At 51.3% G+C, this 57,671-nt stretch carries 45 protein-coding genes and 2 tRNA genes (1 of these 47 running past the window's edge); 32 read left to right on the top strand and 15 right to left on the bottom strand.

Annotated elements, in window-relative coordinates:
* The 11 genes from AB4Z33_RS06725 to AB4Z33_RS06675 form a co-directional block, all read left to right on the top strand.
* Positions 1–481, top strand: the 3' portion of a protein-coding gene (locus tag AB4Z33_RS06725; protein WP_442049187.1) for an ABC transporter substrate-binding protein. 917 nt of this gene lie to the left of the window's left edge; only the last 481 of its 1,398 coding nucleotides appear in the window; its start codon lies beyond the left edge, outside the window; it ends in the stop codon at positions 479–481.
* Between the two features lie 107 nt (positions 482–588).
* Complete coding sequence (locus tag AB4Z33_RS06720; RefSeq protein ID WP_442049186.1) at positions 589–3,483, top strand: extracellular solute-binding protein; 2,895 nt, start codon at positions 589–591, stop codon at positions 3,481–3,483.
* 62 nt (positions 3,484–3,545) lie between these two features.
* A complete protein-coding gene (locus AB4Z33_RS06715; protein ID WP_442049240.1) occupies positions 3,546–4,451 on the top strand; it encodes a carbohydrate ABC transporter permease in 906 nt (301 codons plus the stop codon).
* A 4-nt stretch (positions 4,452–4,455) separates the two neighbouring features.
* Complete coding sequence (locus AB4Z33_RS06710) at positions 4,456–5,325, top strand: carbohydrate ABC transporter permease (RefSeq protein WP_442049185.1); 870 nt, start codon at positions 4,456–4,458, stop codon at positions 5,323–5,325.
* A gap of 21 nt (positions 5,326–5,346) precedes the next feature.
* Positions 5,347–7,410, top strand: a complete 2,064-nt coding sequence (locus AB4Z33_RS06705; RefSeq protein ID WP_442049184.1) for a YIP1 family protein — start codon at positions 5,347–5,349, stop codon at positions 7,408–7,410.
* Between the two features lie 4 nt (positions 7,411–7,414).
* The gene (locus tag AB4Z33_RS06700; RefSeq protein WP_442049183.1) at positions 7,415–9,994 is read left to right on the top strand and encodes a DUF5696 domain-containing protein; all 2,580 of its coding nucleotides are present in this window, start codon (positions 7,415–7,417) and stop codon (positions 9,992–9,994) included.
* Complete coding sequence (locus AB4Z33_RS06695; RefSeq protein WP_442049182.1) at positions 9,987–10,889, top strand: carbohydrate ABC transporter permease; 903 nt, start codon at positions 9,987–9,989, stop codon at positions 10,887–10,889. The genes AB4Z33_RS06700 and AB4Z33_RS06695 overlap by 8 nt, the downstream gene beginning before the upstream one ends.
* A gap of 15 nt (positions 10,890–10,904) precedes the next feature.
* On the top strand, positions 10,905–11,906 hold the full coding sequence (locus AB4Z33_RS06690) for a carbohydrate ABC transporter permease (protein ID WP_442049181.1): 1,002 nt from the start codon (positions 10,905–10,907) through the stop codon (positions 11,904–11,906).
* A gap of 40 nt (positions 11,907–11,946) precedes the next feature.
* On the top strand, positions 11,947–12,903 hold the full coding sequence (locus AB4Z33_RS06685; protein WP_442049180.1) for an ROK family protein: 957 nt from the start codon (positions 11,947–11,949) through the stop codon (positions 12,901–12,903).
* Positions 12,858–13,619 carry an N-acetylmannosamine-6-phosphate 2-epimerase gene (locus AB4Z33_RS06680; RefSeq protein ID WP_442049179.1) on the top strand — a complete coding sequence of 254 codons (762 nt, stop codon included), beginning with the start codon at positions 12,858–12,860 and terminating at the stop codon, positions 13,617–13,619. The genes AB4Z33_RS06685 and AB4Z33_RS06680 overlap by 46 nt, the downstream gene beginning before the upstream one ends.
* A 21-nt stretch (positions 13,620–13,640) precedes the next feature.
* On the top strand, positions 13,641–14,705 hold the full coding sequence (locus AB4Z33_RS06675; protein ID WP_442049178.1) for a Gfo/Idh/MocA family protein: 1,065 nt from the start codon (positions 13,641–13,643) through the stop codon (positions 14,703–14,705).
* Positions 14,706–14,954: 249 nt separating this feature from the next.
* Here AB4Z33_RS06675 and AB4Z33_RS06670 read toward each other — a convergent pair whose 3' ends face one another.
* A complete protein-coding gene (locus AB4Z33_RS06670; protein ID WP_442049177.1) occupies positions 14,955–16,493 on the bottom strand; it encodes a DUF4127 family protein in 1,539 nt (512 codons plus the stop codon).
* A 163-nt stretch (positions 16,494–16,656) separates the two neighbouring features.
* Between AB4Z33_RS06670 and AB4Z33_RS06665 the strand changes: the two genes are divergently transcribed.
* From AB4Z33_RS06665 to AB4Z33_RS06645, 5 genes are read left to right on the top strand one after another with little or no spacing between them, the layout of a single operon-like run.
* Positions 16,657–18,030 (top strand): N-acyl-D-glucosamine 2-epimerase, encoded by a 1,374-nt coding sequence (locus tag AB4Z33_RS06665; protein ID WP_442049176.1) that lies wholly within the window; start codon positions 16,657–16,659, stop codon positions 18,028–18,030.
* A gap of 34 nt (positions 18,031–18,064) precedes the next feature.
* The gene (locus tag AB4Z33_RS06660; RefSeq protein WP_442049175.1) at positions 18,065–19,039 is read left to right on the top strand and encodes a Gfo/Idh/MocA family protein; all 975 of its coding nucleotides are present in this window, start codon (positions 18,065–18,067) and stop codon (positions 19,037–19,039) included.
* Positions 19,040–19,062: 23 nt separating this feature from the next.
* Positions 19,063–19,887, top strand: coding sequence for a sugar phosphate isomerase/epimerase family protein (locus AB4Z33_RS06655; protein ID WP_442049174.1), 825 nt, complete (start codon positions 19,063–19,065; stop codon positions 19,885–19,887).
* A gap of 22 nt (positions 19,888–19,909) precedes the next feature.
* Positions 19,910–20,722 (top strand): MBL fold metallo-hydrolase, encoded by an 813-nt coding sequence (locus AB4Z33_RS06650; protein ID WP_442049173.1) that lies wholly within the window; start codon positions 19,910–19,912, stop codon positions 20,720–20,722.
* A 44-nt stretch (positions 20,723–20,766) separates the two neighbouring features.
* Positions 20,767–22,161 (top strand): ADP-ribosylglycohydrolase family protein, encoded by a 1,395-nt coding sequence (locus AB4Z33_RS06645; protein WP_442049239.1) that lies wholly within the window; start codon positions 20,767–20,769, stop codon positions 22,159–22,161.
* 47 nt (positions 22,162–22,208) lie between these two features.
* On the opposite strand, the gene AB4Z33_RS06640 is transcribed toward AB4Z33_RS06645, so the two are convergent.
* Positions 22,209–22,295 (bottom strand) — tRNA-Leu (locus AB4Z33_RS06640).
* Positions 22,296–22,390: 95 nt separating this feature from the next.
* On the opposite strand from AB4Z33_RS06640, the gene AB4Z33_RS06635 reads away from it, so the two are divergent.
* Together AB4Z33_RS06635 and AB4Z33_RS06630 are read left to right on the top strand one after the other, a co-directional pair.
* The gene (locus AB4Z33_RS06635) at positions 22,391–22,966 is read left to right on the top strand and encodes a xanthine phosphoribosyltransferase (protein WP_442049172.1); all 576 of its coding nucleotides are present in this window, start codon (positions 22,391–22,393) and stop codon (positions 22,964–22,966) included.
* A gap of 59 nt (positions 22,967–23,025) precedes the next feature.
* Positions 23,026–23,457, top strand: a complete 432-nt coding sequence (locus tag AB4Z33_RS06630) for an Rrf2 family transcriptional regulator (protein ID WP_442049171.1) — start codon at positions 23,026–23,028, stop codon at positions 23,455–23,457.
* 62 nt (positions 23,458–23,519) lie between these two features.
* On the opposite strand, the gene AB4Z33_RS06625 is transcribed toward AB4Z33_RS06630, so the two are convergent.
* From AB4Z33_RS06625 to AB4Z33_RS06615, 3 genes are all read right to left on the bottom strand, one after another.
* Positions 23,520–24,353 (bottom strand): sugar ABC transporter permease, encoded by an 834-nt coding sequence (locus tag AB4Z33_RS06625; RefSeq protein WP_442049170.1) that lies wholly within the window; start codon positions 24,351–24,353, stop codon positions 23,520–23,522.
* On the bottom strand, positions 24,350–25,657 hold the full coding sequence (locus tag AB4Z33_RS06620) for a carbohydrate ABC transporter permease (RefSeq protein WP_442049169.1): 1,308 nt from the start codon (positions 25,655–25,657) through the stop codon (positions 24,350–24,352). Before AB4Z33_RS06620 ends, AB4Z33_RS06625 begins: the two co-directional genes overlap by 4 nt.
* 88 nt (positions 25,658–25,745) lie before the next feature.
* A complete protein-coding gene (locus tag AB4Z33_RS06615) occupies positions 25,746–27,050 on the bottom strand; it encodes a sugar ABC transporter substrate-binding protein (RefSeq protein WP_442049168.1) in 1,305 nt (434 codons plus the stop codon).
* 557 nt (positions 27,051–27,607) lie between these two features.
* Between AB4Z33_RS06615 and AB4Z33_RS06610 the strand changes: the two genes are divergently transcribed.
* Positions 27,608–29,698 (top strand): catalase, encoded by a 2,091-nt coding sequence (locus tag AB4Z33_RS06610; protein WP_442049167.1) that lies wholly within the window; start codon positions 27,608–27,610, stop codon positions 29,696–29,698.
* Between the two features lie 137 nt (positions 29,699–29,835).
* On the opposite strand, the gene AB4Z33_RS06605 is transcribed toward AB4Z33_RS06610, so the two are convergent.
* Positions 29,836–29,922: transfer RNA gene (locus AB4Z33_RS06605), tRNA-Leu, on the bottom strand.
* 237 nt (positions 29,923–30,159) lie between these two features.
* On the opposite strand from AB4Z33_RS06605, the gene AB4Z33_RS06600 reads away from it, so the two are divergent.
* A complete protein-coding gene (locus AB4Z33_RS06600) occupies positions 30,160–30,891 on the top strand; it encodes a divergent polysaccharide deacetylase family protein (RefSeq protein ID WP_442049166.1) in 732 nt (243 codons plus the stop codon).
* On the opposite strand, the gene AB4Z33_RS06595 is transcribed toward AB4Z33_RS06600, so the two are convergent.
* Positions 30,856–31,563 (bottom strand): N-acetylmuramoyl-L-alanine amidase family protein, encoded by a 708-nt coding sequence (locus AB4Z33_RS06595; protein ID WP_442049165.1) that lies wholly within the window; start codon positions 31,561–31,563, stop codon positions 30,856–30,858. The genes AB4Z33_RS06600 and AB4Z33_RS06595 overlap by 36 nt on opposite strands.
* Positions 31,564–31,812: 249 nt before the next feature.
* Here AB4Z33_RS06595 and AB4Z33_RS06590 point away from each other — a divergent pair, with 249 nt between their 5' ends.
* The gene (locus tag AB4Z33_RS06590) at positions 31,813–32,052 is read left to right on the top strand and encodes a YqzE family protein (RefSeq protein WP_442049164.1); all 240 of its coding nucleotides are present in this window, start codon (positions 31,813–31,815) and stop codon (positions 32,050–32,052) included.
* Here AB4Z33_RS06590 and AB4Z33_RS06585 read toward each other — a convergent pair.
* From AB4Z33_RS06585 to AB4Z33_RS06575, 3 genes are all read right to left on the bottom strand, one after another.
* Positions 32,014–32,958: a hypothetical protein gene (locus AB4Z33_RS06585; protein ID WP_442049163.1), complete on the bottom strand. Its 945-nt coding sequence runs from the start codon at positions 32,956–32,958 to the stop codon at positions 32,014–32,016. The genes AB4Z33_RS06590 and AB4Z33_RS06585 overlap by 39 nt on opposite strands.
* Before the next feature lie 162 nt (positions 32,959–33,120).
* Positions 33,121–34,062 (bottom strand): YqhG family protein, encoded by a 942-nt coding sequence (locus tag AB4Z33_RS06580; RefSeq protein WP_442049162.1) that lies wholly within the window; start codon positions 34,060–34,062, stop codon positions 33,121–33,123.
* The gene (locus tag AB4Z33_RS06575) at positions 34,059–35,915 is read right to left on the bottom strand and encodes a DEAD/DEAH box helicase (protein ID WP_442049161.1); all 1,857 of its coding nucleotides are present in this window, start codon (positions 35,913–35,915) and stop codon (positions 34,059–34,061) included. The genes AB4Z33_RS06580 and AB4Z33_RS06575 overlap by 4 nt, the downstream gene beginning before the upstream one ends.
* A gap of 282 nt (positions 35,916–36,197) precedes the next feature.
* On the opposite strand from AB4Z33_RS06575, the gene AB4Z33_RS06570 reads away from it, so the two are divergent.
* Complete coding sequence (locus AB4Z33_RS06570) at positions 36,198–38,732, top strand: adenosylcobalamin-dependent ribonucleoside-diphosphate reductase (RefSeq protein ID WP_442049160.1); 2,535 nt, start codon at positions 36,198–36,200, stop codon at positions 38,730–38,732.
* A gap of 137 nt (positions 38,733–38,869) precedes the next feature.
* Here AB4Z33_RS06570 and AB4Z33_RS06565 read toward each other — a convergent pair whose 3' ends face one another.
* The 3 genes from AB4Z33_RS06565 to AB4Z33_RS06555 form a co-directional block, all read right to left on the bottom strand.
* Positions 38,870–39,556, bottom strand: a complete 687-nt coding sequence (locus AB4Z33_RS06565) for a diphthine--ammonia ligase (RefSeq protein WP_442049159.1) — start codon at positions 39,554–39,556, stop codon at positions 38,870–38,872.
* A gap of 33 nt (positions 39,557–39,589) precedes the next feature.
* A complete protein-coding gene (locus tag AB4Z33_RS06560; protein ID WP_442049158.1) occupies positions 39,590–40,306 on the bottom strand; it encodes a pirin family protein in 717 nt (238 codons plus the stop codon).
* Positions 40,307–40,497: 191 nt separating this feature from the next.
* On the bottom strand, positions 40,498–41,901 hold the full coding sequence (locus AB4Z33_RS06555; RefSeq protein WP_442049157.1) for an MFS transporter: 1,404 nt from the start codon (positions 41,899–41,901) through the stop codon (positions 40,498–40,500).
* Positions 41,902–42,095: 194 nt separating this feature from the next.
* On the opposite strand from AB4Z33_RS06555, the gene AB4Z33_RS06550 reads away from it, so the two are divergent.
* Positions 42,096–43,064, top strand: coding sequence for an AraC family transcriptional regulator N-terminal domain-containing protein (locus AB4Z33_RS06550; RefSeq protein ID WP_442049156.1), 969 nt, complete (start codon positions 42,096–42,098; stop codon positions 43,062–43,064).
* Between the two features lie 103 nt (positions 43,065–43,167).
* On the opposite strand, the gene AB4Z33_RS06545 is transcribed toward AB4Z33_RS06550, so the two are convergent.
* Positions 43,168–43,923 carry an SDR family oxidoreductase gene (locus AB4Z33_RS06545; protein WP_442049155.1) on the bottom strand — a complete coding sequence of 252 codons (756 nt, stop codon included), beginning with the start codon at positions 43,921–43,923 and terminating at the stop codon, positions 43,168–43,170.
* Between the two features lie 168 nt (positions 43,924–44,091).
* Between AB4Z33_RS06545 and sigJ the strand changes: the two genes are divergently transcribed.
* The 4 genes from sigJ (at position 44,092) to AB4Z33_RS06525 (ending at position 48,938) form a co-directional block, all read left to right on the top strand.
* On the top strand, positions 44,092–44,979 hold the full coding sequence (gene sigJ, locus AB4Z33_RS06540) for an RNA polymerase sigma factor SigJ (protein ID WP_442049154.1): 888 nt from the start codon (positions 44,092–44,094) through the stop codon (positions 44,977–44,979).
* Between the two features lie 220 nt (positions 44,980–45,199).
* Positions 45,200–46,711 (top strand): spore germination protein, encoded by a 1,512-nt coding sequence (locus AB4Z33_RS06535; RefSeq protein ID WP_442049153.1) that lies wholly within the window; start codon positions 45,200–45,202, stop codon positions 46,709–46,711.
* On the top strand, positions 46,708–47,808 hold the full coding sequence (locus AB4Z33_RS06530; RefSeq protein WP_442049152.1) for a GerAB/ArcD/ProY family transporter: 1,101 nt from the start codon (positions 46,708–46,710) through the stop codon (positions 47,806–47,808). Before AB4Z33_RS06535 ends, AB4Z33_RS06530 begins: the two co-directional genes overlap by 4 nt.
* On the top strand, positions 47,805–48,938 hold the full coding sequence (locus AB4Z33_RS06525) for a Ger(x)C family spore germination protein (protein ID WP_442049151.1): 1,134 nt from the start codon (positions 47,805–47,807) through the stop codon (positions 48,936–48,938). Before AB4Z33_RS06530 ends, AB4Z33_RS06525 begins: the two co-directional genes overlap by 4 nt.
* 33 nt (positions 48,939–48,971) lie before the next feature.
* On the opposite strand, the gene AB4Z33_RS06520 is transcribed toward AB4Z33_RS06525, so the two are convergent.
* Positions 48,972–49,766, bottom strand: a complete 795-nt coding sequence (locus AB4Z33_RS06520) for a helix-turn-helix domain-containing protein (protein ID WP_442049150.1) — start codon at positions 49,764–49,766, stop codon at positions 48,972–48,974.
* A 145-nt stretch (positions 49,767–49,911) separates the two neighbouring features.
* Here AB4Z33_RS06520 and AB4Z33_RS06515 point away from each other — a divergent pair, with 145 nt between their 5' ends.
* The 5 genes from AB4Z33_RS06515 (at position 49,912) to AB4Z33_RS06495 (ending at position 57,627) form a co-directional block, all read left to right on the top strand.
* Positions 49,912–50,844 (top strand): glycoside hydrolase family 43 protein, encoded by a 933-nt coding sequence (locus AB4Z33_RS06515; protein WP_442049149.1) that lies wholly within the window; start codon positions 49,912–49,914, stop codon positions 50,842–50,844.
* A 4-nt stretch (positions 50,845–50,848) separates the two neighbouring features.
* Positions 50,849–51,754, top strand: a complete 906-nt coding sequence (locus tag AB4Z33_RS06510; RefSeq protein ID WP_442049148.1) for a family 43 glycosylhydrolase — start codon at positions 50,849–50,851, stop codon at positions 51,752–51,754.
* Entirely contained in the window at positions 51,751–54,141 is a 2,391-nt protein-coding gene (locus tag AB4Z33_RS06505; protein ID WP_442049147.1) for an alpha-L-arabinofuranosidase C-terminal domain-containing protein, read from the top strand. The genes AB4Z33_RS06510 and AB4Z33_RS06505 overlap by 4 nt, the downstream gene beginning before the upstream one ends.
* A 178-nt stretch (positions 54,142–54,319) precedes the next feature.
* Entirely contained in the window at positions 54,320–55,870 is a 1,551-nt protein-coding gene (locus AB4Z33_RS06500) for a response regulator transcription factor (RefSeq protein ID WP_442049146.1), read from the top strand.
* Between the two features lie 11 nt (positions 55,871–55,881).
* Positions 55,882–57,627: a sensor histidine kinase gene (locus tag AB4Z33_RS06495; RefSeq protein WP_442049145.1), complete on the top strand. Its 1,746-nt coding sequence runs from the start codon at positions 55,882–55,884 to the stop codon at positions 57,625–57,627.
* The last annotated feature ends 44 nt before the right edge of the window (positions 57,628–57,671 follow it).

The following is a 57,671-nucleotide window of genomic DNA, read 5'->3' as shown; positions in this document are numbered from 1 at the left end:
GTTGTTCAACTCGGGCAAAGCCGCGATGGTTACCGGCGAGCTGTGGGAAGGTGCGACCCGTACGACGATGACCGACGAACAAGGCTTTGTGTTCTTCCCTAAAGGACCAAAAGCGACGAAATGGCAAGGAAGCATCGAAAACTACGTGCAATTCTATATCCCTGCCAACGTCAAGCGGGCCAAAGAAAAAGCGTATATCTGGGAGCAAATTCAAATGTGGGACCGCGTTGAGCCGAACAACCGCGAGGAATCGGAGAAGCAGCTGCTCGCGGACGAACAGGATATCGAAGTGATGCTGGAGGCCATGAAATACGCGGAGCCTATCTTCCTGCCGCTCGGCGGAGCGCTCGGCGATATATCCTACGCGATCGCCAATCGCGGCGAATCGCCGGAAACGGCGCTGGAAAGAACGAAGCAAGTCGCGCAGGATGCGATTGACGCGGATCTGAATAACCCGGCTGCCGCTGCCGCGACGCAATAGCCGATCGGGGCAGAACAGCTTAATTAGGACATGAGRGGAATCCCTTTGGGGWTTCCCTGCTTTCCACATCATCWCATCAACATCGTAAACAGGAATGAGGGGTTCGCATGCTGAAGGCAACCAGGAGAACCAAGAGATCGGCTTATGTCCTGCTGGCCCTAATCATCGTTCTGATACTCGTCTTCATCGTTCCCGCGAACCGGTCGTCAGGAAGCGAATACGTGCTTGCGCCAATTACGGAGATGACGGAGCTGATCGGCGAACCGATCAAAGGCCAAATCTTAGCGGGTAACCGATATGAAGCGTATCTATCCGAACATGCGGATGCGGCTAAGCCGGCCGTAGAACAGACTATCGAAGGCGAATCTTATGCGGCTGTCGACGGCATGGATGCCATTACGATTGAAAGTTATGAAGAAGCTGCTACGCCTGTCGTCTCTACGAAAGAATCGGGCGCTATTCATTGGGATATCGATGTGCCTGAGGACGGCCTGTATCATTTGGGTTTGCGTTATTTTCCGATAGAGGGCAACACCTCGCCGATTGAAAGAGAGCTGCTAATAGACGGAAGCGCGCCTTTCGAGGAGGCATCCAGACTCGTATTCTCGCGGGTATGGCGCAATGAAACGTCCGGATTTACGCAGGACGCGAGGGGCAATGATTTGAGACCGAGACAGGTAGAAAGCCCGCAGTGGCAGGAAAGCGTCTTAAGAGATGCGGAAGGCTATTATCGGGATCCGTTCTCGTTTTATTTGACCAAAGGCCAACATCGACTGACACTCGTTTCTCTAAGAGAACCGATGATCATAGACTATTTGAAGCTTTATCAGCAACAAGAGATTCCATCCTACGAACAGGTAGCGACTGACTATAAGAACCGCGGTTATGAACCGACCAGCGGCTTGTTTATTAAGTTTCAAGGCGAGAGTGCCGCATTCAAATCCAATCCGTCCCTTTACCCGCTGAACGATCGGTCGAGCCCGGGGACGGAGCCGTACCATGTGTCCAAAATCAGAATGAATACGATCGGCGGCGTCAATTGGAAAATACCCGGTCAATGGATTTCCTGGGATGTGGATATTCCGGAGGACGGACTTTATGAATTCGGTCTTCGCTATAAGCAAAATACGGTCAGAGGCGTCAATGTCGTCAGAGAGCTAACGATTGACGGGGTTATTCCCTTCAAGGAGTCGGAGGCAATCCCTTTCCCTTATGACGGCGCTTGGCAGATGGGCTCGCCCGGGGAAGACGGCGTTCCTTATCTTTACCATCTCACGAAAGGCAAACATCAGATCAAGCTGGAGCTGACGATGGGCGAACTGGCGGAAATTATCCGCATGGTGCGCACAAGCATTCAGCAGCTTAACGCCTTGTATCTCAAGATCATTATGATCACTTCGGCTGCGCCTGACCCGCTAAGGGATTACGAGCTTGAGAAAAAAATTCCCGAGCTGCAGGCCGTCTTCGAGGAGCAGAGCAAGCTGCTGGAAAATGCTGCCGACCGCATGGACGAAATGGTTGGAGGAACGAGCGCGAGCACGACGATCCTGCGGACGACGTCTTATCAGCTGGGCGATTTGGGCAGCCGGACGGAGACGCTGACCTCGCGGCTTAAGAGCTTTAAGGATAATGTGACGGCGCTGGGCACTTGGCTGCTAACCGTGAACGAGCAGCCGCTCGAAATCGACTATTTGTATTTCAAATCGCCTGACATGTCCTCCCCTAAGGTTAGCAAGGGAATAGTCGGCAAATCGGTGCATGAAGTAATGTCCTTCGCAAGATCGTTCTCGGAGGATTACAGCCATATTAGCAACGGGGAACAGGATGGAAAGAGCATTAATGTCTGGATTGCCGCAGGCAGGGATCAGGCGCAGCTGCTTCGCTCTATGATCGATAACTCGTTCACGCCGCAGACCGGGATCGAGGTGAACTTGCAGCTTGTCAGTCCGGCGGTCGTCCTGCCGGCGACGCTTGCGGGCAAAGGCCCGGATATCGCGCTCACGCAAGGCGATGTCATCAACTTTGCGCTGCGCGGCGCGCTGCAGGATTTRACGGTGTTCCCCGACTTCGAGGCGGTGCAAAGCCGCTTCAAGGACAGTGCCTTTGCCGGCTTCAAATATCGGAACGGCGTATATGCGGTGCCGGAGACGCAATCCTTCCCGATGCTTTTTTATCGGAAGGACATTTTGGAAGAGCTGAAGCTGGGCGTTCCGAAGACATGGGAAGATATGTACCGAATCATTCCGGAGCTRCAGAAGCACAACATGGATCTTGCGCTGCCGCAAAATATCGTGTTCGAGTCGATGCTCTACCAGAACGGCGGCCAGTATTATCAGGAGGACGGCATCGCAACGGATTTGGATTCGGAGATCGGAATCGAAACGTTCCGTAAGTGGACGGAGCTGTATACGAACTACAAGCTTCCGATCGAATTCGATTTCATAAATCGTTTCCGGACAGGGGAGATGCCGATAGGCATCGCCGACTACACGACTTACAATTTCTTGACCATATTCGCGCCCGAAATTAGAGGACAGTGGAGTTTTGTTGCGGTTCCTGGAACGATATCGGAGGACGGAACGGTCCGTCACGATACGATGAGCTCGGCAACGGGCACGGTCATGTTCGACAACGCCAAAAACAAGGAAGCGGGCTGGGCGTTCATGAAATGGTGGACCGATACGGAAGCGCAGGTGACGTTCGGACGCGAGATGGAAGCCATTCTTGGCGAATCGGCACGTTATGCCGCCGCCAATCTGGAGGCGCTTGCGCGGCTGCCTTGGTCGGCCAAGGAAATGAAGCAGCTGACGGATGAGCTCGAATGGGTTGTCGGACGGCCTGCCGTTCCCGGCGGCTACTCGCTGGACCGCCACCTGTACAATGCGTTCTACGAGGTGTACACCGAAGGAAGCGAGCCGCGCGAGACGCTGGAAAACTATGTGCGGACGATCAATCAAGAGATTACGATCAAGCGTCAGGAGTTCGACTTGCCGACGAGATAGAAGGGAGAGTCCGCATGAACCAGCTTGTCAAGAAAGCCAAACTTTCGTTAGGAAACAAGCAGATGCGCATTCGGGCCCATCAAATGTGGAAGGAAGTCAGGCGCAACAAAATGATTTATGCGATGCTGGCGCCTTTCTTCCTTATTTTCTTCACGTTTACCGTCCTTCCCGTCTGCTTGTCGCTGCTTGTCAGCTTCACGAACTTCAATATGCTTGAATTTCCGCAATGGGTCGGCTGGAGAAATTACGCTCAGTTGTTCGTTAGGGACGACGTTTTCCTGATCGCGCTTAAGAACACGCTCATATTCGCCGCGATTACCGGCCCGGTCAGCTATATCGCCTGCTTCGTGCTCGCTTGGATCATCAATGAATTTCCGCCTAAGCTTAGAGCTTTCGCGACGCTCGTATTCTACGCGCCGGCATTGTCCGGCAGCGCGTTTATCGTATGGACACTGCTGTTCAGCAGCGATTCCTACGGCTATATTAATGCCTTCCTGCTCAAATGGCATCTGATCCTGGAGCCGATTTTATGGTTGAAGACGCCTAAATACATTTTGGCGATCATCATTATCGTCCAGCTTTGGCTTAGTCTCGGTACGAGCTTTCTGGCGTTTATCGCCGGTCTGCAAAGTTTGGACAAAAATTTATTCGAGGCCGGAGCGATCGATGGCATCCGCAACCGCTGGCAGGAGCTATGGTTCATCACCCTTCCTTCGATGAGACCGATGCTCATGTTCGGCGCGGTCATTCAAATAACGGCTTCGTTCGGCGTTGCCGAGGTGGCGACGGCGCTCGCCGGATTCCCCAGCGTCAAATACGCCGGCCATACGATCGTTACGCATCTGATGGATTACGGCTCGATCCGTTTCGAGATGGGCTACGCATCGGCCATTGCAACCGTCTTATTCGCTATGATGCTAGGCTCCAACCTGATCGTACGAAGGCTGCTTGCGAAGGTAGGTGAGTGAGGCGATGCTGGCTATTTTAAGAAGAAAGAGAGTAAACCGGTCGTGGGCGGGCGACATTTTCCTGTTCCTCATTTTGGCGGCGGTCGGTTATTTCATGGCGATGCCGCTTGTGTTCGTTATTAGCAACGCCTTTAAGCCGATTAACGAAATACTGAAGTTTCCGCCCGATTTTTTCGTTCATCAGCCTACGCTAACGAACTTCACGGATCTCTATCATTTGCTGTCCGGCTCTTGGGTCCCTTTCACTAGATATATTTTCAATACCTTTTTTATCGCTATTGCAGGCACGGTAGGGCATGTTATTATCGCTTCGCTCGCGGCGTACCCGTTGGCCAAACGTAAATTTCCGGGCAGAGGGGCGCTGTTCGGAATCGTCGTTCTATCGCTGATGTTCTCCGCCACGGTCACGCAAATTACGAACTATATGACGATGTCGTGGCTAGGCTTTCTCGATACGCACTGGGCGGTCATCGTGCCGGCGATCGGCTCCTCGCTCGGGCTCTATTTAATGAAGCAATTCATGGAGCAGATTCCCGATTCGCTGCTCGAAGCGGCGCAAATCGACGGCTGCAGCGAGCTTCGTATTTTCTGGAACGTCGTTATGCCGGTCGTCAAGCCGGCTTGGCTTACGCTTATCATCTTCTCGTTCCAAGGCTTGTGGGGAGCGGGCGGAGCCGCCGGCTCGATGTACATCTACAGCGAGCAGCTTAAAACGATCGATTACGCGCTCGGGCAAATATTGGCGGGCGGTATTATTCGGACAGGACCGTCCATGGCGGCTACGTTACTTCTGCTGACCGTTCCGATCCTCATCTTCCTATTATCGCAAAGCAGCGTGATCCAAACGATGTCCACCTCCGGCATGAAAGATTAACGGGGAAAGGGGAGGCTTACGTTGAACCGATTCATAAAAATGATGCTGCTCTTCCCGCTAATGCTCGTGATGGTTAGCACGGCTGTTCCGGTATCCGCCGCACCGTACGACGGCTACAACTATTCCTGGTGGGGAGAGCCCGAGCCTGCGCCTAACCCCTATTTGCCGTTCAAGCAAATCTCCGGACAGTCGCTGTCTACGGGGCCATTCCGATCACCGGAAGATCTATTCATCACAACAGATAGCCAAATATACGTTGCGGACACGGGCAATAACCGGATCGTGGTTTTGGATGAAGAAGCTGTCACGGCACGTACGATCGAAACATTCATGAACGACGGCCAGAGTGATCATTTCCTCGCGCCGCAAGGCTTGTTCGTCCGTACGAACGGCAATCTGCTCGTTGCGGACACGGGCAATAAGCGGATCGTCGAACTGACGAAGGACGGCGATCTGGTAAAGGTCATCGGAGCGCCTCAAAGCGACGTGATTGGAGCCGGTTTCGTTTACGAGCCGATTAAGCTCGTCGGCGACTCGGCCGGCCGGCTGTACGTGGTAGGCAAAGGCGTCTTCAACGGCATTATGCAGTTCGATTCCGGCGGTCAATTTTCCGGCTTTATCGGCGTCAACAACGTACGGGTCAACGTCGCCGACCTTTTCTGGAAACGGATCATGACGAAGGAGCAGCGCTCGAAGATGGCGTTGTTCATTCCGGTCGAGTTCAACAACGTGGATATCGACGGCGAAGGCTTCATCTATACGACGACGAGCGAAGCGTTCTCGAATGCGCCGGTGAAACGGTTAAACCCATCGGGAGCTGATGTATTGAAGCGTTCGGGCTATCATCCTCCCAAAGGGGATATTCGGTTCCGCACCGGCGGCACGAGACCCGGTACATCCGCGATCCAAAGCGTCGCGCTTGACCAAAACGGCATTTACAGCATTCTCGACAGCACGCGCGGCCGAATATTTACGTATGACCGGGAAGGCAAGTTGATGTATATATACGGATTGCTCGGCGAACAGATCGGAACGTTCAAGACGCCGGCCGATATCGATATGCTCGGCGACAAAATGGTCGTGCTGGACAAAGGACTGAACCAGCTTGTCGTCTTCGAGCCTACAAGGTACGGCAAGGTCATTCGCCAAGCTGTCATCTACAATGACACGGGGGAGGAGCAAAAGTCGGTCGAGAAATGGCGCGAGGCGCTTGGCTTGAATTCGAATTTGGAGATCGCCTATTTGGGCATCGGCAAAGCGGAGCTTAGGCAAGGCAATAACAAAGAAGCGATGAACAATTTCAAGTTAGGCATGCACCGCGAGTATTATTCCAGAGCTTTCGAAAGGTACCGCAAAGACTTCATGTGGGAGCATTTCGGCAAAATCGCAGCGATTGCGATTGCTGCAGCTATACTGCTTATCGCAGCGCGGGTTGCGATCAAGCGGAATAAAGCCGAGCCTGGGATAGCGGGTTTTGCCTGGTATACGATATTTCATCCGTTCAACGGCTTCTGGGAACTCAAGTTCGAGCGAAAAGGGAAGGTTTGGTTTGCGGTTCTGCTGCTTCTGCTGCTGTCGCTTCTCTATGTGCTCAAGCGGCAATATACCGGCTTTATCTTTAATCCAAGCGTAAGCGCCGATAACGTGAGCGTCATCGACGAGGTCAAGTTCGTCCTTCTGCCTTTTATGTTATGGTGCATCGCGAATTGGTCGACGACGACTCTGATGGACGGCGAAGGCAAGTTCAAGGAAATCGTCACGGCAAGCGCCTATGCATTGGTTCCCGTCATCCTTATGCAAATTCCGCTCATCCTATTGTCAAATATCATCACTATGCAAGAAGGCTCTTTCTATCGTCTGCTAGGATCGGCCGGATTTATATGGTTTATCGGGCTGCTCTTTGTAGCGATGCTTACTGTGCACCAATACACGGTCACCAAAACCGTAATGACGATGCTGCTGACGATGATCGTAATGGGAATCATTATATTTTTGGGTCTGCTCTTCTTCAGTCTGGCTCAGCAGATGATATCGTTCGTGACCACGATTTACAAAGAGGCGATGTTCAGGATAGGGGAGGGATAATGACGTGACCAAACATCGAATCCGAAGCTTGGCCGTTGTGTTCCTGACGTCCATGATGATTGCGGCCTCGGCCTGCTCCTCTGCGTCTAGCGGCAACGAACACCAAGACAGCGCTGCACCCAGCGCTAGCAAAATCGATAGCAGTACGCCGGACGAGACGCTGAAGGCTCTTGATCCGTCCGCGAGCATTGAACCTCAAATCGCAGGCCTCGAGCCCATTTTGGAAAATAGCGCTCTTCGTTTGTATATTAGCAGGACGACGGCGGAGATAGCGGTGCTCGACCTTGAAAGCGGACAGATATGGCGTTCGAACCCGGACAGCTCGGGCGATAAGCTGGCTTCGCCTTATCTTAAAGGAAAGTTATCGGCGCAGCTGTCGTTCGTTTATTTGACCAAAAACGGGCAGAACAAAGACTATGACAGCTATAACAACAGCGTAAAGTTTAATCAATTTGAAATTAAAGGATCCGATAGCGGCGTTTCGGTCACCTATCATTTTGGAAACCCCGAGAAAGGGCTGGAGTCGATCCCGCAGAAGGTGAGCAAGGAACGGTTCGAGGAACGGCTGCTCGCGCGGCTGGAAGACCCGGCCGACCAAGAGCAGCTTAAGATCCGCTATAAATTCAATGAAGCAGCGGGCGAGTATGAACGGCGAGAAATACCGAAGGCGGTCGTGAAGAGGCTGCTCGCGCTCTTCGAGAAGATGGAATATTCGGAAGAGGATTTAGCCATCGACAATGGCGGCGGCAGCGGACAGGGCGAGGCAGATGCCGAGGCGAATGCCAATCCGAAATTTTCGGTGACGCTTGACTATACGCTCGATGGGAAGCAACTGATCGCATCGGTTGATACAAACACGATGACGGAAGATACGCCGCCTTACCGGATCCATACGATTAATGTGCTCGAAAATTTCGGCGCGGCGGGAACGGGGGACGACGGCTATATTTTATTGCCTGACGGCTCAGGTACGCTCGTTCGCTTCAACAGCGGCAAAAACTTGGCGCAGCCGATCTTGATTCCGGTCTACGGCGAAGATTCGACGATTTATGTGCGGGAGAAGTTCAACACGCTGGAGCCGAGCCGATTGCCGGTATTCGGGATGAAAAAAAACGACGCGGCTTTCCTTGCAGTCATCGAGGAAGGCGATGCGCTCGCCAAGCTATCCGCGGACATCAGCGGCAGACTGCATGAATTTAATACGGTAGCGACGCAATTTACGATATTGCCTAAGGACGAGGTGCGATTAAGCGCTAACGAAATAATGCACAAGACGCCGGTGCAAACCTATCGCGGCCAGCTCAAAATCCGTTACTCGTTTCTAAGCGGGGAGCAAGCCGATTATGCCGGCATGGCGGCCAGCTACCGTTCCTACCTAGAGGAAACTTACGGGATGCAGAAGTTAAAGCAGGGAGGCGAAGCGCCTTTTTATCTGGAGCTGACGGGCAGCATTCCGAAGACAAAAAACTGGCTTGGCTTTCCATACGAAGCGATTGTACCGTTAACTGATCTTGAGCAGGCGGAGATGATCGTAGAGAAGCTGAATTCGAAGCATATCGGCAACATTCGCCTTAGCTACAAGGGCTGGTTCAACGATGGGCTGAACCATGAACGGGCGTCGTCAATCGATATGGATGGCGTCATCGGCAGCCAGAGCGAGTGGAAGCAATTGGCGGCGATGCTTCAGGCAGGGGGTGGYGGCTTTTATCCAGATACGGCGTTGCTGCGCGTATACCGCGATTCCGRAAGCTTCAGCAAGGGCGAGAACGCTGCGCAATACATCTCGCGCCGCTACGCGAAGATATACGATTTCGACCGGGCTGCTTATTTCCGCAGCGATCGGTTTTCGCATTATTTGCTGTCGCCGGCAAAGCTCGAAGCAACGGTAAAAGGGTTTTTATCCGACTACGGGAAGCTGAATCTAGGCTCCATTTCTTTGCGCGACCTAGGCTCCGAGCTCTATTCGGACTTCCGAAGAAGCGGAGAAGTGACGAGAGAGAACGCCAAACGGAAAGTAATCGCGGCATTCGAACGAATCCGGGAACAATCGCCCGACATTATGGTGAACGGCGGCAATGCATACGCGCTGCCATTCGTATCGCATATCGTGAACCTGCCGCAGAAGAGCAATGAATATCAGCTTGCCGGCGAATCCGTTCCTTTCATCCAATTGGCGCTGCACGGCTATGTGGAATACGCGGGCAAGGCGTACAATACGGCAGATGAGCAGGATGTGCGGGAAAACGTGCTGCGCTCGCTCGAAACAGGCTCGAACGTGTACTTCAGCTGGTTTTATGAAGAGCCCTCGATTCTGAAGGATACGAGGTTCAGCTATCTCTATTCCAATCATTACAAGCAATGGTTGGACGAAGCGGTAGATGCTTATGCCGAGGTGGCAGCCGTGCTTAATAAGGTACAAGGGCAGAGCATGACGGACCACGAGCGGTTAGCCGAGCAGGTGTACAAAACCGAATACGAGAACGGTATAGGCGTCATCGTCAATTACGGCGACGAGCCGTTTGAATATGAGGGAACAACGGTCTCAGCCAACGATTATTGGGTCAGGGGGGATACGGATGGCTAATAAACGAACCAATAGCCTGCAGCGAAAGAAGGCTATATACGGCATGCTGTTCGTTACTCCTTGGCTGCTTGGATTTCTGCTGCTCATGCTGATCCCGTTTGTCCAATCGCTGTTGTTCAGCTTCAATAAGCTGTCGCTGAATGCCGAAGGTTATTCGCTCCAGTTCGTCGGGCTGCAAAACTATCACAACATTTTTTTCGTTGACGCTTGGTACGTGAGGACGTTAACCGATGCCGTAACCAGAATGCTGCTCGACGTGCCGCTCATTACGTTTTTCAGCTTATTCACGGCGACGCTGCTGGCGCAGAAGTTCAGAGGGAGAATGTTAGCTAGGGCAATCATATTTCTGCCCGTCGTACTCGCCTMGGGGGTAATCGCCAAGCTGGACAATGGCAACTTCTTGGCGCAAATGATCGGCTCCGCATCCGCGGATATGGAGGGCAACTACTCCGGATTGCGCAGCATCGAGCTGCGGCCGCTGCTGCTGCAAGCGGGACTGAGCATGGATATCGTCAGTTATTTGACGGGAGCCGTAGACCGTATATATCAGATTATCAGCTCGTCGGGCGTGCAGATTCTTATATTTCTGGCCGGCCTGCAATCCATATCGCCTTCGTTGTACGAGGCGGCGAAGATCGAAGGAGCGACGGGCTACGAATCCTTTTGGAAAATAACGTTTCCGATGATTTCGCCGCTTATTTTGACGAATGTGGTGTATTCCATTATCGACTCCTTCTACGACAACAGCCTCACGCAAATGATTCAGGATTCGGCCTTCGGCAGATTGGATTTCGGCGTAAGCTCCGCGATGTCTTGGATTTATTTTCTCGTCATATCGCTCCTATTGGCGGTCTCAACGTATGCGATCTCAAAGCGCGTCTTTTATTACGATTAAGGGAGGGGCAGAACGATGGAGTCGAATAAATCACAGCCAAACCGCCTGTCAGAAGCAGCTGCCTCTGCTGCCTTGACGGCTGCAAGATGGAATGACCGCCATAGCCCGGTCGAGAAAGCGAAGCATTTGCTTTGGGTCATCGTCCGTTCCGTGCTCGTCACCGGCATATGCTTCATTATTATGTATCCGATTCTTACGAAGATATCGATCGCGCTGCGCGATAAGCAGGATATGTTCGATGCAACCGTTGTCTGGCTGCCGCGGYATTTTACGCTGGAGAACATCCAAACCGTCATGGACTATCTTCGTTATCCGGAGGCGGTTACGAATACGCTGCTGCTCAGCATCGGGACATCGGTGCTCCAGCTCGTATCCTGCGCGCTTGCGGGTTACGGCTTTGCCAGATTAAGGTTTCGCGGCAGCTCGATCCTATTCGGCATCGTTATCTTCACGATCGTCGTTCCGCCGCAAACGATTATGGTACCGACGTATTTGCATTACCGTTTCTTCGACGTATTCGGGCTGTATGGGCTGTTCACCGGCAGCAAGGGCGTGAACCTGCTCGAAAGTTTCTGGCCGTTCTTCATCTCGTCGGGTCTTGCCATGGGTTTGAAAAACGGCTTGTACATCTTTATCTTCCGACAGTTTTTCCGATCGCTGCCGAAGGATTTGGAGGAAGCCGCCTACGTGGACGGGGCGGGCATTCCAGGTACGTTCGTCCGGGTGATGCTCCCCAACGCGGTGCCAGGCATCGCCACGGTGCTGCTGTTCTCCTTCATCTGGCAATGGAACGACAGCTACTTCGTTAATTTGTTCGCTCCGAACTACACGCTGCTGGCCAGAATGCTCGATCTGCTGCCTGGCGCCGTACGGCCTGAATATGTAGGGGGTATTTCGCATACATCGCTCTATTTGAACACAGGTATTTTGCTCGGCATCTTGCCGATCTTCATTCTCTATCTATTCGCGCAAAAGTATTTTGTCGAGAGCGTGGAGCGCACGGGCCTGGTAGGCTAGCGGGAACAATCCAGACGGCATATGACGGAGGAGTGCTGCTATGAGCTATGCAGTTGGTGTAGATATAGGCGGGACCAAGATCCATTTTGCGATCGTTGACGAGGAAGGTACGATTGCCGAACTGCAAACAGAAGCAACAGGCGCCGCGTTAGGACCTGAGCATGTGATGCAAAAGGTATTGGGCGGCATAAGCCGGTTGATGAGTTCCGGCGGCGGCTCGATAGACGGGATTGGGATTGGCAGCGCGGGTCAAATCGATTTTCGCTCCGGCTCCGTTTCGTTCGCGGTCGATACGCTACCGGGCTGGACGGGTACGCCGATTAAGCGAATCGTGGAGAACAGCTTCGGGCTGCCAGTCTTCGTCGATAATGATGTGAACGTCATCGCCGTCGCGGAGAAATGCTTTGGCTCAGCTAAAGGGCTCGATCATTTCGTTTGTTTGGCACTGGGCACCGGCGTAGGCGGCGCTGTTGTGGAATCCGGGAAGCTGCTGCGGGGCATCTCCGGAGGAGCAGGGGAGCTGGGTCATATATCCGTTGATTTCAACGGTTCTCGCTGCAGCTRCGGCAATTATGGTTGTCTTGAGCTTTATGCTTCRGGTCCGAGCTTGGCGAGGCTGGCGAAAGAGGCCGGGCATGCCTTCGGCAAGTACGGAGACGAGATCACCGCCAAGGAGGTGATCGCAAGCTGGATGGAAGGCGACGCGGTTGCAGCAAAAGCGATGGATACGGCCGTTCGCGCGCTTGCCTCAGCCATTGGCGGCATCATTCATGCGTTTAATCCGCAGGCGATTATAATTGGCGGAGGGGTAGCCGAAGCGGGCGAACCTTTTTTTGCGGCTTTGACGAAGCAGGCTGAAGATAGAACATCGCCGAGCATGTGGAACGATTGCCGCATCATGTCGGCTTCCGCAGGCGCGAATGCCGGCGTCATTGGAGCGGCGGCGCAGGTATGGCTGTACAATACGGGGTCGATCGGCAAGCAGGTGTCTCTATGATCCATCCGACAATCGCGGGACTCAAAGACGGATTCATCGTATCATGCCAAGCGCTTGCGAACGAGCCTTTATTCGGATCGGATATGATGGCTGCGATGGCTGTCGCGGCGGAGGCGGGCGGAGCGGCTGCCATCCGGGCGAATACGCCTCTGGATATAGCCGCTATTAAGATGAGGTGCACGGTTCCGGTAATCGGTCTCTACAAAAAACATTACCCGGACAGCGAGGTATACATTACCCCTACGTTTCGGGAGGTGCAGGAAATCGTCCGCGCCGGGGCTGATGTTGTTGCGATCGACAGCACCGCGATGACGAGGCCGGGCAACGACACGCTCGAAAGGCTTATCGCGGACATTCGCAAGAGCTTTCCCGAAACCCCTATAATGGCCGATGTGTCCACCTTCGAGGAAGGCATTGCCGCGATGCAGCTCGGCGTTGACGTCGTCTCGACAACGATGTCGGGGTATACGCCGCATAGTCCGCAGCAGTCTGTCCCCGATATTGCATTGGTAGCGAGGCTGGCCGTGCTCGGAAAGGTGCCGGTATTCGCAGAGGGGCGAATATGGACGATCGACGAGTGCGTACGCTGCTTTGAAGCCGGTGCGCATGCCGTCGTCGTCGGTACGGCTATTACGCGGCCTCAAGAAATCGTAAGGCGGTTCGTAACGCGCATCAACGAACAGTTGCAAGTCTTCGAGGACGGATTCGATTTATAGAAGAGGGAGCGATGTTGACCTATGAAAAAAGTAAATATCGGTGTCATTGGCGCGGGAAGCATCTCGGAATTTCATCTGGGATCCTATTCCCGCAACCCTGAAGTAACGATCTATGCCATTTGCGATTTGAACGAAGAACGCGCTAAGAAGAAGGCGGCCGCATACGGCGCGGAACATGTATTCACCGACTACCGCGAGCTGTTGGCCGATCCGGCAATCGACGCCGTCAGCATCTGCACATGGAACAATTCGCATGCCGAAATAAGCATCGCCGCGGTGGCAGCCGGTAAGCATGTGCTCGTGGAGAAGCCGCTTTGCAAGACGGTTGAAGAAGCGCTGCGCGTGGAGGAGGCGGTGAAGAAGAGCGGCAAAGTGCTCCAGGTCGGCTTCGTCCGTCGATACGGCTCGAACACCGATATTTTGAACCAATTCATTAAGGCGGGAGAGCTCGGCGAAATCTACTATGCCAAAGCGACTTGCTTGCGCAGGTTAGGCAATCCGGGAGGCTGGTTCGCGGACAAAGAGCGGTCCGGCGGCGGACCGCTTATCGACCTCGGCGTCCATATCATCGATATTTGCTGGTATTTAATGGGCAAGCCGAAGGTGAAATCGATTAGCGGCAATACCTATTCCCAGCTTGGCAACCGAGCCCATATCAACAATCTCTCTTTCTATCAAGCATCGGATTACGATTCCAGCAAAAATACGGTGGAAGACTTGGCTAACGCGATCATCCGCTTCGAGAACGGCGCATCTCTGATGGTCGACGTAAGCTTCACGCTCCATGCGAAGCAGGATGAAATTACGGTCAAACTGTACGGCGACAAAGGCGGCGCGGAGATCGAGCCAGGCTTGTTCATCGTTGCGGAGAAACATGACACGATCCTTAACGTCACGCCGCAGGTCGACCAGCTGGCTTTCGATTTTACGGGCGGCTTCCAAAACGAAATCAACCACTTCATTGACAGCTGTCTCGGCAGAAAGGAAACGCGCAGCCCCGTGGAGGACGGTGTGGAGGTTATGAAAATGCTGTGCGGCATCTACGAATCGGCGGCGCTGGGCAAAGAAATTCAGTTTGACTACTGAGGTTATTTGTTGCCTGTATTTCATACAGTCTTATTGGTTTCAATCACCAGTTAAGTGAATTTAGAGTGGATAACATACAGTCAAAACTGGCATTTTAGCTCTCAATAGCCCTTCCCTGTCCATATGCCTGCACTAAATCCAATCAAATGCTTATTTGTTCTCGTTTCTAGCCTTTTGATTGTATGAAATCCATGCAAAAGGCTAGAGCAAGGCGGTGCAGGCATATTCACCTGMACCGCCTTTTTACATTTACAGCGTTAGATCCACTTCGAACATCCGATTCCAAGGGAGGTCGGCTTTGAGACCGTCTATAGCGCCGCTGGCTGTCTCTCCTAAATATTCGGCACAAAAATCGTGAAGCCTCTGCGTGATAAGCTGCGATACTTGTTCGCGGATATGGCCGACCTGAAAGTACGTTCCGCCTAATTCGCCCAGACGGCTGGCGGTTTCTTGGCGGACGATGGATTGGTATCCCCAGTCTTCGATAAGCCGGTATAGGTAAAAGTATCTGTTCATGCGGTCGGTATGTTCAGGGCGGGAATCTTGGTTGCGGTAGTAAGAGGCGATAATAGCGTGCGAAACGACGGTTCCAAGCGTGTTGCCGGACGTATTCCAGCCGGCGTAAGCCGTTATTAGGGGTAATAGCTCCTTCTTGGACAGTAAGCGCATCAACGTATGGTCAGCGCCGTTGCAGGAGGCAACATCGGCCAGGGCGATCAGCTTGCCTTTGCCGGCGAGCGCTTCAATCGCCGAGACGAATTCCGGGATATGCACTTCCGAGAAGTAGGAGCGATGGCGATCATTGTAGGGATTCGGCGATTCGGCGACCTCATGCTGCGAGACGGGAGGAGAATGGACCATAAGCACAAAATCCGCCGTCGCTGCGGAATCGCCCATGTAAGCGCCTCCGGAATGAAGATGGGATTTGACGCTTTCGTTCAAGCTGCGGTCCTCGTATTTGGGGATAATGGTCGGTCCTAGCGTGGAGGAATAGCGTACCGCCGCCTCCGGCATATAGTTTTTGATCCGACAGAACACTCTCGCGAAAAGGATGCAGCCGATCTCGTCCGCTCCGGGATAGAGCAGCACCCGATCCATGAGATTATGTCGCTCGGCCGTTAAGAGCAGCTTTCGCTGTTCCATCGGGCTGAAGCCGAATTGAGCATTATCGTCGAGCGGAATAACGAGATGCTCGATGATCCCTTCGTTTACCAGATTGATCGCGAGCTCGTTCACCTCGGCATTCGTAGCTCTGCGCCGCAAAAAATCGGCAAGCACGTCAGCCGGAACTTCGATCTGAAGCGATTCCCATTCTGCTAGCTCCTCTTCCGCCAGCGGCTCTGAGGACTGCTTGTCGCTCAACCAGCCGTACCGGAAGAGGGAGTAACCGTGCTGCTCGTAATAATCCGGTTCCTCATCGCTGCTGTTGTATGCAGGCGCCCGCATAATCAAATTAAAGGCGTATATTCTTAGAGCGGGATTAGAACGCTTTAAATCGCGGAGAAAGCCAAGCCTGGCGGCGCATTCCGCAAGCGGCAGCTGATGAAGGCGGGARGGGACGATTCCGCCGTAGACGAGCAGATCCGCGGATACGATCAAATAGTCGGCATCCGACGTTTCCTTCAGCAGCCAATGACGGATGCCTTCGACATCCGCGGGCTGTTTCTTAATGCCAAGCAGCGTTCGCGGCGGCGAAGAAAGCCTGAGATCTGTGATAGCAGCTAGCATGATGGGAAACTTCGCATTGCAAGGACGTTCGTCGAGCGGTACGTACACGACTTTACTCATACAATGACCTCCCTAAATGAACAGATAAGATGAAGTTTGCCCTTATTATACATCAGGTTTGGTCATTGGAATTATTTTTTTAAATCGCGGCGGATAACGGATATATTCTTCCGAAGTGCAGTCATACCTATTTAAGAGGAGAGGAAAAAGGAGGCGCAGTTGATTGTCTATTTTGATGGATGAGGGTTTGAGAAGACGGGCTCTTGCCGGTCCAAGCATTCAGATCGATCCCTCCTTTGCTTATTATCGGCAACGTTCGGCAGAAAGCATCGTCGATGAAATCGAGCTGGCCGGTTTTTGTTGCGTTCACTATTTTGTAGTCAACGAACATGTCGTGGATGCGAAGCTGATCGAGGCGTTCCGCCAAAGAGGCATTCCGGTATGGGCAATGGTCATTGGCAACGGCACCTTCTCGGTGGAACGGTTTCCCGATGAATGGTCTTCCTGGCAAATGAAGCTGTTAACGGAGGTCGATGACGGCTTCAAACGGTTATCTCCTTTCAGCGAAGGCTACGTCAAATGGAAGAAGGCTGCGATGGCAAGGCTGGTGTCCGACTACCCGTTCGACGGCATCGAGATCGCAGAGCCGTATTTTCCGGAATGGGGAGGCATCGCGCGAGGCGTCTATGGGGATGTCGGCCCGCATGCGGAGGCGGCCTTTATTTCCCGATACGGCATCCGAATGCCCGATTTCACGAATCCCGATTCGGATCGCTACTATGCCAACGATCCTATGACTTACAGTAAGTGGGTCAGCTTTCGCGTCGAAGCGGTGAACGGATTTATCGACGAAATGATTAATGGCAAGGACGGCGTTCGAGAGGCGAGGCCTGATATCTTAGTTGCAACCTGGTCGCTGGCCATAAACGCTGGACTAGGCAGCGTAGAGCAGCTTCGGGAGGATCAAGGTCTCGACGCGCYGTCGATGATCGAGAAGGTACGGCCGGACATTCATTATTTGCAAACGCATTGGCCGGATTGGACTCGAGGCGATCTGCCAGCCGATTACGTGAAGGATTACATGCCTTTCATCGAACAAGTCCGAAAAAGGCATCCGCTCCTTCCGCTTGCCGTTCAAGCAGATATTGGGTCGGCTAGGCATATGATCAAAGGCGGAAGCTGGCTTGGGGAGTTCAGCAGAACGGCGTTCGCGCTCGGCTTCTCGGCGTGGACGGCATACGAGTATCATACAGGGGGCTACATGTACGATGACAAGCCAGCACCGATGCGAATCGAACGGTTAGGTGATAATGAAGTCCGGTTAACGTTCAACAAGCGAATTGAAGCATGGAAGGCGCTTCCGGAAGGCGGCGGTACGATCTGGATTAACGGCCGCGCCAGCAGGGTCGTATGGGAATCTTCCGTTGTAGACGGCAATCGGATTACATTACGGTCCATCCGTTTACCCGAAGGCGCTTTCGAGCTGGAGCTTAGCGGCATTCAGGATACGCCGGACCGGTGGTTGTTCTCGGAAAAACCACCCAATTCGGTTGCGATAGGAACAAAAGTAACCGTACCGAGAGCGAGACGCGGATGAAATGGGACGGACAAGAGAAGGAGTGAGTCCATATATGGAAACGATCAAACTTGGTTTTATCGGAACAGGCGGCATCGCCCATCTTCATGCCGGACAGATGCTTGCTCTGCCGCAAGTGGAAATTGCCGCCGTCGCCGATCCGAGCGAGGAAGCATCTTCCCGTTTTATTTCGGCATTTGGACTTGCGAGAACCGAACGGTATGCCGATCATCGGGAAATGCTCGGCAAGGGCGGCTTGGACGCGGTCATCGTTTGTTCGCCGCATACGCAGCATTTCGAGCAGGCCAGGGATGCGTTGATCGCTGGCTGTCACGTACTGATCGAGAAGCCGATGACCTGCTCTTCTGCGGAGGCGGAGCAACTGATACAAGTTGCAACTGAGCGTGACAGAATGCTGCAGGTGTCTTACCAGAGACATTTTCAACCGGAGTTTCTGTACATCCGCCAAGCGATCACAGGCGGTGTCATTGGCAAGCTCACGTCGATTAACGCTACTTTATACCAGGATTGGAAGCTCAGTCAGACCGGTACATGGAGGCAGAACGCGGCGCTGTCGGGCGGCGGTATGCTGATGGATTCAGGCAGCCATATTATCGACGTTCTATTATGGACGACCGGACTGACGCCTCTGGAGGTCAAGTCGACCGTAAGCACGCAGGGGGCGCCTGTCGAGATAGATTCCTTCACCAGCATCCGCTTCAAGGAGGGGGCGGTCGCGGGGCTAAATATTATCGGATATGTGCCGGGATATCGGGAGTATTATTCATTCTGCGGCGAACTTGGCGTCATTTATCTCGACAATGGCAGGCTTGAGTTGATGACCTACAAGGATGGAGCGATTGAAGTACAGCTGCCCGAACGAACGACGAATCAGGATAAAAGCTTCGTTGACGCCATTCGCGGCGAGCATGAAGTACTTGTATCCGGCGAATACGCGTGCAAGGTTATCGGATTGACGGAAGCGATTTATCGCAGTGCAAACTATCCAGCATCGGACACGGGAGAGTGAATGAATTKAAAATAGCTCTTAGTATGTGGAGCGTGCATAAATATTGGTACGAGCAAAAATGGGACACCGTCGATTTTCTCGAATTCGCATCCGAGGTCGGCGTCCAAGGCGTCGAGCTTCTTAGCTGTTTTTGGAAAGACAAGGAAAAGGATATCCCATTGATTGATGCAGCGCTGCAAGAATACAGCTTGCAGGTTGCCTGCTTCAGCGCCTGCAACAATTTCGTTGTAGCAGACGAGGAGCAGCGAAGGGGTCAGGTGAAAGAGGTTACGGATGCAGTGGATGCCGCGGTCCATTTCGGAGCAAAGGTCGTACGCGTGTTTTCGGGCGACCTGCCGAATGATTCGATTACGTATGAGCAGGGCTTGGAATATGTCGTCGAAGGGCTGAGCAAGGCAGCCGAGTATGCGGAACAGAGTGGCGTGACGCTGTGCCTCGAAAATCATGGATTGTTTGCCGGGCGAAGCGACCAGGTGATGGATATCATACGCAAAGTGAACTCGGATGCGCTGCGCAGCACGTTCGATACGGGCAACTTTTTGCTTGTTGGGCAAAGCACGAGCGAAGCGGTCGATGAGCTGAAGGACTATGTCGGCCATGTGCATGTCAAGGATTTCGTTCCCGTGCCGGAGGGAACGACAGGGGCGGTTATTCGAGCGCTAACAGGGGAGCTTTACTTGGGCAAAGTTGCGGGCGAAGGCGCTGTCGATTTGAAATACGTATTCGGGGCTCTGCGGAATGCAGGTTATGACGGCTGGCTGTCCGTCGAATTCGAGGGAGACGAGGAGCCTCAGCGCGGTTCGATCGATGCGGTGGGCAACGTGACGAGAATCGCAGCGACGCTTTAAAAAAACGGAATGGAGGCAAGACGTGAATATTCATTTTCTTGGAACGGCAGCAGCGGAGGGTTATCCCGCGATGTTCTGCCGGTGCGGACATTGCGCCGAGGCTCGGAGACTCGGCGGGCCTAACATACGAACGAGGAGCTCTGTCATTATAGATGGCGTGCTGAAGATCGATTTTCCGCCCGACACGCTGCATCACGTGCTGCGTGACGGAATCGATCTCGGCCTCGTGAAGGATATGTTCGTGACGCATACGCATCTGGATCATTTGCGCGCGGAGGATTTGGAAATGCGTCTGCCCGTATATGCGCATGGCCTGGATTATCCGCTGCGGATATACGGCCACGATGCCGTCATTCGAAAATGCCGCGACGCCGTAGGCAGGCCGGATACGGATCGCCTCATTCTTCAACGAATCGTTCCATTCGAGACGGTGGATACGGGAACCGCTAAAGTGACGGCACTGCCAGCCAACCATGATCCCGACGAGACCTGCCTGCTTTTTCTCATCGAGAAGGATGGGAAGCGTGTATTTTACGGTCACGATACCGGTCTTCTTCCCGATGCGACTTGGGAATGGCTTGAGCGAACGACCGTGGATGCAGCGATCTTGGATTGCACGAACGGCAATTTGCCATTCACAGGCGGCCATCTCAATATCGAATCGGTTATCGCGATCCGCGACAGGCTTAGGAAAAGCGGCGTCTTGCATGACGGCAGCCGAGTGGTCGCTACCCATTTCTCGCATAATATCGGGCTGCAGCACGAGCATTTAAAGGCTATATTTGATCCTGAACAAATTATCGTTGCCTATGACGGCTTCATATTGCCAATCTAGTTTATCGTTTGTAGTGCCAATGGGAAGCGGGGTGATTGATTCCTATGAATGCTTCGGTGCTTTATTACTTGCAATACGGGCATCATATCGAAATCGAATGGCGGCAAGGGATAGATGAAGGCAAGGCGATCAGCGAGCAACTGGAGGAGCAGTTCACCGCAATGTCCAGCTTGGATCCGAATGATCCGCTGCGCGAGCAAATGGCGGCCGAATATTTGGACGAAATGGGCAGACTGCCGCTTATCGAAGGTTATCCGTATTCAGAACCGTCGGATTTGGACGGCATTCGCGCGCTGAGGCGGGAGCGAGGTAGTCACGCTTGGACGCAGGTCGCTTCATTGGAAGGCATCGATATGGAAGATCGGGTATATGGGGCATGGCTCGGCCGTTCGGCGGGATGTCTGCTCGGCCATCCGATCGAGGGTTGGCGAAGAGACCGGATTGCCGGTTTGCTCAGGGAAACAGACAATTCGCCGATTCGATACTATATCTCGTCAGATATCGATCCGTCGATTGCCGCTAAATATGGCGTCATCAATGAAGGCGGATCCTACGGAAACCGTTGCGTGAGCTGGATCAATAACGTGGAGCATATGGTAGAGGACGATGATCTGAATTATACGATCGTAGGCCTTGCCATCGTGGAGAAGTACGGCTGCGATTTCACGCCGGATGACGTTGCGGAAGCTTGGCTCAATCTGCTGCCGGCGCTGCGTACGTGCACGGCTGAAAGAATCGCTTACCGCAATATACTTAATCTAGTCGGCCCGCCTGCCTCCGCCTCCTATCGGAATGCGTACCGGGAGTGGATCGGCGCTCAAATAAGGGCCGACTTCTATGGTTATATATATCCCGGAAATCCGGAGAAGGCCGCCGAATCGGCGTGGCGCGACGCTTCTATTTCCCATGTGAAAAACGGCATATACGGCGCGATGTGGGTCGCAGCCATGCTGGCGGCAGCAGCGGTAACGGATAAGATGGAAGACATCATCATGGCAGGACTCGAGCAAATTCCGGCGACCAGCAGGCTGGCTGCAGAGCTGGAGGAGGTGCTGCAATGGCATAGCGACGGCCTGTCTTATGAAGAAGCTATTGAGAGGATTCACGGCAAATACGATGAATCCCATCCCTACCATTGGTGTCATACGATTTCGAATGCGATGGTTGTGACCGTCGCTTTGCTGTACGGCGAAGGAGAGCTGGAGTCTACGATCGGAAAGGCCGTTGCAGCCGGGTTCGATACGGATTGCAACGGGGCTACGGCGGGCTCTGTCATCGGCATGCGAAACGGGGCTTCACGTCTTCCCGAGAAGTGGATCGAACCCCTTCGGGACCAAATCCGTTCCGGTGTCGACGGGTTCGGGATCGTGCCGATATCGAAGCTAGCGGAACGTACGGTGGCGGTTATACGCGCCAATGAGGCATATCGGAGTCTATAATAAACGAACAAAGGCTACAGCTCATGAGCTGTAGCCTTTGATGATTATGGTGCGGTCGAGAGGACTCGAACCTCCACGGCTGTTACACCACTAGAACCTGAATCTAGCGCGTCTGCCAATTCCGCCACGACCGCAAAATAATGTGTCAACGGGATTTATCTTATCATGTATAATAGAACATAGTCAAGTATTGGATTAGAAAAATAGAGGATAGGTGGAGGAGCAGGCGTTGAACAAGCTGGAGCAAAAAATTATGCAGGACGGCATCGTCCTAAATGAAAATGTATTGAAGGTGGATTCTTTCCTGAATCATCAGGTTGATCCGCAATTGATGTGGGAAGTCGGCAAGCTGTTCGTCGAACGTTTCGAAGGCAGCCGCATTACCAAAATATTGACGCTGGAGTCGTCCGGCATCGCGCCTGCAGTAATGGCTGCTTTGCAGCTGGATGTACCGCTGATCTTCGCGCGCAAACGCAAATCGTTAACGCTAAAGGACGATTTGTATACGGAGAGCGTCTATTCGTTCACGAAACAGGAAGTGAGCGAGGTGTCCGTCTCCCGCAAGTTTCTCTCGGCAGGGGAGCGCGTGCTTATTATTGATGACTTCCTAGCAAATGGCGACGCTGCCCTCGGCTTGGCTGGTATTGTGAAGCAAGCGGAGGCAGAGGTCGTTGGGATTGGCATCGTCATCGAGAAGACATTCCAGCCAGGCAGACAGAAGCTGATCGATCTTGGCTATCAGGTGGAGTCGCTTGCTAGAATTCAGTCGCTCGAAGGCGGTCAAGTTACGTTCGCGGATCATTGACAATCGCTGTCTCGTGTAACTATAATGCTTACATATTGTAACGACGAGAGGGTGAGGACGTGACTAGTAATCGATTCGCGGTAGCGGTTCATATTATGACTTTATTGGACGTTAGCGAAGGCGAGCGAATGACCTCGGAGCTGATTGCCGGAAGCGTCAATACGAATCCGGTCGTTATCCGCCGGATTATCGGGATGTTAAGCAAGGCAGGGCTCGTCACGACGAACGCAGGCGTAGCCGGCGCCGTCATTACGAGGCCAACCGATCAGATTACGCTGCTCGATATATATCAGGCCGTAACAAGTCCCATGCAGGATGAGCTGTTCGCGATTCACGAGAAGCCGAATCCGAATTGCGGCGTCGGGCGCAACATTCAATCCTCGCTGGAAAGAGCCTTCAACGAAGCTCAGCAAGCGATGGAAAATAAGCTTGGCCATATTACGCTAGCTGAGATCGCAGGCGATGTCGCTGAGAAAATAGGCAATGAGTAAGAGTACAAAAGGAGGTGCCCAAAGCTGTATGCTTTAGGGGCACCTCCTTTTTTCGTCCATATTCAGCCTTTCGAAGCGCCTGCCGTTAACCCTTCAATTAAGAAACGCTGCAAGAATAGGAACAGCATCGTCACGGGCACGGCGACAAGGACGGCGCCGGCAGCGAACATCGTGAACTCCGTCGAGTTGCGCTGGCTGACCATACGATACAACCCGACAGCAAGCGTGCGCTGCTCCTCCGTGCGGAGGATGAGATCGGCGAAGATGAAGTCGACGAAGGCGCCGTTGAAGATCATAAGGCTGGCATAGGTCAGCATCGGTGTTGATAAGGGAACAATGATGCCCATGAACACTCTCAGATGGCTTGCGCCGTCGATGCGGGCCGCATCCTCAAGGCTCTTCGGAATCGTGTCGAAAAAACCTTTGGCCACGAAAACGTTCGTAATGATCGCGCCTGTACTGTAGACKAGAATGAGCGCCCAGTGGGAGTCCAGCAAGCCGATCGAATTCAATAGGACGAAGATCGCAATCATCGCCATGAAGCCGGGAAACATCTGCAGCACAAGAAATACTTTAAGCGTCGTTTTGCGACCGGCGAACCGGAAGCGAGAGATGGCATAAGAGGTGATGAGCAGAAGAAAGGTTCCAATCATGGTCGAGAAGACGGCAACCTTAAGCGTATTAAGAAACCAAGTGCCGTACTTCGTTTTTTCGAACAAATCGTAATAATGCTGGAGCGTCATTTCGCTAGGGATAAAGGACTCGCTGTACAGACTGTTGCCAGTCTTCAGCGAGGATAACAATATCCATAATGCCGGATAAATACTGATGACCGTAAGTATCGTTAATAGGAGGTAGGTAGCGCCTAGTTTCCATTTGGCCGATGAGAGTCTCAATGGATCATATCCTCCTCTTTGTAGGATCGCGTCCGCGTATAACTCCAGATGGAGAAGGAGGCGATGAACATAAAGATGAAAATGCCGATAACGGACGCAAAGCTGAATTGCGACTGGTTAAGCGCCAGCTTATAAAGCCATGTAACGAGCAGATCGGTATGGCCCGCGAATTGATAACCGACGTTAACGGGATCGCCGCCCGTGAGCAAATAGATGACGTTGAAGTTGTTAATATTGCCCGCAAAATTCATGATGAGCACCGGAGCGGTGGCGAACAGCACCATCGGCATCGTAATGTAGCGGAACTTCTGCAGCGACCCCGCTCCGTCGACATCCGAGGCTTCGTAAAGATCGCGGGGAATCGTCGTTAGAACGCCGAACGCCAATATCATTGTGATCGGAATGCCCATCCACATATTGACGAGCACGACGGTTACTTTCGCCATGAACGGATCGGTCAGCCAAGGGAGGCCATTCAGTCCAATCGCCCGCAAGTAATCGTTCACAGGACCAAATTGATTGTTGAACATATTGCGCATAACGAGCAGCGAGATCATATTCGGAATAGCGAACGGTATGATAAGCGCGGTCCGCCAAAATTTCTTGAACTTCACGCCCGGCTGATGGATGAGCACCGCAACGACGACGCCGCCTAGATAGGTCGTGAACGTAGCAAGGATTGCCCATACGATCGTCCACTGGAGTACGCCAACGAACGTTTTGCTCCATACCTTCATATTGATCATTTTCATAAAATTATCGAACCCGACCCAGTCAACGAGATTCGCTGGCGGAAGGATTGGATCCGCGTAATTCGTGAATGCGAGCAGAATCGAGAAGATAAGCGGCAGAACGGTCAAGAAAGCGATGGCGATAAACGGGGGAAGCAGCACTAGATAAGCAAAATGCTTCTGTCCAAGCATCGCCAGCGATTCCGTGAAGCGGTTCGGCTTGCCGCCGTTGTCCCGGTGCTTGCCGACGATATAAGCGTCGCGAATGTTCAATACGTAGTAGCAAAGAATGAGCAAAGCCGCAATCAATGCGACAAGTCCTTTGATCAGCATGAAGATCGAATGGTCGCCTTCGACAAGGCGCGTCATTTTGCCGACTTTCATGAAGCCGCTCGGACGGTCGCCAAGCGTAATTAATCCACGTAGAAGGTCGAATAGCTCGAAGATGAAGAAGTAAATGCTCGTCAGGCCTAAAGCCGCAAACAATAAGCCTTTCAGCCATTGCCTGTTGTAGAGCTGGCCAGAGCCTATCAGCAGAGCCGATAATATCGCGCCCGCGCGTCGGTTGGTCATGGGGCAGCAGCCTCTTTTCTCGCAGGATACGGCCCCTCGTCCGCACCTATTGCAGGAGCGGGCGAATGGGCCGTTTTTTTAATACTCGTTACCTTGCGCTCATACCGTCCTTAATCGTTTGGACCATGTTATCGAGCGTTGTCTTAATATCAAGACTCGTATCGTCCCACAGTGCGATGAAGGTTGCCTTCAGTGCTTCCCATACAAGGTCTACGCCAGGTACAGAAGACATCGGCACCGAATTGGCGAATTGCAGGAAGAAACCGCTCGTAATCGGATCGTCCTTAATGAGTGGATCTTCGCCTGCTTCCAGGTTCGTAGGAATCGCACCGGTCATTTGATAGTTTTTGAGCTGGTTTTCTTTGCTGCTGGCGAAGTTCGCGAATAGATGAGCAGCGACTGGATACGGCGTATAGGAGTTGACGTAATAGGATTTCACGCCCGAGAACGAGATCGAGTCGTTGCCATTCGGGAACTTCGGAAGCGGAGCGACGCCCAAATTCACTTTATCCTTGAACGCTGCGACCGACCAAGGACCGTCGATGTTCAGCGCCAGCTTGCCTTCTTGGAACAGCTGTGTTTTGACGTCATACGTTATATCTCCGGCATTCATCGGCAAGATCGACTTTAACTTGCGTAGAAACTCGAAGCCCTGAACGACGTCGCCTTTGTTCAAGCCGATATCGTCCGCGTTCGTATTGTTGTCGCCGAACATGTAGCCGCCGTAGCTGCCGATAAACGGATACGTATAGTAGCCGACGAATTCCCACATAATCGCGTATTTCTTCTGCGCGGGATCGTTGAAGGTGTCGGCGAATGCGATGATTTCATCCCATGTTTTCGGAGGCTCGGGCAGGATGTCCTTGTTGTAAAACATCGCATACGTCTCAACCGACTTCGGATAGCCGTACAGCACGTTGTCGAAGGAAGATGCGGTAACGGCAGTCTCTACATTGTTCGTCCGCGTCTCTTCTTCGAACACTTCGTTCGGCAGGAGCAAGCCTGCTTTCACGGCAAGACCGATCTGATCATGCGGCAGTGTCAATACGTCTGCAGCCGTCTTGGACGGGCCATCCGTCGTCAATCTAGCGCCTTGATCGCCGCCTGTCACAACTTCGACAGAAACAGGCACGCCGTATTTCTCTTCGAACGCTTTGCCGRCTTCCTGCATATAGGCTTGCTGCTCCTGTGATTCCCACACGACCAGCTTTGCGCCTTTCTCCGGCACTAGCTCATCCGTGTTGCCTTCCTCGGCCGTTTCATTGGTTGGCGCATTGGTGGCAGGAGCGGGATTGCCTTCATTGCCATTGTTGCCGGCTGAGTTACATGCGGCGAGGGCGAAGACGAGCATAATGCTGACAAACAGGGAAAACCATTTTGATCTTTTTAACATAAGAACACCCCTTCGATATGATTGGCAAACAGGTAATGCGAATCAATCCGGCGGCAGGGAAGGTTGATTCGTTGCTTGTCGTAGGCCGGAGCGATACTTACGGGCGCACCTCGCTTTCTTTGGTGGACAACACAAAAAGGCACAGCCTCGATTACACATAGCGTGCACGAGGTTGTACCTTAACAGGTAACATCGCCTTCATATTGTCTTATAACATGTTCCTGATGTCCTAACTATTTACTATTACGCCCCCATTATATAATGCTGTTTAAAGCGCTTGCAAACGTCGTTATCACCCAAATTCGTTCAATTTGTCAATATTATAGGCCATTCTCTTGGATTTCATGGGTTAAAATGGCTATTTCTCAGTTTCTTGCATGTTTTGCTTGCTCCTTGGAACGAGAACCTCATCAATAGGCAAAACGATGCTCTCGTATAATAGTTCGCTAGCGAGCTTTATCGGAATTATTGAGAGAGAGCTTCATATGGGAATAACAGGATAAATGATCCTGATGTGGCGGATACTATGCCTATTCTTGAAGAGGGGGAATGTGCAAATGAATGAGAAGGACAACGCCAAGCAAAAGCAACTAAATGCCTATCGCGTTACGGATCAAGGCGAGGCTTTAACGACGAATCAAGGCTTGCGGATCGAGGATGATGAGCATTCTTTGAAGGTTGGTCCGCGCGGCCCGACAATTATGGAGGACTTCCACTTCCGGGAAAAAATGACGCACTTCGATCATGAGCGGATTCCTGAGCGTGTCGTGCATGCTAGAGGGTTCGGCGCGCACGGAGAATTCGAGCTGTACGAATCGCTTGCGGAGTTCACGAAAGCGAAGTTCTTGACGGATACGTCGCTTCGCACGCCGTTGTTCGTCCGATTCTCTACCGTAGCAGGATCTCGCGGCTCAAGCGATACGGTGCGCGATGTGCGCGGTTTTGCGGTGAAATTTTATACAGAGGAAGGCAATTACGATCTTGTCGGCAACAATATGCCGGTGTTCTTCATTCAGGACGCGGTAAAGTTCCCCGACTTTATCCATGCCGTTAAGCCGGAGCCCCCCAATGAGATTCCTCAAGCCTCATCGGCTCATGATACATTCTGGGATTTCGTAGGCACGAATACGGAGACCGCCCATATGATTATGTGGGTTATGTCAGGAAGGGCGCTGCCTCGCAGCTTCCGTATGATGGAAGGGTTCGGCGTGCATACGTTCCGATTCATTAATGAGCAAGGAAAGTCTCACTTCGTCAAGTTCCATTGGAAGCCAAAGCTTGGCGTTCATTCGCTAGTGTGGGATGAGACGCAGAAGATTGCCGGCAAGGATCCGGACTTCAACCGCCGCGACTTGTGGAACGCGATCGAGCAGGGCAACTATCCCGAATTCGAGCTTGGCGTTCAAATACTGAAGGAAGAGGATGAGTTCAGCTTCGACTTCGATATATTGGACGCGACGAAGCTATGGCCGGAGGAGATCGTCCCCGTACGAATCGTTGGCAAAATGACTCTGAATCGGAACACGGACAATTTTTTCGCGGAAACAGAGCAGGTTGCCTTCCATGTCGGACATCTCGTACCCGGCATTGACTTCACGAACGATCCCTTGCTGCAAGGTCGGCTATTCTCGTACACTGATACGCAGCTGCTTCGCCTAGGGGGACCGAACTTCGCGGAAATTCCGATCAATCGACCGATCGCGCCGGTACATAACAATCAACGGGACGGCATGCACCGGATGACGATTAATCCGGGACAGACGAGCTATCATAAGAACGGCCTAGCGAACAATGATCCGGCGCCAGTACCACCAAGCGAAGGCGGCTACCGTCATTATGAGGAGAAGGTAGACGGTCGGAAGATCAAGGCAAGAAGCAATAGCTTTGAGGATCACTACAGCCAGGCGTCGATGTTCTGGCATAGCATGTCGCCGGTCGAGCAAAACCAGATCGTAAACGCCTTCCGCTTCGAGCTCGGCAAAGTTATGTCCAAGCAGGTTCGGCAGCGAGTTGTGGATGTGTTCAGCCATGTGGCGGAGGAGCTAGCAGAGCGGATAGCCGAAGGCATTGGAGCGACTGCGACCAAGGGAATTGGGACAGAGCCAACAGTCATTTCTCCTGCCCTTAGCCTGATGACAAAGGCGAAGTCAGCTGCTACGCGCAAGGTTGCGGTGATGCTCGGAACAGGTTACCAGACTGCAGAGGTACAGGCGCTGTTGAAGGCGTTGACCGCGGCGAAAGTTACGGCGGACATTGTGAGCAAAACGCTCGCGTCCGTAAGCGGTAACGACGGCACGCTTATTGAGCCGCAGCAATCGCTGCTCACTGCGGCGTCGGTCCTATACGACGCCGTCTATGTAGCGGGAGGAGCGCAGGGCGTTGACGAGCTGCTAAGCGATGTCGCATCGGCAGGTTTCGTCCGCGAAGCGTTCCAGCATTATAAGACGATTGCTGCCGTAGGAGAAGGTGTGCGACTGCTAATTGCCTCCGGTGCGGCACATGAGGCAGGAAGCAACGTGGCGAAGCCGGCAGGCGTGTTGCTCACCGGCGATGAGAGTGCCGATGCAGCGTTCTTCACATCGTTCATTGATGGGATAGCGCAGCATCGCCATTGGGATCGTGTATTGCAACCGCAACTGGTGAAGTAGATTAAGGCGGGAAGGACGACAGACAAAAGGGACATTCACCATAATGGCGTTTGTCCCTTTTGTCTGCTTCTTCAAGAAAATAAAAAAGCCCGCAATCGCTGCTAGAGCAATATTGCGAGCTTGTTGATTATAGAAGTTGGTGCGGTCGAGAGGACTCGAACCTCCACGGCTGTTACACCACTAGAACCTGAATCTAGCGCGTCTGCCAATTCCGCCACGACCGCATGCCTTAATTACGTTTCTTATGTTAGCATGGCGTGCAGTCATGAGTCAACTGTTTGGTTAAAGTTATAATATTCAGCATATTTTTCTTCCTTTACACAAACAATGAAATCAAAAAGCAGAATGGTGGAATGGTAATGTTGAAACAACGCAAGCACGGCATATGGATACGTGTACTTATTGTCACATTAGCTTTATGTTCATTAGCTTTCAGGCAATCACATGCGAGCGCACATCGAGTGGATTCCGAGACTTCAGATCCGCAAAAACGGTTGGTTGCTATCGTCATCGACGACTTCGGCAACGGGATGACAGGCACGGAGGAGATGATGAAGCTGCCGGTGAAGTTCACGACAGCCATCATGCCGTTCCTTCCTACGACGAAGCAGGATGCCGAGCAATCGCATAAGATGGGACATGATGTTATCGTCCATATGCCGATGGAGCCGAATAAAGGGCTTAAAAAATGGCTGGGTCCAGGCGCGCTCACGACTGATCTATCCGACGAAGAGGTTCGGAAGCGGGTGGAGGCGGCGATCGACGATGTACCGTATGCAGTCGGCATGAACAATCATATGGGCTCGAAGGTGACGGCAGACGAGCGCATGATGCGTATTGTCCTTAGCGTCTGCAAGGAGCGCGGCTTGTTTTTCCTAGACAGCCGCACCACTTACAAGACGGTTGTTCCCAAGATTGCAGGAGAGATTGGCGTGCCACTCGTATCCAATGACGTGTTTTTGGACGATGTGTATACGGAACAGCATATTTCAAAGCAAATATCGCTGCTACGCAAGCATATGGAATCACATGACATCGGCATTACGATTGGTCATGTTGGCCCTTCGGGATTGAAGACGGCATCCGTTCTCAAACATTCGATTCCACTCATGCAGTCCGACGTGAAGTTCGTGAAGTTGTCCGCACTTGTGAGCGGCTCAGCGGGCGATCCATTTATATTGCCGAATCCCTGAAGCGACTGCTTCGGCGATTTCTTGCTGCTTGACCGGGTCGGTTAACATAACGCGATCCCTTTCGGAGCTGATGAAGCCCATCTCTACGATAACAGACGGCTGCTGAACGCGGCGCAGCAAATAGAAGGGCTTACCCTCGCGCGGTAAAAACTGAGTGTTTTGCTGTCTATTAAGCGCATCCTGTATACAGAACGCAAGCAGTGCGCTCTCGCCGCTAGTCTGATGCAGCACAAGCGGACCGTACTTGGATTTGTTCTTAGTTGAGTTGACATGAAGGCTGACCAGCAGCTCGCTGTCGATCTCTTCGGTTAATTGCCTTCGCTGCGACAAGTCTTTGCGATGGCGGGATCGGCTAATATGCCAACGATTGTCTTCGCTAAGCGCATAATCGCTTGTACGGTTCATAACGGCAGCAATGCCTTGCGCCCGCAAGATCGCATACAGCTTATGGGCTACAGCGAGATTAATATCTTTTTCCAGCATATCGCCGTAAGAAGCGCCTCCGTCGACGCCTCCGTGACCAACGTCGATGATGACGACGGTGTTCGGAAGCGCCCAATCAAACCCCGACTCCGATATGACAGGCTGGAACGGCATCGCAGCCGCCGATTGCGAAGAACTGGATGCCAGCAGTAATAAGGCGATTAGGCACATAAGCAGGTAACGGTGCATAACGGGAATTCCTCCATCGCGTAAAGTGATACGCTTATCGTGGCTTATCGGAGGAAAACTCATGCAAGGAAAACTCATGCATGTTTATGTCGGGAGCAGGCGGGGAAAGCTTATATCATCAAGCGTAAACGGCAGTCGCCATTTTTTGGCGGCGCAAGCAAACGTTTCGCGGAGAAAAATAAGCACAGTATAAACAAAAATTTTATACTTTCTTATATTTGAACAAAATGGGCTGGAGGAGTGATCGCAATGGCTATCAAAGGCGGTAAAGAATTAGCAACATTCGTGACGGAGCAATTCGTAACCTATATGGAGACACCGAAGGAACAGCGGAAACAAACGAAATCGTCAGCCAAAGCATTGAGGGAGCCGTGGCTGACGCGTTGGTTCGGATGGGGGCCGGCGAGCTTGATGATTTGGTGGAAAATAAGGGCGGAGCGTCAGAGTGTCTCAACTATAAAAAGAGCCAAGCCCCAACAAGAGCTGTAGCGGAATGTAGCGGCGCAGTCCGCTGTCTTCGCCAGCTTCCAAAGCGATATAAGCATGCCCGCTTGTCCAGCTGTGATAGCCGACAACAGACCAGGCATATAACATTTGGCCATCGAACCGCTCGGCGATATACCGAAGCTGTTGTTGGCCATTTATTTTGACAAGCAAAGATGAGTATTTGATTGAATTTATGTCCAACGGCTTGTTCGTTATCCAAGACAGCTTGGCGTATGGATCGAACGAAGCGATCGAATGTGATTTTTGCAGCTTATGGTCGGTATGAGCTTGGAATAAAGCAGCTTGCGCTTGTTCGGTCTCAGCCGACGTTTCCCAACCTTCGGCGGTAACGGGCAATTGCTCGCCGGTCGCAGCATCGGTGTAATAGGAGGTGCTGTCGGACGTTATTTTCCAAGCGGCAAGCAGAGGGTGAATGTAAATACGTTCTGCACCAATCTTATCGGTGCCTGTAGACTTGCTAAGTCCTAGCTGGAGCATAGAATGCTCGAAAGATTGTCCGCCGAATAGAGGCTCGCTGCTTAAGCCGTACTCTCCTAATTGATAACCTCCCGATTCCATAGCGTTTAATACCATATAACCGACAATGGTCTGCTTATTATTCTTTACAAGCACAAGCCAGCTATGTGTACCCGGTCCAAGAGCGGTAATCGATAAGTCCGCATGATTCCAGCTTGTGAACGGAGGCTCTGATGCGATTTGATTGGCAAAAATACGGGCTTGATCGCTAATTTCATCCGATATTACCGTTGCTTGAACAGCTGCCGCATTAGCACGAATATCATCTAACCCAACAATTGAATTTACATTCGTGAAACTGCCTAAGGAATAGAGCGGCAATCCGATCAAAGCAACTGATGCTAAAATTTTCCGCCATTTCAAAAGTGGCAAGGAATGATCCCCCTTCCGCATTGTCTCGATTAGGGACAAGCCTRTCCTATGTCTAGAATTGTACGCTGCATGCAGCAAAAAGACTGTTGCAACTTGTCAGGCAAAGGCGGTCTTCTGACCGCCTTTTTTTGACGTATCCATGCGAATGTGGTCACAATTCAGTCAATCGATGCCCTCAAGGTGGATGATGCCGCAGTTAATGGCGGATGCCGTCACGCGCGGTTCGAATTGCCAACGAATTTCGGCTTGCCGCTGAACGAATTGCTCCTCGATAGCAGCCTTCGTTTCTTCAAGGGCGTTCGAGATCAACGGCTCATAGTAGCCTTTGATCCTTGTCAGCTCTTCCTCGAGCCTTGCGGATGCATCTCCAGCCCAGCCGTAATCGTAGCTTTTGAGCTTGCGTTCCAGCGCGGCTTCTACGATACTCATCGCTTTGTTGTACGATAGTCCGTTGCGCGTAATGTGGATGTTGGAAGGCAGACGCGGCGTAAGCTTCATAGTCACCAAACGATCATGGAATTGCTCCACGCATAAGCCAGTGGCTAGCGACACCCCAAAGCTGTGAATCTCCTCGCGCTTGCGATCGCAAGCGAATTCGACTCGCATATTGACGGCCAGCCAAGCCGTGTAAGGAGAAGAGCTGTATGGATGCGGACTTTTTTTGTCCATCTCCTGAAACAGATAGACGAAGCTGCCCTTGGACTTGGCCGCGTCGAACAGCTGCTCCAGCTTACGCGATCCGAAATAAAGATCCTCGCGCGGCACGCGGACATTCGACGCCAAGCTGCCATGAACGAACCCGAGGGAGCGGCTTAATGCCGCATTCGCCGCTTGATCCTCTTCTGTTTCTGCGGGGGGAGCGGCTGCTTTGTCGCTCTCCATCGCGTCATACTTCTGCTTATCGGTAACGAGCAGATAGGTCATCGTCTCCGGCTCCGTACCTAACCGATCTACGAAGCTCCAATAATAGGGACGGTTCGTCAGTTCGCGGTCTGCAAAAGGGGACAGCTTGACGGTGAAATGAGACGGCGACTTTTCCAGTATCGAGCATTCCGTTGCTTCCAAATACCGGTTGACGAACTTATGGACTTGTTTCTCGTTCATGGACGCACCTCCACCGTTTGTCCGAGCTTGTCCGTGTGGATAATCAGCTCATGAGAATGCGAATGCGATTGCGTTCGTGAAGGAGTTAGAGGCTCGCCAGCCGTTGCCGTTGATTGAACCTCGCCGCGAATTTGACTAAGCGAACTGCCCAGCTCGCTCATCTGGCGTTTTAAATCCTGATCATTTCCCGCTTCCAGAAGCATACGAGCCAGCCTTTGCTCGATGGAGCCGTCGCCTTTCTCGAAACGCTCTAGAATATGATCCAGCTCGCCGATCACGAGCTCGAATAGATTGATCTTCTCATGGAGCAAGCCCACGATATGCTCTTCAATCGTTCCTTGGGTACACAAGTTATATATTTTCACATCCTCGGTCTGACCAAGACGGTGCACCCGTCCGATTCGCTGCTCGACGCGCATCGGATTCCAGGGCAGATCGAAGTTAATCATATGGTGGCAGAACTGCAGATTGATGCCTTCGCCGCCGGCCTCCGTTGCAATCAGCACCTGTGCGCGGCCGCGGAACAGATCCATCATCCAATCCTTCTTACCACGATTCATACCGCCTCGATACGGGACGGCAATCATATTATGCGCACGGAAGAACTGCAGCAAATACTCTTGCGTTGCCCGATACTCGGTGAAAATAATGACCTTCTCATCCATAGCCTTCACGAGCTCGAGTGTCTTCTCTGCTTTCGTATTCGCTTTGATGCTCTTGATCTTCTCGACGAGCTCCCAAATCTTCGGACGCATCGGCGAATCCTCGCTCGTCTTCTTGAACAAATTAACAAGCGTAAGGAAAACGGCGTCGCGGCTGCTGCATACTTCACGCTGCAAAGTTACGAGCGACAGCATGCTGGTCAGATCGCCTCCGCTCTCGTCGTAGCGCTCCTTAACGAAGCCGGTTACGGCATCGTACAGCGCTTTCTCGTCTTCGGACAAGTAGAGCGGGATGTTGCGGACGACCCGTTTCGTAAAATGAATGCCTCCGTCGCCGCGCCGATTGCGGATCATGACGCCGGACAACGCTTCTTGCAGTTGATCCTCGTTTTTCGGAAGACGTTTGTCGACAACAAAGTTGGCTGCGAAGTCGCTTTGGCCGCCTAGCTGGCCAGGCTTGAGCAGCGTGATGAGATTGAATAGCTCATCGAGATCATTTTGAATAGGTGTAGCGGTCAGCAGCAGACAATATTTTTTGCGAAGCAGATTCGCGAATTGGTAGTTGGTCGTCTTCTTGTTCTTGAGCTTGTGCGCCTCGTCGATAATGATGAGGTCATAATCGGTGTTCAATACGAGCTCGCGATGCGGGTCGCGCTTCGCGGTGTCGATCGAGGCAACGACGACGTCATAACCCCAGGTATGCTCTCGTTTCTGCGCTACAGCAGAAATGCCGAATTTCTGATTCAGCTCCCGCACCCATTGGAGCACGAGTGAAGCGGGTACGAGAATGAGCGCGCGCTTTACAAGCCCGCGAACCATATATTCTTTGAGCACGAGGCCCGCTTCGATCGTTTTGCCAAGGCCGACCTCGTCGGCGAGAATCGCTCTGCCTCCCATCTCGTGCAGCACTTTGCGCGCGGTACTGATCTGATGAGGCATCGGCTCGAATTCGGGTAGGCTACGCAAACATTGCAACTGTTCGAAGCTTTCAATTCGGCGCGCTTGCTCAGCTTCCATTGCAAGCTGATAGAGTGTCCAGTCGTCCCATGGACCACCTTTGGCAATGCGGTTCTGAAGCTCATCGAACCAGGAACGATCGTATTGGAGATCGACTAGCGGATGGAGCTTTTTCGTAACGTAAGAGATTCCCGTATCGGTTGAACTAATCTGTGGCTGGTTCGTAAATGACATGGAGATCAGCTCCCTTCCGCAATGGATTAGGCATAAGTTGTCATTAGTATGACCCTTTCAACAAAGATTAATAAGATGGCTTATAAAAAAGAGTGCGGACAAGCTTGAGCGAGATAGATGTCATGTAAGCGGAGTTCGTGTAGGAAATTCGAGGAAAACAAGGCTGTATATCAACATATAGTATAGTATAATAAGGTTACGGCACAATATATTGTGATTATCGGTGAATTTGAGCGTAAGGAAGACGAAGCGAATGGAGCTTGAGAGGAGACTGTGACGGAGATGAGTACAGAACAGGGAACGAGACTCGAGGGACTTAGCGAGAAAATATTTTTGGATCGTTACGCATGGAAGCAAGCCGATTCCAGTCAAGTCAAGGTCGGCGATACGGTGCTCGTCTTGACGAAGGATGATACGAAGTTTCCAACTAAAGAGGTCGGAGAGGTTACGGAGTTGTCAAGCAGCGGAGGCAGCGTCAAGGTGCGGCTGCGGAGCGGCGATGTGGTCGATACGACAACCGAGAAGCTGTCGCTTACGATMGAGCGAACACCGGAGGAAATGTGGGAACGTCTAGCGAAAGCAATGGCTTCGGCGGAGCTGACAGAAGATATACGCAAGGAGTGGCAGGAGCGATTTCGATATATTTTAGACGATTGGAAGCTTGTGCCTGGAGGTAGGATTGCGGCAGGGGCTGGTGCGAGCGAGGAGCTGACTTTATTCAATTGTTATGTCATCCCATCGCCGAAGGATAGCAGGGGCGGCATTATGAACTCGCTCACGGAAATGACGGAAATTATGGCCCGCGGCGGCGGTGTCGGCATGAATCTATCCTCGCTCCGTCCGCGCCGTTCGATCGTCGCAGGCGTTAATGGCTCATCCAGCGGGGCAGTCTCTTGGGGAGGTCTGTTCAGTTATACGACGGGGTTGATTGAGCAGGGCGGTTCAAGAAGAGGAGCCTTAATGATTATGATCAACGACTGGCATCCTGATGTGATGGAGTTCATTACGGTCAAGCAGACAATGGGGCAGGTGACGAATGCCAATCTGTCCGTCTGCGTCAGTAATGCGTTCATGCATGCGGTTAAGGAAGACCTCGATTGGGAGCTTGTTTTTCCGGACACGAAGGAAGAAGGCTACGACGAGCTATGGAATGGCGATCTTGAGGCGTGGCGCAGAATGGGCAAGAAGGTTATTCATTATAAAACAGTTCGCGCGCGCGATATATGGCAGACAATCATCGAATCGGCTTGGAAGTCGGCAGAGCCCGGCATCGTCTTCATGGAGTATTACAACCAAATGTCGAACAGCTGGTATTTCAATCCGATTATTAGTACGAATCCTTGCGCGGAACAAGGGCTTCCTGCATGGGGAGTGTGTAACCTGTCGGCAATCAATTTGTCGAGATTTTATGATGAAGAGAAAGATGATGTTGCGTGGGATGAGCTGGCCAAGGTGACGCGATGGTCGGTTCGTTTTCTGGATAATGTGATCGATACGACGCCGTATCATTTTGAGGAAAATGAAAAGAATCAGAAGCTGGAGCGTCGTATAGGGCTTGGGACAATGGGGCTTGCGGAATTGATGATTAAGCTGCGAATTCGCTATGGAAGTCCAGAATCGCTTCAATTTCTTGATAGGCTGTATGGTTTTATAGCGAGAGAGTCTTATTTGGCATCAGCAGACATTGCGGGAGAGAAGGGATCGTTCCAGGCTTTCGAGACGGAGCCCTTCCTGCAAAGCGGATTTATGCGCAATATGACCGAACAGTTCCCTGAGGTTGGTCAAGCGATTAAGGATAACGGAATGAGAAATGTGACGGTTATCACGCAAGCGCCGACGGGCAGCACGGGAACGATGGTCGGCACTTCGACGGGGATTGAACCGTACTTTGCATTCGAATACTACCGGCAAAGCCGGCTTGGTCATGACAAGCAATATGTGCCGATTGCTGCGCATTGGAAAGAGGAGCACCCGGGTGAGGAGCTTCCCGATTATTTTGTAACGTCGATGAGCTTGTCGGCGGAGGATCATATTCGCGTACAAGCCGCGATACAGCGATGGGTGGACAGCTCGATCTCGAAGACGGCGAATTGCCCCGCTGACTTCACCGTGGAAGAGACCGCGCGGCTGTATGAGCTAGCGTTCGAGCTAGGTTGCAAAGGCGTAACGATCTACCGCGACGGCAGCCGCGATGTGCAGGTGCTGTCAACGAAGAAGGAGGATTCGACGATTACGGAAGCAGTTGTTGAACCTCAGATCGTAGAACCGCAATCAATCAAAACGGAGCAAGTACTCGATAAAGAGTACAAACGCCGTCCTCAAATGTTGAAAGGTGCTACCTATAAGGTCAACACGCCTTTCGGTATGGCTTATATTACGATCAACGACTTGAATGGTTCGCCGGCTGAAATATTCTTAAATGTCGGCAAGGCAGGTTCGGACGTATTCGCAATGGCCGAAGCGTTAGGCCGCGTCTGCTCGCTGTTCTTGCGTTATGGCGATCATGGAAATAAATCGAAACTGCTCATAAAGCATTTGAAAGGGATCGGTGGATCGGGTGCAATCGGTTTCGGCGTGAATCGGGTGGAGTCGATTGCAGATGCGGTTGCGAAGGCGTTGGAGATTCATACGGAGGGCGCTGAGGAGTATACCGCAACTGTAGAAATTCCGGCAGCTCCGGCTATACAAGCTGCTCCATATGATGAGCGTGGAGCAAAGACATCCATTGATTTGTGTCCGTCTTGCGGCTCGGCGACGCTTATTAATATCGAGGGCTGCAAACAGTGTAGTACGTGTGGATACAGCAAGTGTAACTAGGTATATGACTGGAACGTAAAAATACAAATGAATGATGAGAGTTGATAAAACAAAGAAATCCAACTGATGTTAATTTAACATTAGTTGGATTTCTTTATTTTGAGATCTATTCCATACAAAACGAAAAGTTCAATGAATCATAGCAGCTCCAAAGGCAAAAAGGCATAATCCCCGTGCTTAACAATACTGAATCTTTGAACAGGAATAGGCTGTTTAAAGAGCGGGCCATTGATTACGGTAGTATGAAACTCGCCGCCTTCTCCACACGGGTCAATCCCTCGAGCTTGCAGTTCTTTTATGTATTCGTGAGTGAGCGTTTGCCCCAAATCTTCCTCCCGCATCCCTAACGATAAATTTACAGTGACTAGGATGGAAACGAATCCTAGATTTACAAACTCGGTGACAGCTTCATAATGGTCCATCTCCCATAGCGGCATTGCAAGCTTTAAACCGGCATTTCGAGTAACCTTGTCATGCCAACAGCCATCAACAGGCATATCCAAGTCCCCTGTTACTAACACTTCTGCGCCTTGGCGCTTCGCTTGTTCCAATAGGCCTATAAACACGGATTCATAGTCATCCCAACTTGCAGCCGCCGTATAAACGGGCAAGCCGATAGATTCAGCTTGGGCGCGGATAAGCTCGGGAGGCATGCCGTGGGATCTGGAACGTTTTCCTTCTTCCTCCAGCATGACGATGAGTCCGAGCGGTTCCCCAACTTTCATAGATTTATACAGAGCCAGCATGCTATCCTTGCCACCGCTAAAAGAAGCTATAAATGTATGGCCATGCGCGCCATTTTTCCAGTTGACTATTGTGTCCATTCTTATCGTGCTCCTAGTTAATATTATTCTTAATTATTCGTAGCCCTCGCCTAAACCGCTAAACCATCCCGACAAGGTAGCCGGTGCGTCCATATCGACCAAAAAAGCTACCAGTGTCGTATCGTTAGTCGATCGAAAAGTTGGCAGCGCTGCTTTCGAGTCGGAGATCGCGTCGCCCTTAAATAGTTCAGCTTCATCTACGGTCACGTTTCCATCCATTACATACACCCAGGCCGTCATTCCTGGTACAGAAGGAATGTTGATTTCCCGGCCAGCCTTCGCATGTATGTCATAAACGGCCACTCGTTGTCGAATCGTTAGCGGCGCATTTAACTCCTGTGGTCCGGCTAATAGGTTCCATTCGCCATTGGCGAATGACACGGGACGGTCATAGAATTGGATGGCCGGATTTAAGTCTTTTTTCTCGGGGCGGATGAAAATTTGAAGCATTTCTACCTGTCCGCTGGGCACCGATTCTTGATGAAAGAAACTGCTGCCTGCGTTCATCATCATGAGCTTCATAGGTGAGTTAGCTGTTTTGATATTCGATGAATCTTCATGAACCATTGTCCCATGCCACATGTAACTGAATATCTCATCATTGCGGTGCTCATGCATGCCAACGACCGTTCCTGTGTCAAGAAAAGCGTGATCGATACGGCCAAGGGGACCGAATGCCAGATCAACTCCCTTTTTCTGGAAGATTCGGCCGGGACGAATCATGCGCAGCTTGAAAGGATCTCTTCCCACTACCGGCGTCTCATTTGATCGAAGGATTCGCAGCATATTTTGGACTCCTTATACCAATAGTCTGTATTCGCAATCGTTCTTGCTTGTCGTTCTCTTTATTATGATCACAGAAGCAGCTGTTGGGAAGTGCACATATCCGATCTGCCGCATCCGAGGTGAGCAGTCTATTTCCAATCCGAAAGGGTCTGCTCTTATTCAGAGCGGACGTGTCGTTGAAACCTGTTGCGTACCGGCAGAAAACAAAGCAGCGACACGACAAGGCCCGCTGCGACAAAAGCTGCCGATCCCGATATGGAGTGCGATACGGCGTGGGCGAATTGCAGCTTCGATGGCTGATCCGCATAGCCCGCTGCGTTAAATACGGTTATGAGCACAGCCAAACCAAACGAGGAACCGCTTTGATGCGCGACATTGATCAAACCCGAAGCTGCACCGCTATCTTTAGGTTCGACATCCGAGAGTCCCATAAAGGTGAGCGGTTGGAATACCATGCCGGAGCCTATGCCCATGACGGCCAATAGAATGAACATCAGCGGAAAGAAATGAGCTTGCAACGAGACGATTTGGCTCGTCCATAGCGTGCCTATGATGACTAATAGCATGCCGGCCGTCAACACATTTCGATTCCCGAAACGTTGCACCAACCCAGGTATCAGGTACATCATCCCGAATTGGGCTCCCGTAAACGGCAGGAAAGCTAAGCCTGCTTCGAACGAACTGAAGCCGAGGACGTTTTGCAAATATTGCGGGATAAAGAAAAAGAGCGAAAAATTGCCGCACACGACCAAGAACCTTCCAAGATAAGCACCGGACCGCTGACGGTTCGCGAACAATCGGAGCGGGACGATCGGCTCTGCCGCTCTGGCTTCGATTAGAACGAATGCAGTCAAAAAAACAATCCCCGCTGCAAGCCAAGTCCACGTTTCAAGCCCATTCCAGCCATGATCGGCAGCTTGAACTAAGCCGTAAACTAACGAAGTCATGCCGATTACGGACGTCAACGCTCCCCAGAGATCGAAACGCCCGGCTCTCGAATCTGTTTTTTGAATAAACTTCTGTACCAGATACACCAATGCCAATCCAATGGGTACATTAATAAACATCCCTACGCGCCAAGAAATGAAATCGGTAAAAAATCCGCCGAGGATGAGGCCGACACTGCCGCCGGCAGCCGATACCGCGCTGTACATCGCGATCGCTCTCGAACGTTCCTTCGCCTCTACGAAGCTGGCCGACAGCAAGGCAAGAGCAGCGGGCGTGGCCAACGCAGCCGCGAAACCTTGGCATGCACGGGAGATAAGCAAAAATTCGGCTGTAGGCGCCAAACCTGCCAGCAGCGAGGTAAGGGAAAATAATCCAATGCCCGCGACAAGCATTCTTCTGCGCCCCAAAAGATCCCCAGCCCGGGCACCAAGCAGCAGGAAGCCGCCAAACGCCAAAATATAGCTATTCTGGACCCAAGTCAGGCTGGTCGTCGACATGCGGAGCGACCGGCCGATTTCCGGTATGGCCGTTACCATAATGGAAGCATCGAGTACGACGATAAGCTGACAGGTAATGATAATGGCTAAAATGATCCATTTGGATTGATTCATTAAGCAAGTTCCTTCCTTAAGTAAAGTTTTTCTTTCTAGGAAACAGTATAGGCGGGATCGCCGGGAGGAAGTAGACCGTTCCTGTCGTGAAATTGCCTAAAGCTACATTCTTATAAAAACTTGTCGTCAAGCTTCACTTTACAATGCATGTCGTTGATCCTATAATTTCAGTGAAGGACGGGGGGATGGATCATATGCTGCATCACACAATGGAAGATCGTAATGAACGAGGGAAAACCGTTGAAATACAAGGAAACCAGTTGGAACGACTCATTGCTGCGGCGGATCGGATCGCGATCGCGGATGGCCGGACACCCACCGTCGTTCCCTTTCTTTCCATCGTCAAACATAGTCGCGAAACGGTTCGAAATCCGGACATATTGACTCCTTCCTTTTGTCTGATCCTTCAAGGGCAGAAGAAGCTGTATCTTGGACAAGATATGTTTCGCTACTCGGCGGGAGATTATTTGGCATCGCTGATCGATATGCCGGCTTCCGCTCAAGTCATAGGCGCTACGAAGGATTCGCCCTACATGGGGCTGCGAATCGATTTTACGGCGCAAGAAATCGCATCCGTGGCGATGGAGGCGGAAATCGTCACGGAGTCGAAATGGAGAGGTACCGGAGCCGGAGCTTTTATCGGCAAGTCGGATGCCGGGCTGCTGGACATCTTTTTACGGTTGCTGAATTTGATCGACAAGCCTAAAGACATTCGGTTTCTGTCCGAGTTGATCAAGAAAGAAATGATATACACCTTGCTGTCAGGCGATTTCGGGCATATGTTTTTCCAAAAGACGATCTTCGATCATAATGCGGATGGCGTCGGAAAGGCGATCCGATGGATCAGACAAAATGTAGAACGTCCATTTACCGTGGAAGAGCTCGCGTTAATGTGCAATATGAGCGTCTCCGGGTTGCATCATAAATTCAAAGCGATCACGACGATGGGGCCATTGCAGTACCAGAAGCAGCTGCGTCTGCAGGAAGCCAGACGCCTGATGCTAAGCGGTTCCGTCGGAGCGACAATGGCCGGATCCGCAGTAGGCTATGAAAGTCCGTCCCAATTCAATCGGGAGTACCGGAGGCTGTTTGGCCTGCCTCCCTTGCAGGATATCAAAGCGTTGAGGGAATCTTCTTGGACTGGGGGATTCGAGGATGGTTAACAATAGCAACAAAAATGCTTGATCTTGAAAGCGCGACAACGCGTTTTGGGGCAGTCTCCCGGTTTCTGCGGGATACTGCCCCTTTTTTTTGAAGCTTGTCTGATTACGATGGAACGATCGTACGGCTAAGCCAAGCTTCGAGCGTTGTTGTCGTCAAACGCGCGTTGCCGCTAGGAACGAGAGAGCGGTCGTTCAGCTTTGTGCCGAAGTAAAGCGCGTTATCGTCGGCCACAACTTGGCGCTCGTCTTTCTCTGCCCGCAAGTAACGTCCGACCAGCTCGTCGATACGCATGCGTTCCGGACCGGCGAGCTCAACCATGCCTATGACCGGCGTTTCGAGCGCAAAGTCGACCAAAGCCGCGGCGACGTCGTCGGATACGATTGGCTGTACGAAGGCATTAGGCAAAGTGACCGTATTTCCTTCGGTAGCCACGTAAGCAATGCTGTTGATAAACTCGAAAAACTGCGTTGATCTGACGATCGTATAAGGAATCGAAGAAGCCTTGATTAAATTTTCCWGAGCCATCTTCGCACGGAAATAACCGCTATCGAGTAGCTTTTCCGTACCGACCACGGACAAAGCCACATGATGACTTACTCCCGATTCCGCTTCGGCCGCCAACAGGTTTTGGGTCGACTTTTCGAAAAATGCCAAAACCGCATCGTCCTCGAACGACGGGGAGTTCGCGACGTCCACGACAACCTGGGCGCCGCTAAGCGCTTCGGCAAGTCCTTCGCCGGTAACCGCATTAATGCCTTTCGAAGGCGATGCCGCGATCACCTCGTGGCCGATCTCGGTAAGCTGGCTTACAAGTTTAGATCCGATAAGGCCAGTGCCGCCTATAACTACGATTTTCATACAAATCCTCCTCATTTTTAACCGCTGCATAAATAAGACGACGCTCTATTCCGTACCGTGACAATATTCGACCCGGCTTTACGAAAAAATGCAGAATCGTTAAATGTCACAAAACGGGTCCTCGTTTTGTCTAAGGCTTGAAAGAATGGATGATACGGAGGCGGAAGAATGGAGCAGTGGTACGGAAAATATAAAGGACTTTTGTTTAAGCTTGCTTATCAGCTAACGGGATCGGCGTCTGACGCGGAGGATGTGCTGCAGGACGTTTTTCTGAAAATATACGATGTGCCGCCGGAACAGGTGGAGTACCCTAAAGCCTATTTGTGCAAGATGGTCACGAATCGTTGCAAGGATTTGCAAAAATCAGCAATGAAAAAGCGCGAGATCTATTATGGAGAATGGCTGCCGGAACCGTTCCTGAGTTCGGGGGACGAGCAATCCATCGAACAGGTTGTGAAAGACGATTTGTTGTCCTATGCGATGCTTGTGCTTCTCGAGCGGCTATCCCCGTCGGAACGGGCGGTCTTCGTCCTGCGCGAAGCACTCGGCTTCGAGTATCATGAAGTAGGCGAGCTAATCGATAAAAGCGAACAGAATTGCCGCAAGCTGCTTAGCCGCGCGAGAACGAAAATGGGAATTGCGCCGGATGAACCGATCCATTCCGAAGAAACCAGTCATAAATGGGTCGCAAATTTCATGGGAGCGCTCAAAAAAGGCGATCTGAATCAAATCAAGTCAATGCTGGCTCAGGACGTCGTACTTGTCTCCGACGGAGGCGGCAAAGTAAGTGCCTCATATGTGCCGGTCGAAACACGCGAGCTGGTCGCGCAGCTTCTGCTAGGTCCGCTGCGTCATGCTTCGATGGTCAAGGGCATTGCAATAATCGAAATCGTTCAGGTCAACGGAGTGCCAGCTCTTATATTTGGTTCGGCAGAGGGGGTTCATACCGTTGCGATGATTCATGTCGAGGGGGGTAAGGCGCAAAAACTGCATGTAGTCCGTAACCCGGACAAGCTGCAGCGTTTTCGGGCATTTCCTGTCTTTGGCGTTTCTTGAATCAACTATCAAGCCATTAATCGGCTGATTCGGCGCAAGGGTCGATAGTACTGCAGTTATTCATATAGCGATCGCTTCTCCATGTTCGAATGGGAGGCGGTCGCTTTGTTTTTGCTTGCAATAATCAATGCCATGCATGATCCTCGTAAATAATGGAAAAAATATGCACGATCTTTGTACGGGTATAAAATCCATTGGATGCGAGCGGGAGGTGCGTCGGATGTCGGATCAAGGAATGAATAGGACGGAGGGAAGCGAGGACGACCGGCTAGGGACGGATATCAAGCAGCACGCCGAGCGGTTGTCCGGCATTTTCTCCGATACACCGGATCTAATTTTACGCCATTTTCGCATTAAACAGACGAACGAGAAGGCCATTCTCGTTTACTTCGAAGGGCTTACCGACAAAAACTCGATTAACCATGACGTGCTGCTCCCGCTGCAGTTGCATGAAGGGTGCGGCACGCCGGGAGGCGAGTTGATTACGACGGTGGGCTATATCGATCCGGTCGTTAGCTGGTCGGAGATTGAGAAGAAATTGCTGCAAGGCAGCAGTCTTTTGTTCGTTGAAGGAAGAACCGAAGCGTTTGCCATGGATACGAAAGGCTGGCCGCAACGGGCCATCGAAGATCCGCAGTTGGAATCGTCGCTGAAAGGCGCGCATCAAGGCTTCGTTGAAACTGGCGGTCAGAACATTGCCCTGCTGCGCCGCTACATCCCGAACCGCGAACTGAAAATTAAACGGCTGCTCGTAGGGAAGCGAGGTCAGACGCCTATATCGATCGTTTATTTGGAAGACGTGGTGAACGCCGATTTTCTGGCCGATCTTGAGAAACGAATCCAAGCCATCAAAACGGATGTGATCATCAATACGGGAGAATTGTCCGATTTTATCGAGGATAATCCGCGCTCGTTGTTCCCGCAATTCATCGCGACCGAACGTCCTGACGCGGCCGCATCGCAAATATTGCAAGGGAGATGCATCGTGATCGTCGACCGATCGCCAAGCGTGCTCGTCGCACCGGTCACGTTCATGTCTTTTTTTCAAAGCGTTGACGATTATAGCACAAGATGGCCGATCTCGACCTTCATTCGTTGGCTGCGTTTGTTTGCTTTCTTTGTTGCGGCGTTTCTGCCTGCCTTCTATATCGCGGTTATCTCCTACCATTTCGAGATTATTCCGCTGAAGCTGCTGCTAACTTTGGGACAATCGCGTGGACAGGTGCCGTTTACGCCGTTCATGGAAGCGGCCATTATGGAAATTACGCTGGAAATGCTGAGGGAGGCGGGCGTGCGACTGCCTGCTCCCGTCGGACAAACGGTAGGCATCGTCGGGGGCATCGTCATCGGGCAAGCGGTCGTGCAGGCGGGCTTGATTAGCAATATCATGGTCATCGTCGTCGCTTTCACCGCCATTTCCTCGTTTATTTTGCCGAACTACGATATGGTAGCGGCCGTCCGTCTTATCCGCTTCATGATGATGATCCTCGCTTCCATGTTCGGATTCGTAGGGCTTATTGTCGGTCTGATGACGATGGTGGCGCACTTGATTTCGCTGCAATCGCTAGGCGTGCCTTACGGTCATCCGTTTGCTCCCGTCCGCTTCGCGGATTGGAAGGATACAGTCATTCGCGTACCGCTGTGGTTTATGGACAAACGGCCCAAAAGCACCTCCCCTAAGCAAGAGCGCAGACAAGCGGACAGCCGTATAAATAAAGGGGACAAGCCATGATTAAGACAACGGGCAACGAAATAACGACGATGCAGTTTATATGTCTTATCTCCGGCCTGCAAGTAAGCTTGCCCGTGCTTTCGATTCCGTCTAATTTATCCGATACGGCCGGAACGGACGGGTGGATATCCATCTTGATCGGATGGGCGATCAGCCTGATCGTCAGCTTGGCGATCGTCGGCATAATGAAAAAAAGGCCGCAAGACACTTTATTCGATCTCGCGGCCCATTATATGGGCAAGTGGGTCGGCAGAACGTTGGCGCTGCTTTTTATGCTTTATTTCCTAAGCTTAGCCGTTGACACATTGACAAGGTCGGTCCTCATTACAAAAATATGGCTGCTCGGCAACACGCCCATCTATTTGCTCATGGCTTTAATTCTTGTCCCAACCTATCTTGTTGCCTGCAACGGTCCGCGCATTGTCGGCAGATATTCCGAGCTCATGACGCTGATGTCCTTATGGATACCGTTCGTTTATTTGTTTACGCTCAAGGAAGCTAACGTACTGCACCTGTTTCCGATCTTGAAGCATGGAGTCGCACCGGTGCTTCAAGCGGTCAAGGATACAATATACCCGACGCTCGGCATAACGGCCGTTTTCGTCTTTTACCCGTATTTGAAGCATAAGGAGAAGGCGACCATGGGCATTTTGCTTGCCAATACGTTGACGACGGCCGCCTACATGTTCTTTACGTTGATTTGTTATCTTTACTTCAGTCCGGACGAAATCAATAAATACAACGAGCCGACGATTTCGATATTAAAATCGATCGAGTTCAAATTCATCGAGAGGATCGAGGTTCCGTTTATTTCCTATTATTTGCTTGTGTTCTCCTTATCCTGGATACCGTTTCTTTACTTGGCGACCTTTTGCTCAAGATGGCTTCTGAACAAGCCGGACAATCGCAGCCATTTGCGAATCGTATGCGCGGCTATCGTTGTCGGTATTTATTTTTTCCGTCCGACTTTCGGCTGGAGCAACAGCTTTGAGGCTTTGATCGGAAAGATCGGTTTTTGGCTGGAATACGTGTTTCCGGTATGCTTGTTCTTGGTTCTGGCGGTATATACGAAATGGAAAGGGAGACTTGTTCAATGAGCACGCTGTTTAGAAGGTTCGTCGGTACGTGCGTCGTCTGTCTTCTGCTCGCTGGCTGCTCCGATCAGCTAAGTCTCGAAAATGCGGCGACGCCACTCGCGCTAGGCATGGATTTGGATCGAAACGGTACTTTCAAGTTCTATTCCTCGTCGCCGGTGTTCAGTAAAAATATTAAGAAAAAAAGCGTTGAAACAGGCGGATCTGCCCTAACCTTGCGGGAATCCCGCGCCAAACAGGATGCTCAGCTGACCGGAGCCGCGCAAGGACGGAACTATCAAGTAATCATCGTGGGCAAACGAATGCTGCAGCATGACGACTGGTTCAAAATGATGGATGTGATTTACCGCGATGCCCGGAATACGGTTACCGATCGGATGGTCATGTATGACGGGGCCGTGTCTGAAATCATCGGGTTCAATCAAGTGGACCAGCCCCCGCTGCCGATCTTGCTGCGCGGCATGATAGACTCGAACAGCTCTCGTTCCGAGACCGTTCATACAACCGCGCAGGAGCTGCATCGACAAATGTACGAAAGGGGAATAACCCCTTCGATCAGCGAGGTAAGGCTGCAGAACAATAAGGTCATTCTTTTCGGAAGCGCCTTGTTAAACCATAGAGGCAAATATATGGAGTCTCTTGGCGCGCAAGAGTCGATCTTGCTGAATATTCTTAAAGGMGATGCCAAGGCGGGCATAAGCCTTTCTTATCCAATGCCGGATAAACCGATGACGGGACCGTTTCATACGAATATCGTCAGCTTCAGCGCGGGGAAAGTAAAGGTGAAAGTGAAATCAGGCTATAAGCAAGGGAAATTTCATTTCGATATTACGCTTGCTTCGCTTATTACGTTGTCGGAGGAAATGTTTGCGTACAATATCGGTCGCGACGATGACGAACTGGCCAGGAGAATCAACGAACAATGCAAAAAACAGCTCGAGAAGCTGATAGCGAAATTCCAATCCCACCGGATCGATCCGATCGGCCTTGGTCTCTATGCAAGAGCCCATCATTTCAGGCAGTACGAGAAGGTGCAGGAACACTGGGGTAACGCGCTTGCGGATGCAGAGATTGCCGTGCACGTCAAGTTTACGATTGGCGCAATGGGCCCCGTTCAAGGAGGAACGGAGTAAAACTTCGGACACCGAGTTTGCAATAGGAGAGCGTCAATTGGCTGGCGAACGGTATTTTCGACGATACTGGGTCGGCGTCAAGTGTACGCTCTTTTTGAATTGCCTCATAAAGTGAACCTCATTGTCGTAACCGCACAGCTCGGCGATCGTCTTGATGTCGTGGACGGAGTTCTCCAGTAAATGCAGCGCGAATTCAAGACGGTTACGGATGATGTCGTTCATGACGGACACGCCGAATATTTCCTTGTACAGCTGTTGGAAATGCGATCGGCTCATATTCATGCTTGTCGCCAGCTCATCGATCGAATACGAAACCGAAGGCGAGTTGTAGATGACGTTCCGAAGATTAATGAACTGATCATAATGCTTGCTGATGTAATGGTTGGAGTCGATGCGCGTACGCATCTCGCTAAGTTTCATTAATAGGCAGCGCACGGTGGCATCCATAATCTCTCGCTTGTAAGGGCCGTTATGAATGTGTTCGGTTTGAAGCTCGTTCACCTTTCTGGAAATGTAAAAAGGGTCGTGAGCGGTTATGATCGCATCGAGCGGCAGCCCAAGCTGCCTGCACAGCTCGTCCATTTCATCGGAATCGAAGTGGAACCAGTCATGAACCATAGGCTGCTCGATTACTTTGTAATATTGTTTGCTGTTGCGGCCATAAAGAATATAGCTATTTTGTTCAGTGATAACGGTTTTACCTTGCAATTCGACTGCCATCTTGCTGCGGAACAGCACGAATAGGAAGTCCCCCGAGCCGTCGGGCCGATCGACGGTAAATCCATTCTCATGGGTGATGTTATAACCGCATCGTTTAATTTGAATCAAGCCTATTCCTCCGATCGTGACTGGACAATATATCAGTTAATACCTATCATACATCATTTACGAAGAAGAAATAAAGATAGAAAATAGGAGTTGAACCAGCCGAAAAGTATGGATGATATTTCAGTTAAGAGGATGAGTGAAACAGATGGGCGCGAACACAGAGAAGTATGCGGGATATTTGTTCGCTTATTTCAAGGGCGARCGGTACGAAGACGGGGAACAGGTTTATTTTGCGCTTAGCGAAGGCAATAACGCTCTTGCGTGGAGAGAGTTGAACGGAGGCCGGCCGGTCCTTACATCTACGCTAGGAGAGAAGGGCGTTCGCGATCCGTATATCGTTCGTTCGCCGCAGGGCGATTCGTTCTATATGGTAGCGACCGATCTGCGGATTCACGGCAACGGTGATTGGGGACGAGCTGTGACCACGGGCAGTCGATCCATCATGGTGTGGAAGTCTTCCAATCTCGTAGATTGGTCCGAGCAGTCGATGGTTGAGCTGGCTCCGGAGGGGGCGGGCTGCACATGGGCACCGGAAGTTTTTCTGGATAAAGGCTCCGACGTGTATTACGTGTTCTGGGCTTCCATGCTTGACGGCAGTGATGCTGGCGGCAATTCGGAGGGGCGGTATCATCGCATGATGGTGTCCGAGACCAAAGATTTTATAGCGTTCAGCAAGCCGGAAGTATATATGGATTACGGGTATTCGGTTATCGACACAACGATGATTGAAGACAAGGGCAGCGTGTACCGGATAAGCAAAGGAAATAACATTATGCAAGAGTCGGGAAGCTCCTTCTACGATCCAAGCTTTGCACTTATAAATGAAAGCGTAGAACAGCCGCATTTGCGTCAGGGCGAAGGTCCGATTATTTTCAAGTCAAATACGGAAGAAAAGTGGTACGCATTCATTGATGAATATGTAGATCGAGGTTATATTCCGTTGGAAACGACGGATTTAAGCTCAGGCATTTGGTCGTTGCCTGACCACTATGCATTGCCGGCTTCGCCGCGCCACGGCTCGGTTATTCCGGTTACGCAGTCCGAATACGATCGATTATTACTAACATATGGGGGTTAATCGGATGAATAAACAACAGCAACCTACAATTATTGGCAAGTGGGCAGACCCGTTCTTATTCAGGGATGGCGACGATTATTATATGTACCCGACAGGGGACAGCCCAGGATGGGTATATGAGAAATTCCATGTTTTCCATAGCAAAGACTTGGTGAACTGGGACGGTCCTTACTTGGCGCTTGATCTGAACGATGTCGAATGGGCGAAGACGAGTGCTTGGGCGCCTGGCATCAACAAATATAAAGACAAATATTATATGTACTTCTCTGCGGAAGCGCAGATCGGCGTTGCCGTATCCGACTCGCCGCTCGGGCCGTTTAAGGATCTGCTAGGCAAACCGTTGCTCACGAAGGATGAGTATGCTTGCCAGAGCATCGACGCCGATCTATTCGTCGACGACGACGGTCAGCCTTATTTGCTTTGGGGACAAGGCAAGTGCTGGATCGTTCCGCTGGGCGACGATATGGTTTCTTTCAAGTCGAAACCGGTGCTGGTGTCGAACCAGTTCTATGAGCAGCGCGGCCAAGATCCTGAAGTATTCGACAGCGGCGTCTACAACGAAGGACCGCATATGCAGAAGATTAACGGAAAGTATCTGCTTACATGGAGCAACTATGACACGCGCGATCCAAGATACCAAATTTGTTACGCAACGGCCGACCATATCTATGGTCCTTACGAGATTCCGCAAGATAACCGCGTAACCCGTCCATCCGAGACGTACTTCGGCACAGGCCATGCTTCGATGGCGGAATATAAAGGCGATTGGTACTTGTGCTACCACCGTCTTATTGACCCGGCGACTGGCGTTTTGCGGGAAACATGCATTAGCAAAGTCGAATTCATCGAAGGCAAGCCGGTAGTTGATGTAGATCACTGGTTATCTGCTGATCGAGGAGAAGCGGAATGAGCAAGCCGCAAGGAAAACTGACGATCTACACGCAGCAGCAGGGAGCTGAGCTGGGCGATTTGTTCGGCATTTTCTTCGAGGATTTGAATCATGCAGCCGACGGAGGGTTGTATGCGGAACTGGTGCGCAACCGTTCATTCGAGTTCGATCCGATCGATCACCGGGATTTCCATGCGCTTACCGCATGGGAGAAGGTAGAGCGAGGCGGCGGGCAGGCGGAGCTATCGATTGAGCAATCGGATCCGATGAACCGAAGGAATCCGCATTACGCCGTTATTACGATTCATGAAGCTGGCGACGGTGTCGGTATCACGAATAGGGGCTTTAATTCAGGCATTCCGGTACAAGCTGGTAGGGAATATCGGTTCTCCTTCTACGCAAGGCGAGACGCGAGTCTGGACGAGCCGGTCGTCATTGCCATTGAAAGCAAAGAGGGCATCGCACACGGGAAAGCAACCGTTATCGTGAATTCGTCCGAGTGGAAACGATACGAGGCTTCGATAACGGCCGGCGAAACGGACTATAGCAGCAGGCTAGTGGTTACGACGGGCGGCACAGGCAATCTATATGTGGATATGGTCTCGTTGTTCCCTGTTCGTACATTCAGAGGACGTACGAACGGGCTGCGCGAAGATATTGCCACGCTTCTAGCCGATCTGAAGCCAAAGTTTATGCGCTTCCCGGGCGGCTGCCTCGTGCATGACGGGTCGTTGAATCCCGATGACCGCAATTCGATGTACCGATGGAAGAACACGATTGGCCCAGTCGAGCAGCGCCCGTCGAGGAGGAACAATTGGAGCTACAATCAAACGCTTGGCTTAGGTTATTACGAGTATTTTCTCTTCTGCGAGGATATTGGCGCGAAGGCGATACCAATCTTGCCGGGCGGGTACGACCCGCATCATAAGCGGATTGTGCCGATAGACGAGCTTGGTCCATGGATCGACGACGCGCTTGATCTGATCGAATTCGCCAATGGCGATGCTGATTCGGAGTGGGGAGCAATTCGAGCTGAGCTTGGCCATCCAGAGCCGTTCGGACTCGAGTATATCGGTATCGGCAACGAGGAGGTCGGCGAACCGTTCTTCGAGCGATATACGTACTTCCATCAAGCGATTAAAGCGAAATATCCTGCTATCAAAGTGATCAATTCCAGCGGTCCTTTCGCCGCCGGCGGGGAATACGAGCGAGGCTGGCAGTCGGCGCGGGAGAACGGCTCGGATCTTGTTGACGAGCATTACTATCAATCGCCGGAATGGTTCTTAGCCCATGTAGACCGTTATGACGGATTCAAGGCCGATGACCCGAAGGTGTTTCTAGGGGAATACGCCTCTTGGGGCAATACGTATTACAATGCGCTCGCGGAAGCGGCATTCATGACCGGATTAGAGCGTAACGCTCATGCGGTCGGTCTTGCCTGCTATGCGCCAATGCTCTGTAATGTCGATTATGTGAACTGGAAGCCGGATCTTATTTGGTTCAACAACCATGAGGTGTTCGGCACAGCCAACTATTACGTGCAGAAGCTGTTCATGCACCATCAAGGCGACCGGCTGCTCGRCATCGAAGCGAGCGGCTTTGAGAAGCTGGACTCGACAGAGATCAAGCCGATTCAAGGCGCAATCGAGCTCGGGACGGACGGCAGCAACGTTGTATATTCCGATGTGCGTATCGTCAATCATGATACCGGAGAGGAGCGGACATTCGAGGGCTGGACGGCCGAGCTGTCGGATACCCCGGAAGCTCGTCTTGCGGGTACGGATAAGCGTTTTGAACGGTTGGACGTCGTAGATTGGTCGAGCTATACGCTGTATGCGACGGCAGTGAGAACGGATGGCCCGAAAGGCTTCGTTCTATCGTTCGGTCAGTCGGATGACGCTAACCGCTTATACTGGGAAATTAGCGGCTGGCAAAATCAAGATTCCATGATCAGCTCCCGCGTGAACGGACGCGGTTCCTGCTTAACCCAAAGCTTGTTCACCGTCGAGAATGACGTCACCTACAAGCTTGCGCTTGAAGTGTCGGGAAGGAAGATTCGCGCCTTCATTAACGGCGAGCTGATGCACGAGACGGAGGACAAGATTGCCGTAATCCAGCCGCTCTACTACTCCTCCAGCACAGAAGATGCTACTGGAGATACGATCGTCAAAGTCGTCAATATGCAGGAAGCGGCAGTATGTGCAGAAATCGCTTTGGAAGATTTGCAAGCGGCGGATAGGATGCGCCATGTTGTCAGCTATGAAATGTCAGGCCACTTGCCCCAGGACGAGAATAGCTTCGAGGAGCCGCAGAAGATTGTACCCGTTCAAAGCGAGTTCTCGTTCGATGGCAGCAGCTTTACCCAAACGTTCCCTGCCCAATCCATCAACGTATTACGCATACGTTAGTTCGCAGCATAGAGCTGCTGATAGAGGCTAACCTGCCAGGTCCTAACAGACTTGGCGGGTTGGCCTCTTCTTATTAGTTATGGCCAATTCGCCCAACTAACGCTTGCTTGTAGTCCTGAGCTATTCACGTTACAATCTTGAATTGTAGTTTCGTAAACTTTACGGAGGAGGAAGGCTCATGCATAAGGTACTGATTGTAGATGATGAGATTTTTGTACGTAAAGGTGTGATCAATCTAATCGATTGGTCGTCGTTGCAATTCGAGATTTGCGGCGAAGCGGAGAACGGGCTCGAAGCATTGAAGCTGATCCAACTGTTAACCCCGGATCTCGTCATTGTTGATATAAGAATGCCCGTGATTGACGGTTTGGAGCTGATTCGACAGGTAACCGCGGAAGGAGAGCACCAACCGATATTTGTCATTCTAAGCGGGTATCCTGATTTCTCGTATGCGCAGCAAGCTTTCCGTTACAATGTGTCCGATTATATTTTGAAGCCGGTTGATGAGGCGGAGCTTACAACTGCCTTAAAAAAGATAGCGAATATCATGAATCAAAGACAGCTCCTATCGATGACAAGGGAAAAGCCGCTTGTCGAAATCATAATCGAAAGCTTGGTTCAGGACGAGCCGGACGACCAAGTAATGGCGCAAATTGCGAATACGCTTGAGCTTACTCTCTCCGCCCCCTATACCTATGCCATCGTAGAATTCCAAGATGAGCTGCCTCATAGGGAAATTGACTATTTGATCCCTTTGCAAACGGAGCTCCAGCAGTATTTCTTCCTCGAGAGACAACCTCTTCTTATTCATGCTCGCGATTACAATCAATACGGCTTTATTGTGCCCCCGTCGCGGTCGATGGAGGGGATTAATTACAGGAGGCTGCTTCAAAGATTGGAGAATAATCTTTTAACGAAAATTGCGTTGTTTATCGGTCATACGGTCGAACACTTGAAACAGATCGTGCATTCCCGCTCGAGCGCAGACGAATGTTTGAATTATCGTTTCGCCGGAGGCTCTAACGGTATATTTATGGCTAACGAGCTGTTAGACATGTCTTTGTATTATTTTGATGTAGATGAAAAACTGCACAGTAAGCTGATCTATGAGGTTGAAGCCAATCGAGTCGAAGGGTATAACAGCGCTATCGATGCGATTTTCATAGCTTTTCAGGAGCGATATTTCGCTCCCGGAGCAGTTGCGAATACCGTTAGACGAAGCATGATTGCCACAATCAATATTATCCGACAACTGGATGGAGCTGAGCAAAATCTAACATGGTTCGAGGAGCTGCTTAATTGGCAGAGGAAATACCGTAATCTGAATCAGCTAAAGCATGTTTTCAAAAATTTCATAGAGGAAGCTGCAGCTTATATCGCGGAAAAACGAGGAGACAAAGGAGAAGGAAGCATTGAAAAAGTGAAAAAATATATTGATGGACACTTCAGGGAAAATATTTATCTGAAGGGCATTGCTGCCGACTTCCATATGAACCCGATCTATCTAGGACAGCTGTTTCGCAAAAATTACGGTTCATACTTTAATGAATACCTGCTTTCACTCCGCGTCGAGGAGGCGAAGCGTCTGCTTCGCCAAACGAAAAAACGCGTCTACGAAATCGCCGAGCAAGTCGGATTTCAAAACGCGGATTACTTTGCCACCCAGTTCGAGAAGCTGGAAAAAATGACGCCGACAGATTATCGCAATAAGATGATCGATCAAAAATAAGGAGGTCCGTCGTGCTCAATTTTCGATTGCACCATTTAAAGCTCAGAAGCAAGTTGATCCTCATCTATGTCATATGCGTGTTCATTCCGATTGTGTTGACCAATGTGATGTTCTATCAGGTGACAACCATGAACATCAAGAACCAGAAGACAGCGGATGCGGAAAAAGCGATTGCTTTGTTGCAATCCGAATTAAAGGCCCTGATTGACGATGCTGCAGGTATTTCATATTTATATTCGATCGACAATCAGCTGAGCCATCTTCTGAATAGCGACCATACCTCATACGATCGTTATGTAGAATCGCTAAACGGCGTATCGAGTCTGTTCAATCGCGCAGACAAGGAGTACAAAACCATCAGCTCGGTTACGATCATGAGCGACAACCCGGCGATTCTAAACTCCAGTCATATTATCAAGCTCGAGGATGAAATGCGGGAAACCACCTGGTATCGCCAAAGCGCAGAATACAATAATACTTATCCGCATCTGTATGTATCATCGGGCGGTATCAGCGTTATTCAGAGGCTGTCGGATCGCCGATACGATTCATATGAAAATGTGATCAAAATCGACTTGAATGAAAATTACATAAAGCAAATATTCGATTTATCCGGTTTTGAAGGCGACATTTATTTGCTGGATCCGTCAGATCAGGCTCGTTACGGGCGTCTGGCAAGCGGTCAGCCAAGCGGGCAGATCACGTCTGATCGGGGGCTTGGACTTGATGGGATCACTAAGCCGAAAAAGGCAATCGTTATTAGCAAGCAATATCAGACTAACCGTTATCTGGGGGACTGGAAGCTGTACGGCGTTCTTGACGAAGAGAAAATCTTATATGATGTCAGACAATCGGGGCAATTTATCCTTTGGTTTGCTGGGGTTAACTTCCTCGTGCCTACAATCGTAATTTTAATATTCTCCCGATCGATCCATACACGCATTCAAGCCATTCTGAAGCGGATGAAATCTGTCAAAAGCAAACACTTTGAACGGATTCCCTACAGTCGGGAACGGGATGAAATTGGCGAACTAGCTGTGGAATACAATCGGATGAGCACTCGGATCGAAAACTTGATCAATGACGTGTACGTTTCCGAGATCCAGAAGAAAGAACTGGAGCTGCGTCAAAGACAAGCCCAGTTATACGCGCTTCATAGCCAAATCAACCCGCATTTTTTATTTAATGCGCTTGAAACGATTCGGATGCGAAGTCTAATGAAAGGCGAATCGCAGACGGCTAAGACGATAGAGAACATGGCGAAAATTTTCCGAAAATCGATTCTATGGAAGCGAAGCTTCGTTACGATCCGCGAGGAATTGGAGCTAATCGAGTGTTTCCTGGAAATTCAAAAGTATCGTTTTGACAGCAAGCTGGAGTATCATATCGAGATCGATCAATCTATTATGGATATAGAAATTCCGAAAATGGCATTTTTGCCATTCGTGGAAAATGCGAGTATTCACGGTATCGAGAATATTCTCGGCATTGGATATATTACGATTCAGATCGCGAAAGAACAGGAACAGATCATCTTTGTCATCTCGGATAACGGGGTGGGTATCGATCAAGCGAAAATTGATGAACTTCACCGCTATTTACACGAGGATGCCGACATAGGCGATTCAATAGGCATGAAAAATGTCATTACTCGTCTAAATATATACTACGGAGAATCGTTCAGCTTCGAAATTTCGAGCGATCTCAATAAAGGAGCACGGATTACGCTGCGATTGCCGATTACACATAGATTATAGATCCGTTAAATAAGTTCACAACTATTCAAAGACCGATCTAAGGT

This window comes from Paenibacillus sp. 2TAB19, assembly GCF_052115185.1.
Classification (GTDB): Bacteria; Bacillota; Bacilli; order Paenibacillales; family Paenibacillaceae; genus Pristimantibacillus.
This window is presented reverse-complemented; position numbering and strand designations above follow the sequence as displayed.

Excerpts from the sequence above, each read along its gene's own strand:
- AB4Z33_RS06655 (WP_442049174.1), top strand. The coding sequence starts at position 19,063 with ATGTGGAGCGTGCATAAATATTGGTACGAGCAAAAATGGGACACCGTC.
- AB4Z33_RS06660 (WP_442049175.1), top strand. The coding sequence starts at position 18,065 with ATGGAAACGATCAAACTTGGTTTTATCGGAACAGGCGGCATCGCCCAT.
- AB4Z33_RS06645 (WP_442049239.1), top strand. The coding sequence starts at position 20,767 with ATGAATGCTTCGGTGCTTTATTACTTGCAATACGGGCATCATATCGAA.
- AB4Z33_RS06610 (WP_442049167.1), top strand. The coding sequence starts at position 27,608 with ATGAATGAGAAGGACAACGCCAAGCAAAAGCAACTAAATGCCTATCGC.
- AB4Z33_RS06680 (WP_442049179.1), top strand. The coding sequence starts at position 12,858 with ATGGCTGTACAATACGGGGTCGATCGGCAAGCAGGTGTCTCTATGATC.
- AB4Z33_RS06675 (WP_442049178.1), top strand. The coding sequence starts at position 13,641 with ATGAAAAAAGTAAATATCGGTGTCATTGGCGCGGGAAGCATCTCGGAA.
- sigJ (WP_442049154.1), top strand. The coding sequence starts at position 44,092 with ATGGAGCAGTGGTACGGAAAATATAAAGGACTTTTGTTTAAGCTTGCT.
- AB4Z33_RS06620 (WP_442049169.1), bottom strand. The coding sequence starts at position 25,657 with ATGACCAACCGACGCGCGGGCGCGATATTATCGGCTCTGCTGATAGGC.
- AB4Z33_RS06575 (WP_442049161.1), bottom strand. The coding sequence starts at position 35,915 with ATGTCATTTACGAACCAGCCACAGATTAGTTCAACCGATACGGGAATC.
- AB4Z33_RS06530 (WP_442049152.1), top strand. The coding sequence starts at position 46,708 with ATGATTAAGACAACGGGCAACGAAATAACGACGATGCAGTTTATATGT.
- AB4Z33_RS06500 (WP_442049146.1), top strand. The coding sequence starts at position 54,320 with ATGCATAAGGTACTGATTGTAGATGATGAGATTTTTGTACGTAAAGGT.
- AB4Z33_RS06580 (WP_442049162.1), bottom strand. The coding sequence starts at position 34,062 with ATGAACGAGAAACAAGTCCATAAGTTCGTCAACCGGTATTTGGAAGCA.
- AB4Z33_RS06710 (WP_442049185.1), top strand. The coding sequence starts at position 4,456 with ATGCTGGCTATTTTAAGAAGAAAGAGAGTAAACCGGTCGTGGGCGGGC.
- AB4Z33_RS06555 (WP_442049157.1), bottom strand. The coding sequence starts at position 41,901 with ATGAATCAATCCAAATGGATCATTTTAGCCATTATCATTACCTGTCAG.
- AB4Z33_RS06550 (WP_442049156.1), top strand. The coding sequence starts at position 42,096 with ATGCTGCATCACACAATGGAAGATCGTAATGAACGAGGGAAAACCGTT.
- AB4Z33_RS06535 (WP_442049153.1), top strand. The coding sequence starts at position 45,200 with ATGTCGGATCAAGGAATGAATAGGACGGAGGGAAGCGAGGACGACCGG.
- AB4Z33_RS06590 (WP_442049164.1), top strand. The coding sequence starts at position 31,813 with ATGGCTATCAAAGGCGGTAAAGAATTAGCAACATTCGTGACGGAGCAA.
- AB4Z33_RS06595 (WP_442049165.1), bottom strand. The coding sequence starts at position 31,563 with ATGCACCGTTACCTGCTTATGTGCCTAATCGCCTTATTACTGCTGGCA.
- AB4Z33_RS06565 (WP_442049159.1), bottom strand. The coding sequence starts at position 39,556 with ATGGACACAATAGTCAACTGGAAAAATGGCGCGCATGGCCATACATTT.
- AB4Z33_RS06715 (WP_442049240.1), top strand. The coding sequence starts at position 3,546 with ATGCGCATTCGGGCCCATCAAATGTGGAAGGAAGTCAGGCGCAACAAA.
- AB4Z33_RS06510 (WP_442049148.1), top strand. The coding sequence starts at position 50,849 with ATGAATAAACAACAGCAACCTACAATTATTGGCAAGTGGGCAGACCCG.